This is a genomic window from Tropicimonas isoalkanivorans, from assembly GCF_900112335.1.
In the GTDB taxonomy this organism is placed as follows: Bacteria; Pseudomonadota; Alphaproteobacteria; order Rhodobacterales; family Rhodobacteraceae; genus Tropicimonas; species Tropicimonas isoalkanivorans.
On the sequence record NZ_FOLG01000006.1, the window covers coordinates 130,493 to 188,163 of the forward strand.

The following is a 57,671-nucleotide window of genomic DNA, read 5'->3' on the forward strand; positions in this document are numbered from 1 at the left end:
GAACTCTGGGGCAGCGCCGCGAGGGAGACTTTGCGTGGCGGCGCAGGCAACGACTACATCTCCACGGGTGGCGGTGGCGACACCGCGGACGGCGGGCTTGGTGATGACGAGATCGTTGGCGGGGCGGGCGACGAATTGCTGATTGGCAACGTCGGGCGTGATGTGATCGACGGTGGGGGCGGCGAAGATCGGCTCATCGGGGGCAGCGGACTGGACCGCCTGAACGGCGGGAGTGGAAACGACCGGATGTATGGCGGCAATGGCAATGATAGCCTCGACGGCGGGTCGGGGGGCGACACCCTGTGGGGCGGCGGCGGGAAGGATGTACTCTATGGCCGGGTCGGGAACGACCGCCTCTTTGGTGGCGGAATGGCCGACAAACTCGCGGGACATGGCGGCGCCGATGTATTGGACGGCGGGAGCGGCGCAGATACCCTCATCGGCGGTCGCGGCAGGGATACATTCGTCTTTTCAATGGGCTACGGAAACGATGTCGTAACAGACTTCGCGCCCGGTGCGGACCATCTGGACCTGTCGGGGACGGAGTTCGGGAGGTTCGCGCAAGTGAAGGCAGCGGCCATCGAAACCGACGCTGGGCTTCAGATCGTGATTTCCACGGAAGACCGTCTGCTGCTGGAAGGACTGCACCTGAGCGACTTGTCAGCCGGGGACATCTGGCTCTAGCCCCCGGTTTGCTGTCGCTTAGGGCGCTCGTTCAGTTGGCGCCGCGGGTCAGGGCGGCAACGCCCGTGCGGGCGGTCTCCACCAGCCCTAGGGGGCGCATCAGTTCGATGAAGGCGTCGATCTTTTCCGGTGAGCCTGCAATCGAGAACACGAAGCTTTCCAGCGTCGAATCCACCGCATTCGCGCGAAAGATGTCCGCCAGTCGGAGCGCCTCGACGCGCTTGTCGCCGGTACCGGATACCTTCAGCAGCGCCAGTTCGCGTTCCACAGATGGGCCTTCTGTGGTCAGATCCTGCACCTTGTGGACGGGTACCAGCCGGCCGAGCTGCGCCTTGATCTGTTCGATCACCTCGGGCGTACCGGTGGTGACGATGGTGATGCGCGAACGATGGCCAAGGTGATCGACCTCGGCGACGGTCAGGCTCTCGATGTTGTAGCCGCGGCCCGAGAACAGCCCGATGACGCGGGCGAGGACGCCAGCTTCGTTGTCGACGACGACGGCAAGCGTGTGGGTCTCGATGACCTCGGCGTTGGGATTGCGTAGGTCGTAGGCGGAATGCTTCGACGACCCCTTTTCGATGTTGAGTGGCGACATCTGAATTCTCTCCTGCCCCTTCGGGCGTCTTCCGCACGCAGGGCTGACTACACCCGGCGTGTCCCTCTCGCCAGTGCGAAACGTGAGCGGGCCGGGCGCGTGATGGCGCCCGTCCCGAACGGGTTACACGAGGACCGCGCCCTTGGTTCCGATGGCATCCTTGGTGGAGGCGTCTCCGAGCAGCATGTTGTTGTGCGGCTCGCCCGACGGGATCATCGGGAAGCAATTCTCGTGCTTCTCCACCAGGCAGTCGAAGATCACGGGCCCATCGTACTCGATCATTTCCATGATCGCGTCATCGAGGTCCTTGGGATCGGAGACCATGAAACCCTTCGCACCGAACGCTTCGGCCAGTTTCACGAAATCGGGCAGCGCTTCGGACCAGCTGTGGGAGTACCGCTCGCCGTGAAGCAATTCCTGCCACTGCCGGACCATGCCCAGCCGCTCGTTGTTCAGGATGAACTGCTTGACCGGCAGATCGTATTGCCGCGCGGTCCCCATTTCCTGCAGGTTCATCATGAAACTCGCGTCGCCAGCGACGTTGATGACCAGACTGTCGGGGTGGGCCACCTGGACGCCGATGGAGGCGGGCAGGCCATAGCCCATGGTCCCGAGGCCGCCAGAGGTCATCCAGCGGTTGGGAGCGTCAAAGCCCAGGAACTGCGCCGCCCACATCTGGTGCTGTCCGACGTCGGTGCAGATGTAGCGGTCATGGCCGCGCGTGAGCGCCTCCAGCCGTTCCAACGCGTGTTGGGGTTTGATGACAGAGTCCGAGTTCTTGTAGGTCAGGCAACGAACCTGCTTCCATTCCTCGATCTGCGCCCACCACTTCTTCAGAGCGGACTTGTTCACCTTGCGGCCACGGGATTTCCAGATCCGCAGCGCATCCTCCAGCACGTGGGCGACGTCGCCGACGATGGGGAAGTCGGTTCGGATCACCTTGTTGATCGAACTGGGGTCGATGTCGATGTGGGCCTTGCGCGAGTGCGGGCTGAAGTCCGCGATGCGGCCGGTGATGCGGTCGTCGAACCGCGCACCGATATTGATCATCAGATCGCAGCCATGCATTGCCATGTTGGCCTCGTAGAGCCCGTGCATGCCCAGCATCCCCAGCCAGTTCTTGCCGCTGGCCGGATAGGCGCCGAGCCCCATCAGGGTCGACGTGATCGGGAAACCTGTGGCCTCGACCCACTCGCGCAGCAGTTGGCTGGCGAGCGTGCCGGAGTTGATCACCCCGCCGCCGGTATAGAAGATGGGCCGTTCGGCCGTCTCCAGCGCCTCGACCAGCGCCGTGATCATCTCGGTGTCGCCTTTGACTTTGGGCTGGTAGTGGCTGGCACGCGCTTCGGTCGGGCCGACGTACGTTCCCGTGGCGAACTGGACGTCCTTCGGGATGTCGACCAGAACCGGACCGGGCCGGCCGGACGTGGCGACATGAAACGCTTGGTGGATCGTCTGCGCCAGCGCGTCGGTCTCCTTCACCAGCCAGTTGTGCTTGGAGCAGGGCCGAGTGATCCCGACCGTGTCGGCCTCCTGGAAGGCATCCGAGCCGATCATGAAGGTCGGCACCTGGCCCGACAGGACAACCATCGGGATGGAATCCATCAGCGCGTCGGTTATCCCGGTGACGGCGTTGGTCGCGCCGGGGCCGGAGGTCACCAGAACGACACCGGGCTTGCCGGTGGAACGGGCATAGCCTTCGGCGGCGTGCGCGGCACCCTGTTCGTGGCGAACCAGAATGTGCTTGATCCCCTGATCCTGAAAGATCTCGTCATAGATGGGTAGTACGGCGCCGCCGGGATAGCCGAACACGACGTCCACACCCTGATCCTTCAGGGCCTGAACCACCATTCTTGCTCCGGTCATTTGCTGCGCCATCGTCGTTCTCCATCTTCTGGCATCGCGGCAATAAAAAACCCCCGGGTCGCAGGGACTGGGGGCACATGGGTTCCAATATGGTGTCCGTTACCGGCCCATGTGCCTTTCCTCTACGAGTACAAGAATGCTGATCATTCTCGGGGGTCCTTCCTGTGTGTGCGCGGGACATTAGGCGGGTTGTTAGGGAGCGTCAACGGCTTTTCCGGTTAAAGTGTCTCAGGGTTCGAAGCGATTGGAATTTTGTTTCGCCGGCGGGCCAGTGGGCGCCGTTTGGCCAACGGTTCGTCGGCATTTTCAAGCATAATCTATTGGTCTCCGCAGCCGCGGATGGACCGTCTTGCTCGGATTTCGGGGAAGAGAGGCACGCGGCGAGCGGATTTCGTTTCGCACTAATGGGAGTCGCGCGCAGTGCGGGACGACGGACATGCGCCCCGTCGCGCTTCATCAATTATTCCCGAGACGCTTCAGAGGACAGAGCTAAAGCCTCGCCTGACTGGTGCTGGCCCGCCAAATAGCGGGACGTCGGAAATCCGAGCCCGCCCCAGTGCCTGTCCGGGATATCAGCCCTTGGTCGGGCGGCTGTCGGGCAGGATGATCCGGGCAACCTGCTCGGCGATGGGGTCCACAGACAGGGGATGCGTCGCGCCCTCGTGGGACTCCGGATCGCCAAGCGGCTGCCAGACGCCACCCTTGTAAATCTCCAGCGCGTCGAAGCCGGCCTTGTAGCCCATCTTCGGGCTGCCGGGCACCCAGTAGCCGAGGTAGACATAGGGAAGCTTCGCCGCGCGTGCGATCTCGATATGATCCAGGATCAGGTAAGTGCCGAGCGAGCGCCGTGCGAGGGTCGGCTCGTAGAAGCTATAGACCATGCTCAGGCCATCTTCGAGCACGTCGGTGAGGCAGACAGCGGCGAGGGTGTCGGGGGCAGGGTCTTTCTGGGTGGTCAGGGTGGGATCGCGGTACTCCACCAGGCGGGAGCGCACCGGGGTCTCCTCGACCATCGCGGCGAACTCGAAGATGTCCATGTCGGCCATCCCGCCATCGGCGTGGCGGCTGTCGAGATACCGGCGGAACAGCGCGTACTGCGCCTCCGTCGCCCAGGGTGAGGTCGCGTTGCGGCGCATTCCGGCATTCCGGCGCAATGTGCGGCGCTGGCCCCGGCTGGGCGTGAAATCTGCCACGCGAATACGGGCGGACAGGCAGGCACTGCAATCGGCGCAAGAGGGGCGGTAGAGCACATTCTGCGACCGCCGGAACCCTTGCTTGGAGAGCGTGTCGTTCAGCTTCTCGGCATGTTCACCCTGCAGCGCCGTGAACAGCTTCCGCTCCATCCGGCCCTTCAGATATGGGCACGGTTGGGGCGCGGTCACATAGAATTGGGGGGCGATAGGTAACGTGTGACGCATTCAATCGGCTGCCCGGTCCAGTCTGGAATTTGGGAACGGTAACAGGGCTTGGCCGCGCAGCCAAGCCCGATTGGTTGCCTAGTCCCGCGCGCCCTGCGCCCCGGCGCGGCTCCGCTCAACGACAGCGGTTCAGGGCTGTGGAGCCGAGCGCGAGGTCCGAAAGCCCCTGGCCTCGGGAGCTGGAAAGCATGAGGACCGCGGAGATGACCTGCGGGATGAAGAACGAGAAGCAGACCATATAGATCGACGTATGGACCACCGCATCGGCCAGCCCGAACCGCTCGCCGCGCGCGTTGCGCAACTGGATCGACATGAGGCGCATACCCAGTGTGGCGGAGCCGCCGGCGATCGTAAGCGTGCGATATAGGAAGCTGATGCTCAGCCACAGCGCGCCATAGAACAGCAGCCCGACGAACGCCGTGAACGGCAGGACGAGCAGCGTCATCAGGAAGATCAAGATCGAGTCGACAACCCAGGCAATGGCGCGCTTGAGCGGCACATCGGCATATAGGTCGGCATCTCGCTCCGGGTCGGGAAGGCCCCAGGAAGGTTCTGTCATGTAGGTCATCTGGTGTCTTTCTCAGCGCAGGGCAACGGCGCGCGCCGGAAGGTCGCGCGCCGTCTCATGATGCTCCGCCTGGGGACGGCGGAGCACCGGGGGGTGTCAGGCAGGTTCGCTTGTCGCGTTGCCGTCGTCGCCGGTTGGCTTGGCTGCACGGGCGCGGTCATCCATGAAGGCGTCGAACTCCTGCTTGTCCTTGGCTTCGCGCAGACGCTGGAGGAAGGCCTCGAAGGCTTCCTGTTCCTCTTCCAGGCGCCGCAGGGTCTCGGCCTTGTAGGCGTCGAAGGCGCTGTTGCCGCTGGATTTCATGGCGGCGTGATAGTGGCGGTGACGAGACTGCCTGCCTTTACGGCAACTTCCATTGAACATGCGTTTGCTCCAGATCATGTAGGCCAGAAGGGCGAGGCCGATGGGCCAGAAAGCGATGAACCCCAGGATCATGGCAGCGATCCAGGCGCCCTTGCCGCGGTTGTCGAGCCATGCCTCGGCCCGGCCGAGCCAGGACAGGGGGGCGGCAGTTGCGGTTGTCATTTCGGTCTCCTCGTTGCGGTCGATGTGAATGCCTTTCACATCACATGAGATGGGAGGGGGGACCGATGGGTTCAAGACTTCATGTTAAGACTTTTTACATTTTTCGCAAACGGGCGGGCAATGTGTTATTATTTCGCGCTTTTTCTAACCTTGGAGCAAACGAGCTAGCGGCGGGATCCGCGGGTCCCGCCGCCGGTTTTTCAGTCCGTCGTCCTATTTCGCGAGGACGAAAGCGCCCGGCGCGTCTTCGATGACTTCGAGCTTGCCGTCTTCCGGGTGGCGGGCCGGCACGGTCTCTCCGTCGTCGTGGCTGTCAAGCCAGCGGCCCCACTCCGGCCACCACGAGCCACCTGTATATTCCGCGTTCTTGAGCCATTCCTCAGCGTCGACCGGGTGGTCGTCGCCGGACCAGTAGCCGTATTTCTCTTTCTTGGCCGGTGGATTGATGACGCCCGCGATATGGCCGGAGGCGCCGAGGACGAATTTCACCTCGCCCTTTACGAGCCGGGTCGTGGGGTAGACGGACGTCCAGGGCGCGATGTGGTCCTCCTTCGTGGCCAGCACGAAGATCGGCGTCTCGATTTGCGAGAGGTCGATCGGCGTGCCGTCCAGCGACAGGTGACCGGGCAGGCGCAGGCCGTTCTCGATATAGATCTTCTCAAGGTACCATAGCAGCATCGCCGCGGGCAGGCGGGTGCTGTCGGCATTCCAGAACAGCAAGTCGAAGGCGGGGGGCTTCCGCCCCATGAGGTAGCTCATGACGTGGAAGGACCAGACGAGGTCGTTCTCCCGCAGCATCGAGAACACGTTCTGGAGGTGGTAGTTCTCCAGATACCCCTTTTCCTTGATCTGCTCGCGCATCGCCTCAAGTCGGCCGCGGTCCACGAAGACGCCCAACTCACCCACATCGGTGAAGTCCACCATCGTCGCAAAGGTCGTCGCCGTTGCGATGCGGTTGTCCTTGCGGGCCGCCAGGAGCGCAAGAGTCGCCATGACCAGGATGCCGCCGATGCAGAAGCCGAGGATGTCGAACTGCTCCGCGCCCGTGGCCTCGCCCATGGCGTCCAGCGCGGCGAGGGGCCCGTGCTTCATGTAGTCCTCGAAGCTCATCTGGGCGTGCTCCCCGGTCGGGTTAACCCAGGAGATCAGAAAGACGGTATGGCCCCGTTCCAGCATGTAGCGGACGACGCTGTTCTCGGGCCGCAAGTCCATGATGTAGTATTTGTTGATCCACGCCGGCACGAACAGGATCGGGCGCTTCCGTTGCGTCTCCGTCATCGGCTCGAACTGGATAAGCTGCATGAGTTCGTTCTGATAGACGATCTTCCCCGGCGTCGTGGCGATATTGCGCCCGACCTCGAAAGCTTCGGTGTCCGTGGTGCTGATGTCCAGCCGGCCCTCGCCGCGCTCCAGGTCCTCGACAAGGTTGCGGAACCCTTCCAGCAGGCTCTCCCCCTCGGTTTCGAGGAAATGATAGCGCGCCGCCGGGTTGAGCATCAGGTAGTTGCTGGGAGACAGCGCGCTCAGGAACTGGCGGGTGTAGAACTTCATCCGCAGCGTGTCCTTGGAGCCGTCCGGCAATTCGGACAGTAGCGACTCCGTGTCTGCCTCCAACGCCAGATGAGCGTCACGCAGACCGCGCGCGATCGGGTCCGCATCCCAGCGTTCGTCGCGAAACCGCTTGTCGCGCGGCGCCGAATTCTTGCCCAGCCACGCGTTTTGCCAGGCCGTCATCCAGTCCAGCCAGACCCGCTGGGTGTACTCCGCGGCCGCCAGCGGGTTTTGCATCAGGGCGGTCATGGATTTGATGTAGGCCTCGTAGATCAGCTTGGCGTCCACAACGGAGAAGTCTCCGCGCGCCGCCGTGCTGACCATCTGCTCCTGAGTGCGCGGGGCAACTCTCTGAGCCCGCGAAACCAGGTCCAGCCACTCCCGCGTCATGTTCGCTAACTTTTCAGTATCCATGAGACCATCCTCCCTCGTCCTGTTCCAAAAGACCGTTCTCCCCAGACGGCCCGCGTTTCCGGCCCCCAGAATGGCCCGCGCTTCGGGGCTGCCGTCAAGTGTTTCGCGTCGAAGGGGGCGATTGATGCGTGTTGAGGGGCCGAGCGATATCCCTCTGGTTGAACTCATGGTCACAAAAACGTTGGGGCCCTTTAAATGATAGAACAGTGCGTTAGGTTGCCCCGCAGGATTGTTTCAAGGGAGCTTATTTATGCGCCATCTATATACGTTGACCCTCTCCGGCCTCGCGGCCGCTGTAATCGGTAGCACTGCTTTCGCGCAGGATGCGACGAACCCCGCGGTTAGTGCCCGTCAATCGCTAATGGGCCTCTACGCGTTCAACCTCGGGCAACTTGGCGCGATCGCGAAGGGCGAACTTGAGTATGACGCCAACACTGCGGCGGCCGCCGCCGGCAACCTGGCTGCATTGGCAAAGCTGGACCAGACGGCGCTTTGGCCTGAAGGAACGAGCAGCGAGACGACTGAGGGAACGCGCGCGCTTCCGGTGATCTGGTCCGACATGGACGGTTTCCATGCCAAGGCCGATGACCTGGCCGAGGCCGCGACGGCGATGGAGGGAGCAGCCGGCACCGACCTTGCGTCCTTGCAGGGCGCGATGAAGGACCTGGGTGCAGCCTGTGGCGCTTGCCACAAGGAATACCGCCAGCCCGACGATTGACGCCATGCGTGGTGTAGGGGGAACAGCGATTATCCTGGCGCTCGTGGTCGTCGGGGCAGGGTGGTACGCCATCACGCCCCAAACGATCGACCAGGACGCCCTTGACGGGGTGGAACCGGATCTCGCTCGTGGCGAGATGCTGTTCTATGCGGGCGGCTGCGCTTCGTGTCACGCATCGCCCGGTGCGGAGGGGGAAGAGAAGCTGGTGCTTGCCGGCGGGCTTCGCCTTCCGTCCGATTTCGGCGCGTTCGTTGCGCCCAATATTTCGCCCGATCCCGACGCCGGGATCGGGAACTGGTCCGACGCCGACTTTGCTGACGCGCTGCTGAAAGGGACGGGACCGCAGGGACAGCACTATTACCCTGCATTCCCCTACGATTCCTACGGCCGGATGTCTGTCGAGGACGCGGCGTCCCTCCGCGCGTTTCTCGCCACGCTGCCACCGGACCCGACGCCAAGCCTGCCACATGAACTCGGCTTTCCCTTCAGCATCCGGCTCGGCGTGGGCGTATGGAAAATGCTGTTCGCGCGGGACGGTTGGGTGGTCGAAGGCGACCTGAGCGAACAACAGCAGCACGGCCGGTTCCTTGTTGAAGGGCCGGGACATTGCGGGGAATGCCATACCCCGCGCAATGCGCTCGGCGGGCTCCAGCTCGACGCTTGGCTGAGCGGTGCACCGAACCCCAGCGGTGAGGGGCGGATACCGGACATTACCCCGGGCGGCCTCGACTGGTCCGAGGCCGACATTGCCGAATACCTCAAGTCCGGCTTCACCCCCGACTACGACACAGCGGGCGGTGAAATGGCGGACGTGGTCGAGAACATCTCCCATCTTTCTGATGAAGACCGCGCGGCCATTGCCGCCTACCTGAAGATCGTTCCGCCATCTGCCGCGGTTACGAACTAGGCAGGGGCGGTATTGCCGTCAGATCCCGCACGCAAATGCGATCTCTGTTACATGGCTTTTTGGCTGGACTGACTTGACACCGCGTCAATGAGGGACAAGTGCAACCAGCGAAACAGTGCTGCCGTGCGTGCGGCGCCGGTCCGGTCGCGGAACCAATTGGTCCGCCGGTCTCGGTGCCATGGCCCATGAGACGGCCGATTTAAGGATAATCTTCAGGAATGACCTCTCAAAAACTTACCTTCGACCGCACCGCTGCGCGCTCGGACACCCTGGGAGCTGAGCCGCTGGAAGGCGGCACCAACTTCGCGATCTACAGCGAACATGCATCGGCTATCGAGCTTTGCCTCTTTGGCCCCGACGGCGAACCGACTGCCAGCGCCATGTTGCCGGAAATGGAAGGCGGGGTCTGGTACGGCTTCGCACCTGGCGTCTGGGCGGGGCAGCGTTATGGCTATCGCGTGCACGGCCCCTACGAGCCGGAGCGCGGCCTTCGGTTCAACCCCTCGAAACTGCTGATCGACCCCTACGCCCGCCAGCTCGACAGCGAGCTCCGCTGGGACGATGCGGTGTTCGGCTACGACGTGATGACCGGCGACGATCTCACACGGGACGACCGGGACAGTGCGCCGTTCATTCCCAAGGCCGTCGTAACCGACACCGTGTTCGACTGGGATGACGACACGGCCTTGCGCCGCCGATGGGCGGACTCCGTGGTGTACGAAGCGCACCTGCGCGGACTGACGATGAAGCATCCGGACGTGCCGGAAGAGATTCGCGGCACCTTCCCTGCACTGGCCCATCCGGCCGTGCTGGACCACTTGACCCGCCTCGGGATCACCGCTGTGGAACTTCTGCCGATCCAGGGGTTCGTGCGCGACCGGCACCTGCAGGAGAAGGGCCTGACGAACTACTGGGGCTACAACACGCTCAACTTCTTTGCTCCCCATGCACCCTACCTTGCAGGCACGGACCTGCTCGAGATCAAGCGCACGATCAAGGCGCTGCACCGGGCCGGGATCGAGGTGATCCTGGACGTCGTCTATAACCACACCGCCGAGGGCAGCGAGAAGGGGCCGACGCTGTCGTTCCGCGGGATCGACAACCTCACCTACTACCTGACCGACCCGGCGCACCCGCGCCACTGCTACGACGTGACCGGAACCGGCAATACGCTCAATGTCTCCCATCCGGCCGTCCTGCGCATGGTGATGGACAGCCTGCGGTACTGGGTCCAGGTCATGCACGTCGACGGGTTCAGGTTCGACCTGGCCTCCACCCTGGGCCGCGAGGCCACCGGCTTCGAGCGCGAGGGGTGTTTCTTTGCGGCGATGAAGCAGGACCCGGTTCTGTCCTCGGTCAAACTTATCGCGGAACCCTGGGACGTCGGCGACGGCGGCTATCAGGTGGGCGGGTTCCCCTGGCCGTTCCGGGAGTGGAACGACAAGTTCCGCGACGATGTCCGCGGATTCTGGCGCCGCGATCCGGGGCTGTCCGGGCGCTATGCGGAGCGATTGCTGGGCTCGCCTGTCCAGTTCGGCCATTCGCTTCGCCCCGCGACGAGTTCCATCAACTTCGTGGCCGCCCACGACGGCTTCACCCTGTGGGACACCGTGGCCTACAACCACAAGCACAACGAGGCCAACGGCGAGGATGGCCGCGATGGGCACGATCATAACGTGTCCGACAACATGGGCCACGAGGGCGAGACCGACGATGCGGGCGTGCTCGCGGCCCGGACCGCACGAGTCAAGGCGATGCTGGCGACGCTGTTCCTGTCGCGGGGGGTGCCGATGCTGCTGTCGGGCGACGAAATGGGCAACAGCCAAGGCGGCAACAACAACGTCTACTGCCAGGACAACGAGACGTCGTGGATCGACTGGGAGGCCGCGAACCTCGATCTCGTGGACTGGGTCGCGCAGCTCACTGCGGTTCGCCGCAGTTTCCGGGACCTGACCAGCCGCACGTTCGAAGGGATCGGTGGTGCGCAGGGCGATCGAATGGGCGCGGTCAAGTGGTGGCATCCGGACGGGCGGCCGATCGATGACCCCGACTGGGGCAATCTGCCGTGCTTCGGCATGATCTTGGGTGAAGAGGATCACTGTCTGCTGATGCTTTTCAACGCCGGGGACGGTCGCGAAGTCGTTCTTCCGGACGGCGACTGGCGGCTGCGGCTGTCCGCCGCGCCGCTCGAACCGGCGGGCGGACGTCTGGACTTCCCTGCACAAAGTGTGGCCGTGTTCGATAATGGATGACGCGACGACCGACTCAACACCCTCTGATCCATCTCTTTTCTGGGGCGTGCGTCCTGCGGGGGCCGCGTGGTGCGCGCGGCTTTGGGCGCCCGGTGCCTCATCGGTGGCGATCGAGTTGGCCGGCCGCCGTCAGGACCTTACCCCGGCGGGAGACGGACGGTTCGAGGCAAAGGTGGAAGCGGTCACGGGGAGCGATTACCGCTTCGTGGTCGACGGCGAACCGCTTGCCGACCCCGCATCCCGCGCGCAACCGGACGGGGTGGCCGGCCCGTCGCGGCTCGTCGACCTGTCCGACTTTGCGTGGCAGAACGACAGGCCGCGCCGTCCCTGGCATGAGGCCGTGATCTATGAAATGCACGTCGGCACCTTCACGCCCGAGGGCACCTTCGCTGCCGCTGCTGACCGGCTCCAGGGCCTGGCGGATCTCGGGATCACAGCTATCCAGTTGATGCCATTGAATCAATTTCCCGGCCAGCATGGCTGGGGATACGATGGGGCGCTTCCCTTTGCCCCGCACGCCGCCTACGGCACCCCGGAAGACCTTTGCCGACTGATCGACCGAGCCCATGGGCTGGGTCTGATGGTGATGATCGACGTGGTCTACAACCATTTCGGTCCCGAGGGCGTCACGCTGCACCAGATCGCGCCGGAATTCTTCGACCATAGCCGCGAAACCCCTTGGGGCGCCGCGATCCGCTATAGCCAGCCCGCGGTCCGCGATTTCTTTCGTGCGAATGCCCTGATGTGGCTCACCGAATACCGGGCGGACGGCTTCCGCTTCGATGCGGTCCACCAGATTCAGGACAAGACTCGACCCCACGTCCTTCAGGAAATCTCGGACGCGCTTCACGCGGCTGCCGACGGACCTGTGTATTTGGTGTCCGAGGACGAACGAAACGACCCGGAACTGCGGGATCTGGGGGTGTTCGATGCGGAGTGGAACGACGACTATCACCACGCTGTCCACTGCGCGCTGACCGGTGAATCCGAAAGCTATTACAAGACGTTCGCGGTCGATCCTATCGACGACCTGCTGCGCGCCTTCCGCGACGGGCAGGTCGAGCATGGCCAGCCTCGGGAGGGCGAGGAGTCTCGTCGCGGGAAGCCCGCCGGGCATCTGCCGCCGACGGCCTTCGTCAATCCCAACCAGACGCATGACCAGGTCGGCAATCGTGCCTTGGGCGACCGCCTCATAACCCTTGCCGGAGAAGAGCCCGCCCGGACCGTCCACGCCATGCTGCTGTGTCTGCCCTTCGTGCCGATGCTCTTCATGGGTGAGGAGCGTGGCGAACGCCATCCGTTCCAGTTCTTTGCCGATCCCGGCCCGGATCTTCGCCAAGCTTACAGAGACGGCCGCCGCGCCGAGTTCGCCGGTTTCTCCGACCATTGGGGAACCAACGTCCCGGACCCGGTGGACCCCGCCACATTCGAAGCTTCCAAACTGAGTTGGGCGGACGATGCACGGGCGACGTCGTGGCTCGACCTCACACGCCGATGCCTGGCGTTTCGCCGCGCCCACGTGGTGCCCCTCGTGGCCTCCGGTTTGGCCGGAGAGACCCGGGTCTGGCGCACCGGACAGCGCTCCGTCGAGGCCGAATGGACCTTTGCCGCAGGCCGCCTGCGGCTCGCCGCCAATCTCGGCGGTCTTCCTGAAACTGCCCCCGACTGGCCGGCCGCTCTGGCCGAAGGCGACGTGGCACATTCTCCTTTTGCTTTCCGGGTAACGACATGAACAGGTTTCCGCACGCGACGTATCGGCTTCAACTGCGCGGGGGCGTCGATTTCGCCGCCGCGGAGGCCTGGCTTCCCCATCTGGCCGAGATGGGCATATCGCACCTCTACCTCTCGCCGATCTTCACGGCTGCGCCGGGCTCGACCCACGGCTACGACGTGACCGACCCCGGCGAGATCGATCCGGTGCTCGGCGGGCGGGAGGGCTACTCCCGGCTCGCCGCCGCAGCCCGTGCGAAGGGGATCGGCCTGATCCTCGACATCGTGCCGAACCACACGGTCTTCACGCCCGAGAACCCGTGGCTGCGCGACGTGCTCCGCCACGGCATGGGCAGCCGCTATGCCCACCATTTCCACATCGATTGGGAGGCGGGTCCGCTGGTTCTGCCGTTCCTGGACGGCACCGTGGAGCAGGCAGTGGAACGGGGCGACCTGTCCATCGGGCAGGAGGAATCCGGTCCGGTTCTGAACATTCCTGGCCTGACCGTACCGCTGGCCCCGGGAAGCGAGGCACTGGCGGAGGGGGCGGGCACGCTCCTTGCAGTGCACGATGCTCAGCACTGGCGCCTGACGGACTGGCGGTTCGAGCGCGACGGCGTGACCCATCGGCGGTTCTTCAACGTCACATCGCTGATCGGGATGCGCGTGGAACGGCCGGAGGTATTTGACGACATGCACGCGCTTCTTTTCGATCTGGTCGAGGCGGGCGAGGTCGCGGGTGTGCGTGTGGACCATGTGGACGGCCTCGCCGACCCCGAGGAGTACCTCGAGCGTCTCGCCAGCCGGCTGGGCGATGTTCCGGTCTGGGTCGAGAAGATCCTGGTCGGGGAGGAGGAACTGCCGGACTGGCCGGTCGTCGGCACCACGGGCTATGAGGCTGCGCGCGCCATCGCCTGTCGCCTGACGGACGAGGCCGGCTGGAAAAAGCTCGTCGCGCTCTGGCAGACGGAAACCGGTCGGGAGGCATCGTTCCGCGAGGTTCTGGCGGAGGCCAAGGACCAGGTGCTGAGAGAAGAACTGGCCGCAGAACTGCATGAACTTTGCGACTTGGGCGGGACGGTGTTGGAAGCGGACCCGGAGACGGACGCCGGCGCGGAGGCGGTGCGGGAGGCCGTGTTTGCGCTGCTGATCGCCTTCCCGCGGTACCGCACCTATTTCCGTCCCGGCCGGCCGGGCAGGGCCGAAGATCTGAAACTCATGGCCGAGGTGGTGGACGCGGCGGCGGATTCCCTGCGCTCCGACAGGGTCGTGCGCGCTTTGGCCGACGCGATGCTGCGGGCCGGGACCCCGGACGAGGCGGCCCTGTTGATCCGGTTCCAGCAAGTCACGGGTGCGCTGATGGCCAAGGCGCAGGAGGACACCGCGGGGTTCCGCTGGGTGCCGTATCTGGCGGCCAACGAGGTCGGTTCAGAACCGGACGACACGTGCTGGAGCGAGGAGCGATTCCGCGATTGGGCCGCCCGGCGCAGTGCGGGAGGGCTGACGCTGACGTCCTCTCACGACACCAAGCGGGCGGAAGACGCGCGCATGCGGCTCGTTTCGCTTTCCCATCACCCCGATGCCTTCACGGCGCTCTGGCGGCGTGCCTGGGCGCTGCCCGAGGCGGCGGGGCCGGATCCGAACCACTGCTGGTACATCCTTCAATGCCTCGTCGCGATCTGGCGCCCGGGCGGCGAGGGGCTGGCGGACCGGCTGGCGGACCACACGCTGAAGGCTCTTCGAGAAGCGAAGGAAGCGACGACCTGGGTGCATCCGGACGAGGAGGTCGAGGCCGCGGCGACAGAATTTGCCCGGGCGCTGGTGGCCGACTGGATCGAAACGCCGCCGTCGGAACTCGAACCGATCCTGACCACGGCCGCGGAGCTGTCGCTGAAGCAATTGGAACTGAAGCTGGCCCTGCCAGGCGTGCCGGATTTCTATCAGGGCGCCGAGGGTGCGCTGCTTGACCTGACGGACCCGGACAATCGCCGCCCGGTGTCACCAGACGATGTGGTCGCCCTGAAGGATGCGCCCGGGTGGGTGGGGGAGAAGTTCCGCCTCACGCGCCAAGGCCTTCAGCGCCGCGGTGCGCATCGGGACCGCGTTCCGGAGGCGACGTCCTAGGAGCGGTCGCCCGGACCAAGCCTTATGCTGCCGCCGATAGTACTGGCCTTGCTGGTTTCACCCCCAAGAGGGGCGCACCAATCTCTGCGCCCCGGCGGCTTGCGAAGGTGCGAGCAGGGCGGGTAAGACTGGTCTTGTTGCGGGCTCCGGCGCCGCGTTAGCGCGGATGCATTTTCGCTCAGGCCAGGGTCCGTCATGCTGTCAGAACACAGGATAGATGCCGCGACCGGCGTGCTGCTCTGGCTGGTGACCGGGATCGTCACTATGGATGCCTGGCGCATCCACGTGGCGGTGCCGCTGCTGCCAGTCTTGATGGTCACGCTCACGGTTCTGCTGGCCCTGAGGGTTAGGCGGACGCGGCTGTTGTTCGTCGCAACGGCTATCCTGTTGAGCATCCTTCTTGTGCTCTTCGTGCCGGACTGGAACGCGGTCCTGCTGAAAGGGGTGCGCTCGGCCGCGTTCATCACTGCCTTCTTCACCGCGCTCTCCACGTTGCGCAACGTGGCCCAGACGTCGCCCTCGATTTCCGCCGGCGGCACTTTCCTCGCCCTGCAGCCGCCCGGCCGACGTTACGCTGCACTGACCCTCGGGGGGGTCATGTTCTCGCTGATGCTGAACTACGGCGCGATCTCGCTGCTGGGGAGTCTTGCCACCGCAAGTGCCGGGGCCGAAGCGGATGCGGAAATCCGTCGCCACCGCACCCGGCGGATGTTGCTGGCGATCCAGCGCGGCTTCATCGCGTCACTGCCGTGGTCGCCGCTCGCCTTTGCCATGGCGATTACCAACGCGCTGATCCCCGGCGCCCGCTGGGCGGACTCCGTATGGCCGGGGATGGTGACTGCGGCGATTATCGCCGGGTCCGGTTGGGCGCTGGACAGTTTGTTCAAACCCAAGCTCAGCGGCCCGGTGCCGCCGGCCCAGCCCGTTGCGGGGTCCTGGAGGTCGCTGTCGCCGCTCCTGCTGCTGCTCCTTCTGCTCGGGGGGCTGGTCGGTGTCCTGCACGAGGTGACGGGCATCAACGTTCCGGGGATCGTCATGCTGGTGGTTCCCATCCTGTCCCTCGGCTGGGCGTGGATCCAGCAGGCGGGCGGGGCGGTGGACACGCCGCTCAGCGCGCGCTTGCGGGACTACGTGACGGTTGAACTGCCCCGAAGCCGAGGCGAAATCACTTTGCTGATCATGGCGGGCTACATTGGCACGGTTGGGGCCCCGCTGCTGCTCCCTGCGGTGGAGGCGGCGGGTCTCGATCCCACAGGACTGCCTACCTGGCTGATCCTGGGCGCGTTCGTCTGGCTTATCCCGATTCTGGGCCAGATCGGCATGAACCCGATCCTCGCGGTCACGTTGATTGCCCCGCTCATCCCCGAAGCGGCGGAACTCGGCGTCACGCCCGCCGCGGTGGTGACATCTATCGTGGCGGGTTGGGCCATCAGCGGGATCTCGTCGCCATTCACTGCAACGACGATGCTTGTCGGGTCCTTCGCGCACGTCAGTGCGTTGCACGTGGGCGTGCGGTGGAACGGCCTGTTCGTCCTCGTGACCGCCGTGCTGTTGACGGTCTGGGTGCTCACCTACGCCTTTCTGATCGGCTGACAGGAGGGACGGCGTGCAGGCAAGCCTGGCGGTCCGCGTATGAGAAAGGCGCCGGCACACTTGGTGCCGACGCCTCCGCCTCCTCCAACGCGCCGGCCAGCGGCCGGGCGGGGTCTCACTACAGCTTGTGGCGCTCCAGGCTACGTCCTTCCTGCGCTCGGAACATCCCGAACCGCGGCATGAACTTGTCCCATTCCACGATGTGAGCGTCGAATTCCGGGCCGTCGATACAGGCGTGCTTGCGCTCCGTCTTGCCATCGGTCAGCACTGGCACCATGCAGGCGCCGCACATGCCGGTGGCGTCCACCATGATGGAGTTCAGGCTGACGACCGTCGGCACGCCGTAGGGTTTGGTCAGGTCGCTCACCGCGCGCATCATCATCGGCGGGCCGACCGAAACCACCTCGGCAATCGGGCGGCCGTTGGCAACGTTGCCGGCTTTCAGCATCTCCTCCAGAGGCGTGGTCACGAAGCCTTGGATGCCGAAGGTGCCATCGTTGGACGTGTAGATCAGCTCGACCTTTTCGCCGAACTCCGCCTTGAGCCGGCCCATTCGCTCGTCCTCGCCGGTCCAGAACAGGTGGTCGGCGGAGCGGAAGCCGACGATCATGGTCACGTGGTTGCCGATCTCCAGATGCGCCCGCGAGATCGGGTAGATTGCGGGCAGGCCGACGCCACCGGCGGTGAAGACGACCGTTTCGTCCTCCCCATGCTTGTGCACGTCGCTGGGACGGCCGAGCGGCCCCGCGATGCCGGCGAAGGCGTCGCCGACCTGCATCTTGTTCATCAGGCGGGTCGAGGTGCCCATTCCCTGGATGACGAGGTCAATGGTGCCTGCCTCCACGTCCCAGTCCGCCAGCGTGAGCGGAATGAGTTCGCCGTCCTCGCTCGCCAGCACCCGGACGAACTGTCCGGCGCGTGCCGAGCGGGCCACCATGGGCGCCCGCACCGTCATCTCGACGATGCCGCTGGCAAGTTCGTGTTGCTTGAGGATCTTTTGCGGCTCGAGACCCATGTCGGTGTAGGCGCGGGCCTTCTCGACCATCGCAGTGATCTCGTCTGCCGAGAAAGGAATGTCGCCCACGATCTCGCGCGCCGCCGACTGCCCGTCGCCCGCCGCCAGGATCGCCGTGGAGCCGCCGCGTGCCGCGTCGCCGCCAGTGTAGACGTCCTTGACGAAGGTCTCCTGACCCTTGTTCAGCTCGATTGTGCCCCACTTGGAGAGCTTCAGCTTCGGCTCCGAGGACGGGATGATCGGGTTGGACTTGTTACCGAGCGCCATGATGACCAGGCCCGCCGGCATCTCGATAGTCTCGCCCGTGGGCTGCGGCCGCCGCCGGCCGGAGGCATCCGCCTCGCCCAGTTCGTTCACGTCCACGATGGCGTGGGTGACGAAATGGGTGTGGCTGTCGCCCACGAACTCGCGCGGGCCCTTCAGTTCGGCCAGTTCGACTCCTTCTTCAAGAGCGTGATGCAACTCCTCCACACGACACGGCATTTCCGCTTCCGTCCGCCGGTAGACGATGGTCACTTTGGCCCCGAGACGCTTGGCGGTACGCGCCGCGTCCATCGCCGTGTTGCCGCCGCCCACGACGAGTACGTTCTTGCCTTCGACGTCCGGCAGCGGGGTCTCGTAGGCCGGATCGCGCCCGCGCATCAGGTTGACGCGGGTGAGGAACTCGTTGGCCGACATCACGCCGTTCAGGTGTTCGCCCGGCACGTTCATGAAGGTCGGCAAACCCGCTCCGGAGCCCACAAAAATCTTCCAGAAGCCGGCCTTCTTGAGATCCTCAAGCGTTGCCGTCTTGCCGACGACGAAGTTGCGGACGAACTTGCCGCCGAGCAGGTCGATCTTGGTCACCACGTCGTCGATCAGCGTGTTTGGTAGCCTGAACTCGGGGATGCCGTAGCGCAGCACACCGCCCAGCTCGTGGAACGCCTCGAAAACCGTGACGGGGAAGCCCTCGCTGGCCAGCATGTAGGCGTTGATCAGCCCCGAGGGCCCGGAGCCAACCACCGCGATTGGGGGCTTTTCAGCTCTCGTCCATGGGCTGACGATGTTCTTGAAGCGCGCGAACCTGTCCGGATCAGCCAGCTTCTCGTGCTCCGGCAAGTACCACTCGAGTTGCCCGATCTCGATCGGCCGCTTGGTGTGCTTGCACACGCCCTGGCACTGATGCTCCTGCGGGCAGACCCGGCCCGTCACGTTGGGCAGGGGGTTGCAGCTTTCGATCAGTTCCAGCGCCTGCTTGATCTTGCCCTTGCCCAGCAGGTCGATCATCTCGGGGATGTGGATCTTGACGGGGCACCCGCCGACCTTCTTGGCTTCGGCTTCCGCGATCTTCTGCTTCAGTGCACCCAATTCGCAGGGCCGGTCCTCGCACTGCTTGTCGCGCAGCGCCTCCAGCCAGACGATCAGATCCACCTCCCGCAAACTGTAGCCGAGGCTGCGGTAGCCGAGGTAGCCCTGGTTCACCAATTCGAAGTCGTGGCTGCGGTCTTCCGGCGGCCGGATATAGGGCGGGATGTAGGTTTCCGCCGGCCAGCCTTCGGACAGGCCCTTGAACATCGGGTAGCGCCCGGACAGGTGATGGTCGAGCGCCCGGATGAACTTACGCTTGTACTTCAACGGCAGGTCCCAGAGGAAGCGCTGTAGCACCGTGCTCATGTCGTCTTCGCGCAGAAGCAGGTTCCACAGGACGCCGATGAACTTCGCGCCGATCTCGTCCTGCTGGAACTCCCAGGCGAGCGCCTGGGTGCCGTCCGCGACGAAGACGTTGCGCAACGATCGCGGGTCAGCCGCCAGGTGCTTCTTGAGGACTTCGAGCTGTTGCTGGAACAGCTCGTCGCCCGGTTCGGTGACATTGACGTTCATCGGACGATCTCCGCGTCACAGTTGGCCGCGACCTTTGCGAGACGTGCCCGCAATTCGTCGGTCGGTTTCACCTTTTCCAGCGCGCCGGGAATGGTGTGCGCCACTTGCCGGACCTCACCGTCGACCACCATTTTGGTGAGTTCGAACAGCTCCGGAACCTCCTGGTAGCAGGTCTTGCAGTCCGTGCAGAGCGGAACATCCTCCTCATGAATGTGAGGCAGATCCGATCCGCCGGCCGCAGGTGCCGTGGCCGCCGCAGCAGGCGTTGCCGCGGGTGCGGCCACCGCCGCCAGACCGCCGCCGGCGCCCACCGCCGCCGGGGCGGAGGAGGCAGCCGCAAGTTCGCTCATGCCGCGGGCGATGGAGTCCATCGAGTCCTCGCGGGCCGCGACGGCTTCCTCGTAGCGTTGCTGGAGCGACTCGATTTCGGTGTGATGCGCCGAGTCGAGTTTCTCCACGTCCAACCCGGCCAGGTGCTGAAGCGTCCGCCAGTTGCGCCGACGCTCCTCGACCAGATGTACAACTGTCGTACCGACTTCCAGGCGGACGAGGCGCTTCTGCTCGTCGGTGGCATAGACGAAGGGCACTTTGGCCAAGCGATCTTCCGGGGCGAGGTCGATATAGGTCTCGACCGGCATCCCGTCGGCGCCCTCCTTCATCGGACGGAACTGCTTCTTGAAGCGGGTTTCGTCGAAGGCGAAGTTGGCCGGGGTTAGGGGCACGTCCATCAGCTTGAGCTGGCCGTCCTCGACGTATTCGAGGGTGGTCATCGCCCAATCTTTGTCCATCGCCGGGTTCCCCTCCAGCGAGAACCGTTCCTCGAGCGTCGCCCCTGCCTTGGGGTCGTGCACGAAGACCGGGCTGACGCGGGCCTCCACCGCCAGTTTCGCACGCTGGCTTGCCGCGGCATCGGCGATGCCGTGCTCGGCCTGACAGGGTGTGTAGACGTCGAGCAGCGCGGGGGAGCCGGAGTGCTCCAGGTAGGCCCGCATGTTCTTCAGGAAGTGCCCGGGCACCGCCGTTGCGGACTGCACCACGAAGACGGCCGGGTGGAACGCTGCGATGAGGCCGAGTTCCTTACGGTCCTCCTGCTTGCCGGCCAGCGCCGGGCCAAACCGGCTCAGGTCGCTGTCCTGCCCCGAAAGGCTCGCCGTGGAGGTCTGCCCGCCGGTGTTGGAGTAGACGCCCGAGTTGAGCACCATGACCTTCACCGGCGTGTTGGAGGCCATAAGCCGCGACAGTGCGCCGAAGCCAATATCGTAAGCCGCGCCGTCGCCGGAGATGTTGATGACGGTGGGCAGAAGGGCGCGTTCCTCCGGCGTGAAGTCCGGCCAGCCGAAGTTTCGGAAGAACGCGTCGTCCGCCGCCGGATCGTAGGCGTCCTCCAGTTCCAGCCGCGCCACGCGGAGCGCCTTGAAGTCCACCGCGGCCGTCGCCGTGAGCCCCTCGAAGATCCCCTTGGAGAGCGCCGGCCCGTCCTGGAACAGGCTGTTCACCCAGGGATCGTTGTAGGGGTTGTACGGGAAGGTCGAGGCGTAGACCGAGCTGCATCCCGTGGCATTGGCGACCACCATCGGGGCCGGGCCGTTGCCAGTCGGGCCGCCTTCCATCAGGAACAGACGCTTTTCGAGCACGTCGATCGCATCCTGGATGCGCTGCGTGCGCGCCGGATCCTCGGTGACTTCCGTCAATTTGGCGCTCAGGTCGGCGGTCAGCCGTTCCAGCTCGCGAACATGTCCCTTGAGCCGCCGGTCGTGGAGCGCGTGAGAGGCGGAGACGACCTGACGGATCGCCGTCACCTCGCCGCATCCGCGGCAGGCGCCGTGCCCGCCGGTGGTGGCGTAGTAGGTCTCCCGGTCGAGCATCATCCGCTTGATGTCGCCGCTCGGGTCGAACGCGGTCTCGTAGTAGCGCGCCGGGGTGTTCGGCGTCTTGGACAGGAACTGGAATTCTTCCTGCAACTTGGTCAGCAGCGGGGCGTCCTGTGCCACGTCGCTCAGCGCGCCGGGGCCGCAGACCTCGATGCATTCCAGACAGCCCGAGCATTTCCATGGATCAACCGCCACGGTGAAGAGCCCGCCGGTGCCGGCCCGTTCCTTTTCCATTGCGTCGAAGAACGGTCGCGTGCGGGAGACGGGCAGGGTGCCCGCCGCCGTCGCCAGACGGGAGAGGTTGCGGCGGACAACGGCGCTTTCCACGTCGAGCGCGTCGACGGCTTCCGCCACCAGCGCGGCGAAGGGCCGGTCATCCTTGGCATCGCGATAGACGGCGCGAACCGCTTCGCCGATGGGCCGGATGTACTCCTTCACCGCGTCTTGCTGCGGCGCGGCCATCTCGACCTCATTCAGCGCAGTCTTCAACAGCGCCTCGATGTCGAGCACGGTGGCCGGGATTGCCGCGTCCGGGCAGACCATGGTGCATTCCAGACAACCGGTGCAAAGCTGCGGGTCCAACAGCGGAACTTCGCGCCGGAACAAGCCCTTGTCGCGCATCGCTGCAGTGCCCGAGGGCATGAACATGCCGGTGCCCGGCAAGACCGGCGCCTCTCCCACGGTGCCTTCGCGGAACGGCGTCGCCATGAGTTCTTCGTAATACTCGTGGTCGAACAGGCCGGTGGGCGATGCATCCCAGTTGACCCGGCACATGGAGGCCGAGATGGCGGGCGAATAGGCCGGAACCCGATCGGTTGTGGCCGCGATTTCCTGGAATTCCGGCGCGGTGTAGTCGACCGCGACCGTGGCCTCCAGACCGTCGCGGATCACGGCCATGTTGCCGTCCACCACGGCCGCGCCCTTTCCGCCGAATTTCTTGGCGATCTGGCTGCGGATCTTTTCGAGCACCGCCTCCTGGTCGGCCCCCGCGGTGATCCTCTCCACGTTGCCGCAGACCGCCCCGATGAAGGCGATCCCCATCATCCGCGTTTCCAGTTCTGGGCGCGGAGCGTGCTTCTTGGCAATCACAAACCCATCAAGCACATAGAAGTTGATCTTCCTGCGCTGGATGAAGTCCCGCATCGTGGCAGGAAGTTCCTTCCATACCTCAAGCGGTGACAGGTTCGACTGCAGGATGAAGGTGCCGCCTTCGACCAGCCCGCGCAGCGGGTTGGTGTGGGAGAACACCTTGTGGTCCGGGGAGACCACGACTTCCACGTCCTCCAGATCCGCGTTGGTGATCTTCACCTCTTCGGGGCTGAGGGTGATGTAATAGTTCGTCGGCGCGCCCGATTTTTCCGACCCGTACTTCGGCGCGGCCTTGGAATGCAGGCTCAACGCGTTCGCAAGGATGTCGGTCAGCAGCTTACCCGTGGCGATGGTGCCGTAGCCGCCCACCGAGTGGAACCGGATGCGCAGGGCACCGTCCGGCAGAAGCTTCGGGTTCTCCTTGGTCTCGAGTGCCATAAGCTCGGTTTCGGGATAGGCCGCGCGCAGGCGGTCCTGAAGCTCTGCGATGTGCGGGCTGGGCGTCTTGGAGAAAAACTGGCTTCCCAGGTATACGAAAGGCGCGTTCCGCTCATCCATGTTCTCGAAGGCGGCCACAAGGTGACGCGGCTGCAAATCGTGCGCGCCGAGCCCGAAAATGGCCGTCGTGAGCTTCGGCAGGCGGTCGAGCGCCGGGATGCCCGCATACCGCTCGCCGCCGGCGTTCTCCACGGCCTTCAGCAGGGCGCGGTTGACGAGGCCGGTCAGTTCCGTGTCTTCGGAGCGCTCCAGCACCGTGACGGCCTTTTTGCCGGCCAGCGCGGCGACGACATCGGCCTCGGGGAAGGGCTGGAGCAGCTTGATGGAGATCACGCCGACCTTCTTGCCCTGGCGGCGGAGGTAGGCTGCAACCGCCTCCGCATCGTCGGTCACGGAGCCGAGGCCGACCAGAACGGTCTCCGCGTCTTCGCAACGGTAGGTCTTCACCGGGGCGTAGTGGCGGCCGGTGAGGGCGGAATATTCCTCCATCGCCTCGCGAACGAACTTCGGCACGTCACGGACGAAGTGGGTCCGGTGGTCGACGCTGCCGGCCTGGAAGTCCGGCTGGTTCTGCACGCCGCCCGTCAGGCCGGGGTTGTTGACGTCCACCTGCGCCGGCACTCGCTGGCGGGTGCCTTTTTCGTACGAGTTGACCCACTGCCGCCGCCACTGGGCGTGCAGTTCCTCGGGCAGCCAGGCGAGCGTCTCGCTGACGAGGTCGCCCGAATTGTCGATCTCGACAGCCTCCGAATTCGCGTCGAGGTAATCGACGAGGGCGACGTAGTCCTCCTGCGCGAGGTCGCTGCTATGGCGGCCGAGGTAGCGCTTGAGCTGGAACACGCGTCCCTTGGCACCATAGAGCATCTCCTGCGCCACGGTCGGGCACTTGATCCGATCGGTGGGATTGCCGACGAACGCCCGAAGGAGATCGTCCTCCGGCATCATCACTTCGCTCATCATGTGGCTGGTGACGAAGCCGTCCATCGCGTTGGCCACCGGGATCATCGACATCGCGCTGACCTTGTAAGAGATCGCGGCGAGGTCGGCGGCTTCCTGAGGGTTGGAGCCGAAGAGGATGGTGTAGCCGGATGGCAGCAGCGCATAGACGTCGTCATGACCGGCCATCACGTTCAACGAGTGCCGCGACACGGACCGCGCGGCCACCTGAAGAACAAAACCGCCGACTTTCTTGCCGACGGTCACGTAGTGGCTTTCGATGCCGTAGAGGATGCCCTGGCTCGACGAGGCGTTGGATACGTACTGCCCCCCGGTGAGCGCCGCACCAAGTGCACCCGACTGGGCCGAGTGCTCGCCCTCGGGCTCGAAGAAGAACGGGTGTCTGCCCCAGACGTTGACCCCGCCTCCCGCGCGGAACGCCTCGTACAACTCGGCGATTTCGGTCGACGGTGTAATGGGGTAGCCAATGACCCCACCGCAGACTTGCCCCATCACCTGTGCGATGGCGCCGTTGCCGTGAATGACCGTGGATACGCCGGGAAACTCCGGTGTCGTTGTCTGTGTGTCTTTCATTATCTTCACCAGGTTGCAGCCGAGGAAGTGCTAAAGGTTTTTGTACGATCCGGACATGCAGCGTAAACGCACACGCGCCGCCAAAGAATTCCCGTCATGCAGGGAGCGGATGGGTCCGATCGACAAATAATCTTTGCGGCAAAGCATGTTACCGCAAACGGACCGAGCCTTCGTCAGAATTCCTCCCCAGGGTTCGAGGCGTTCAAGCCGCGAACCGCGCCTTAGGATCTCATGCGACATGCCTCAGGCGCAAGTTGAATTCCGTTAATTAAATATGAAGCTTAGCGGAGCCGGCCGCTTACGGCGGACTGCAATTTACGCATAGGGGGGCGGAGGGCGTATGTACTCGCGGGACGCGAGAAAGGTCTGCGGGAGATTTCCGGCAGGCGCATGGGGCGGCTGCGAGACTTGACCTTGCGGCCTGCTCCGATCTGTCGCAGGTGGCCGCAACGTCATCTGCGACAGATCGGAGCAGTTTTCGGCCCATCGGGCCAATTGCCGTAAAGGAGGTGCGCCGCGGCCTTGCTGTGCCGCGACGGAGTTCAGTTTGCTGTAGCGGGCTTCGGAGCCTCTTTCCGCGTTTTGGAGCGGCGGAAGACCCGCATCACCAGCGAGAAGAACAGCGGCACGAAGATGATGCCGAGCGTGGTGCCCGTGATCGTTCCACCGAGCACCGCCGCGCCCACCGCGCGCCGCCCGCCAGAGCCGGCGCCGGTCGAGAGGTAGAGCGGCAGAACGCCCAGGGTAAAGGCCATCGACGTCATGATGATTGGCCGGAACCGCTGCCGTGCGGACTCGCGCAGGGCCTCGAACAGTTCGTCGCCTGCCTCGAACCGTTCGCGAGCGAATTCCACGATCAGGATCGCGTTCTTGGCCGTCAGGCCGATCACCGTCAGGAAACCCACCTGGAAGAACACCCCGTTTTCGAAGCCGAGGAAGTGCGCGGCAAGAAGCGTACCCAATACACCGAGCGGCATCACGAGGATTACGGAGAACGGAATGGCCCAGCTCTCATAGAGCGCGGCGAGGCAGAGGAAGATCGCCGCCACAGACAACGCGTAAAGCATCGGCGCCTGACCACCAGAGTCGCGTTCTTCGAGCGAAAGCCCGGTCCAGGCGATTGCGTAGCCGGGCGGGAGTTGCTGCACCATCGACTCGATCTCGGCCATGGCCTCGCCGGTGGTCACGCCTGGCGCAGGGGAACCCTGGATCTGCATCGCGGGAATGCCGTTGTAGCGCGACAGCCCTTGCGGCCCGTAGGTCCAGCCCTCTTCGGTGAAGTTTGCGAAGGGAACGAGACCGCCACTGGCATTGCGCACCCGCCACTTGGAGATGTCCGAGGGGCCAGCACGGGACTCAGGGTCGCCTTGTACGTAAACGCGTTTGATGCGGCCGTTGTCGTTGAAATCGTTCACGTACCGGCCGGCCCAGGCGATGGACAGCGTGTCCGCGACGTCGGAAGGTGAGACGCCCATGGCACCGGCTGCCCGCCAGTCGATGTCCAACGCGAACTGAGCCGCGTCCTCCAGCCCCGAGGGCCGGATGGAGGCGATGCGTGGGTTTTGCATCCCCATGCCGAGGAGCTGGTTGCGCGCTTCCAGAAGCTGCTCGTGGGTCTGCCCGCCGAGCGCCTGCAGGTAGAAGTCGAAACCAGACACGTTGCCGAGTTCCGGCACCGCCGGCGGCACAATCGGGAAGACCATCGCGTCCTGGATCTGGCTGAAGGCCCCGTAGGCGCGTCCTGCCACGGCCTGAACACCCTGTGCGGGGGAGGGGCGTTCGCTCCAGTCCTTCATCCGGATGAATGCCAAGCCCGCGTTCTGACCGCGACCAGCAAAGGAGAAGCCGACGACGCCGAATATGGCTTCGACATTTTCTTCCTCGGCGGTCAGGAAATGTTCCCCAACCTGGTCGACCACGGCCTGCGTACGCTCCGCGGTGGCTCCGGTCGGCCCCTGGATGAGCGTCAACAGGATCCCCTGGTCCTCATCCGGCAGAAAGCCCGTCGGCGTTTGCATGAACAGCCAGCCGATGCCACCGCCGACGGCGAGGTAGACCAGCAGGATGCGCAGCGGCCGCTTGATGACATAGCCCACGGTGGAGGTGTAGCCGCTCGTGAGGCCGTCAAACCCACGGTTGAACCAGCCGAATGGGCCCCGGCGGGCGTGGTGGGCATCCTTCCCCCGGAGCAAGGTCGCACAGAGCGCAGGCGTGAGCGTCAGCGCGACAAGCACGGACAGGGCCATGGCCGAGACAATGGTGATGGAGAACTGGCGGTAGATGACGCCGGTCGAGCCGCCGAAGAAGGCCATCGGAACGAACACAGCCGACAGGACGAGCGCGATGCCGATCAGGGCCCCGGTGATCTGACCCATGGACTTGCGCGTCGCTTCCCTTGGATTAAGCCCTTCCTCTTCCATGATCCGTTCGACGTTCTCCACCACGACGATCGCGTCGTCCACCAGCAGGCCGATGGCGAGCACCATCGCGAGCATGGTCAGCACGTTGATGGAGAATCCCGCGATCGACAGGACAGCGAACGTACCAAGCAGCACGACCGGAACCGCCAAGGTCGGGATGAGAGTGGCGCGGAGGTTCTGCAGGAAGAGCAGCATGACGAAGAAGACGAGGACAATGGCCTCGAACAGCGTCTTTTGCACCTCGTGGATCGAGATCTCGATAAAGGGCGTGGTGTCGTAAGGAATGACATAGCTCACGCCGTCGGGGAAGAACTCCGAGAACTCATCGAGCTTCTCCCGAACGCGCTCTGCGGTGTCGAGCGCGTTGGCACCCGATGCCAGTTGCAGCGCCATGCCGGCGGACGGATTGCCGTTGTAGTTCGCGATGATGGAGTAGTTCTCCGCCCCGATCTCAACCGTCGCGACGTCGCGAAGCAGCACCAGTCCGCCATCGGTCTCGGCCCGAAGCACGATATTCCGGAAATCGTCCGGCGTGGTGAGCAACGATTGCGCTGTGATGGTCGCGTTGAGCTGCTGGCCCTCCGGCGCGGGGAGGGTGCCGAATGCGCCGGCGGAGATCTGGGCGTTCTGGGCCGAAACGGCGCGGACCACGTCCGTCGGCGTCAATTCATAGGCTGAAAGTTTCGACGGATCGAGCCAGATGCGCATGGCGTAGGGTGCACCGAACACCTGCACACCGCCGACGCCTTCGATCCGGCTGAACTCGTCCACCAGAGTGGTGTCCATGTAATCCGAAAGGTCCGCCTGATCGAGGCTTCCGTCCTCGGAAATCAGCGCAATCACCATCATGAAGCTTGAGGAGGATTTTTCCACCTGCACGCCCAATCGCTGCACCGTTTCGGGCAGCGACGCCGTCGCCTGGCTGAGCTTGTTCTGAACCTGCACCTGGGCCACGTCCGGGTCCGTGCCGGTCTCGAAGGTCAACTCGATGCTCGCGGTCCCGGCGGAGGTCGAACTGGATGAAATGTACCGCAGCCCGTCGAGCCCTGTCATCTGCTGTTCGATGAGCTGGGTGACGGTATTGGCAACCGTCTCGGCCGAGGCGCCGGGGTAGGTGGCGGAAACGCGAACGGACGGAGGGGCAATCTGCGGGTATTGCGCGACCGGAAGGGTCCAGATCGCCAGCAGACCAATGCCGGAGATCAGGATCGAGATGACCCATGCAAAAACCGGCCTGTCGATAAAGAAGCGCGCCATGGAAAACTCCTGGGAAGGGTGGCGTCTCGGACGGCTCAGTCCGTAGCGACGGTGGCGTCGTTGGCCGGATCGTCTTGAGCCTGACCGTCGGCGGGTTGAGCGGCACCGGCCTGGGCGGCATCGGCTTGAGCGGCGTCGGTCTGACCGTCTGCAGGTTGAGTGGCGTCAGCTTGGCCCGCCTCAGCTTGGTCGGCTGCCGGTTGGGCCGCTTCGGATTGGCCGGCCGCGGGCTGACCCGCTCCGGGTTGGCCGGCGTCGCCGGTCTCCGCATCCACCCGTTCCTCTGGCGAGACCTGCTGCCCCGGCGCGATCTTTTGCAGACCGGCCACGATCACCCGGTCGCCGGAGTCCAGCCCCTCGGTAACGACCCACTGGTTGCCGCGGTCGCGTTCGATGGTGATCTGCCGCGCCTCGACCACATTGTCGGATGTTACGATCATCGCCATTGGGCGCCCACGCCGGTCGCGCGTCACGCCTTCCTGCGGGACGAGTACCGCGTTCGCGACCACGGCTTGCGGCACCTCGACCTGGACGTACATTCCCGGCAGCAACAACTGCTCGGGATTGGGGAATTCCAACCGCAGAAGGATCACGCCGGTCTGCTGGTTCACATGTGGTTCGGCGGCGGAGAGCCGGCCGGTATGTTCGTAAGTCGAGCCGTCCGCGAGCTTCAGCGTAAGCACAGTATCACCCGGGCCGCCCGCGGCGATGGTGCCGGACGCCCGTCGCCAGCGCAGCATCTCGGCGGAGGACTGGGTCACGTCCACATTCACGGGGTCGATCGTGCGGATCACCGTCAGCGGAGTTGCCTGACCGGCGGTGACGAGCGCACCCTTGGTCGCTTCGCTCAGACCGGCAATTCCCGAGATCGGGGCCCGGATCGTTGCCCGGTCCAGATCGATCTCGGAAGCCAGGAGGTTCGCTTCCGCAACCTTGACCGCCGCAGCGGCCACGTCCCGCGCCGCAACGGCGTCGTCGTATTCCTGCTGGCTGGTCACGCGGCGCTCCAGCAGCGTTTTCATGCGCTCCACCTCGCGTTCGGCCTGCTGCATCTGAGCTTGGGCCTGGGCAAGACTGGCATTCGCGGCAGCTTCCTGCGCGGCATAGCTGGCTGCGTCGATCCGGTAGAGCGGGCTCCCCTCCTCGACGGGACGCCCTTCCTCGAAGAGGCGTTCCGTGATGAGTCCGTTCACCTGCGGACGCACCTCGGCCATCGCCGAGGCGCTCACCCGACCGGGCAAAAGGCGTGTCAGCGTCACGTCCGAGCTCTCGACCGTTACGACTGTAACCGCTGGCGGCGGCGGAGTGCCGCCCTGCTGGGCCAATGCGCCGGATGCAAGGCTAAGGATGGCCAGGGCAAGAGCGATGCGTGCACGGCACGAAACAATGCGATGGCTTGGCATGAGGGGGCTCCACAGAAGGGAAGGCAGAAATCTAAAGGGACAGGCCGATTGGCGAATCGCTTGACCCGGAATAAGGATACCGTCAGGTTTTGTAAAGTTCCGCAGTTGGCGGTGACGATTATTTTTCGGATCTGGCGGCCAACTGCTGTGGGAGGCGTCGAATGACCAATCAGGGCGAGAATGCCCAAGGAGCAAACACCGGGCGCCGGCGAGGTCGGCCCGTCCAGATCGACCCTGCCCGACGGGAAGAAATGGTCCTTGAGGCGGCCGAGGCCCTGGTAGCCGAACGGGTGCTGTCGGAGGTGACGATGACGGCCATCGCCGAACGTGCGGGCATGTCTAAGCGCACGATCTACGCAATGTTCGACAGTCGCGAAGCCCTTCTCGCCGCTTGTGTCGGCCGGCTCGGCAACTCGCTCTTTCGTCCGCTTTCGGCCTCAGATCGGGATCGCCCCCTGTCGGAGCGACTGAATCTGCTGCTGACGGTCCACGCTTCGCCTGACAAACTGGACTCTTCGCTGGAATTGCTGCGGGCCTTGTTGACAGAGGCCCACACATTCCCCGCGTTGGCGCGGCGTGGATGTGAGGAGAGCCGCGACGTGCTCGAAAACAGCGTGGCCGCCGAACTGCTGAAGGCGCAGCAGGAGGGGGAGTTGCGCCTGCCGAAAGAGCGGATCAGCCTTGCCGCGAGCATTTTGGTCGACATGGCATTCGAGAACCCGATCCCGATCCTGCTCGAACCCGAAGGATCCTACTCGACGGCCGAACAGATTGCCGCGCGGCGCGAGTGGGCGGTGCAGATTTTCCTTCGGGGGGTGGCCGTTGGGGACCATCTGTCGGAGCAGGGTGCCGCTTGACGCAGCGTTTCCCACTGGTCTGTAGCCAAGCCGCCTGAGCCTTGCCTTTGCTCAAATTACTGTCCTATTGCCTATATGCGCATCAAATTATCCAAGCCATAGTCTCCCGAACAAGATTCTTGCAACAATCTTTCGGAGACGCGCCGAATGTCTTACCGGACCGAACTGCAGACCTATGACAGCAACCTAGGCAAGACGGTCCGGAACCTCGAAAAACTGCGCGACTGGGTGGAGGATTTCAATCAAGCTGCGGGGCTGGCCGAAACCGTGGTGAGCACCGTCGACACGACTGGCGACGTGGCCGAAAAGATCGGCGAGGCAATCGACGACCAACTCACGGTCCTGAAACTCGCCAAGCAGGCCGGTCCGTTGAAAGCGCCCTCGCGGGCCTTCGAAACCGTGCTGAAGGCCGTTCGCCCCGCGGTGGAGAAGATCGAGGAGGCCATGGACAAGCTCAACGGCACTCAGGACGCCAATCGCGACGGACGGGAGGAGGAAGGCCAGTTCCTCGACCTGCTGGAAAAGAAGCTGGAAAACGTTCAGGAAAACCTCGACGAGATCTCCGAAAAGATCGGCGAGAAGATCGACAAGCTGGAGAACACGCGCGCGGCGGCGGCGGGCTTCCTCATGGCGCTCGACAAGGCAAGCGGCGCGGAGTACCGCCAGCTTAAACTGGACGTCGAGGACCAGTTTGCCGCCCGCAACAAGGTGGTCGGCCCCCTTGCGACCAACTTCGACAAGATCGTCTCGAAAATCGACGGCGTGCTCGACATCATCGACACGGCCAGGATCGGGCCGATCAATGTGGATTTTTCGGCTTTCTCGGCTGCTTGGGAGATGATCGAGGACATCGCCTCGCCGCTGAAGATCGCGGCGGCCGCAATCAAGCCGATAGAGCCGCTGCTGGACGCGGCAGGTTTCGTTTTCGATCTTGTCGTCGCGCCGGTGATGGATTTTCTCACGAAGACACTCGGGATCGACGACCTCCTCGACAGCGTCGCCGATGAAATTCGCAAACTCATGCCGGAGGCGGATTTCCTCGACACGCTCATCGACAACATCCAGGACCTGCTGTCCGAGGTCCGCAGTTTCAATACGACCCTCTTCAAGATCGCCGATTGGCTCGATGATATCGACTTGCGTCTCTACAACGGCGTGGTCGGTGACGCGCTGGTCGGTCCCACGGCGATCGGAACGGAATTGAACGAGATCGTTCTGGGCGACCGGAAGGCGGATATTCTCGACGCGCGCGGTGGCGACGACGAGATCCACGGGCGTGGCGGCAACGACGTTCTGGTGGCGGGCGAGGGGGACGACCTGTTCTACGGCGGCGCAGGGCAGGATATGGTCTATTTTTCCGGCTACTTTAATCAGTACGAGTTCGCCAAGGACCCGACGGACGGCGAGATCGTCGTGTCTCACGTCAAGCCGCTGGCGGGCGGAATCAACGAGGGGTCCACGAAGCTCTTCGGCGTAGAGCGGGTGGTGTTCCGCAATATCGAATTCACCATCGACGAGCTCAAGCGCGCCAAGATCGGCGGGTCAGTCTTGAACGGCAATGACCGCGACAACCTGATGTTCCTGAACACCTCGGGTATTTCGAATGCCGACGGGTTGCATGTGGCGAACGGCTGGGGCGGTAACGACCGGATCTTCGGTAGCACCGCGAATGACCTGCTGAATGGCGGCGCCGGAAACGATGTGCTGTTGCCCGGTCTCGGCGACGACGTTGCGAACGGGAATGCGGGGCTGGACTATTACCAGATGCTCGAAAGCGGCAGCAACGGCGGCAACCGCATCGACCTGACCGATGGCATGGCCTTCACCACCGAGGGGACCGACACTCTGTCGGGCATCGAGAACCTCATCATCCAGGGCAACGGCGACCACACCCTGACCGGCAACGGCAAGGCGAACCGGATCATCTCCGCCAACGGCGATGACGTCCTGGCTGGCAAGGGCGGCAACGACATCCTGATGTCCGGGCCAGGCAACGATTTCCTGTTTGCCGGGGCGGGCCTGGACCGCACATTTTCCGGCGACCAGAACGACTTCATCGTGGCCACCAGTCGCCCGGTCAAAGGCCGTGGCGAGGCGCATGACGGTGGCGACGGTCGGGATGTCCTGAGCTATTCGCTCGATTACAACACCATTGCCGAACTCCGCAGCAGCATCAACGGCGATCCGGACCTCCGCAACAAGATCCGCGACGCGTTGGACGATCTGACCGACTGGGGCGGTTCGGTCCGGATCGATGCGGCGACGGGCAAGATCGAGCACATCGGCGCGTCCGGGGAACGGGTGGCCGTCGATACAGCGGTCGGCATAGAACAATACGTCGGCACCGACCGGGCGGATGTGCTCAAGGGCGCGGTCGGTCCTTGGGATGCGCCGATTTCGCTCCACGGCGCGGGTGGCAACGACAGGATCCTGACTCGGGGCGCCAATTCCGCGAACGGGGGCGACGGGGACGATTTGATAAAGGTCACGACCCCTCGATCGAACGGCTTCGGCGGCGTGACCTTCGAGGGCGGTGGCGGTACCGACACGCTCGACCTGACCGGGATCGGCGAGGCGCGATGGACGTTTCGGCTCGTGGGGTCCATCAGCCGGAGCATCACCGCGACGGACGTGGATTACACCGGCAGCCTGACCTCCGGGGGCAACAATTTCTTCCGCGCCAACATTGACGGGTTCGAGAAGTTCATCCTGCCCGACGGCGCCCACCGCATCGTCAGCGAGCCGGAATTCAGCGCCGTTCGGGAATTCTGGCTTGGGGCAGGGGACGATTACTTCACCCAGGACCGCGGCTTCGCCACCGTCCATGCGGATGCCGGAAACGACGAGATCGTCCTGGGCGGGGGAGGCTCCGCCGGCGGAAAGGTTTTGGCCGGCAAAGGCGACGACGACATCCTGTTCGACGCATCCGACGCCGAGAGCCGCGTTCTGGCCGGCAACGGCAACGACTATGTCCGCCTGGAACGGATGGAGGGCGTCGTCGTACGAGGCGGGGCGGGCTTCGACACGCTGGTGATAGATCATGTGTCTTCCCCGGCGAGCGGAACGAAGGCGGTGGTGGACCTCGGGCTGGGGACCGCCTACGGCACGGGGCTGTACGGGGGGTACACGCAAGTCAAGGTCGACACGAAGGTTGATGGTTTCGAACGGGTCATCGCGACGGACGGCCAGGACGTGCTGAGAGGGTCGACCCGAGGGGAAACCCTGATCGGGCGCGGCGACAACGACCTGATCGATGGTCGGGCGGGACAGGACATCCTTTATGGTGGTGCCGGTAACGACGAGATCCGCGGCGGTGGTGGCGACGACCGAATTCACGGCGGCGCCGGGAACGACACCCTGGTGGGCGGGCGCGGCACGGATACGGCCGACTATAGCTATGCCGTGCCCGATGGCCTGCGGGGCGAACTGACCGCCGCCAACTTCGGCGGCATCACGGTGCGATTGGACTTTGGAACCGTCACGGGCAGCTTCGGCTTCGACACGCTGTCGCAGATCGAGAATGTCTATGGCACCGACGGCGACGACTCCATCACCGGAAGCCGCCGGGCCAACGTCCTGTCCGGCGCCAAGGGAAATGACGTGCTGGTGGGGCGGGGCGGCGCCGACATCTTCCTGACCGGCGCCGGAGCGGATCGCGCTGATGGCGGCGGTGGCGACGACCGTATCGTGATCGGCTACGGCCGGACGGACGCCCTCGGCCGGAGAGGGTTCGATGTGCTCGATCTCGGCAGCGCTGGTGGCGAGCTCCAGGTGAATTTCGCCACGGGCCGCTATTCCGGCGAATTCTACCACGCGAAGACCGTCTGGATCGACACGGGCACGAACGAGGCCCGCGAGTATCGCGGCGTTCTGCTGACGCCGCGAGATGTGAAACAGGCCAACCCGGTCTTTTCCGACGGCGTTGACGACGTCTCCCGCATCTTGCCGGGGCCGGGAGATGCCGCGGCGGACTCCTTCATGATCAAGGAGGTGAACAGCACGCTGAATGCCCGCGGAACATTCAGCGGCATCGAGAAGATCGAGGGCGGCGCGGCCACGGTTCGCCTGACCCTCAGCAAGGGGCTGGACCGGTACGACGGTCGGGACTCGCCGGAGGACCTTCTGGATTTTTCGACCCGCTCGGGCAAGGTCGTCTACAACCTCGACACCGGCAGCACCAACCTTGGCATCGCGACGGGCGACAAGCTTCTGGGGATCGACGGCATTCTCGGCGGGGTCGGGGTGGACCGGCTGACGGGCAACGACAGTGCCAACGTGCTGTCCGGCAACCGGGGCGACGACCGGCTTGCTGGGAAAGGCGGGGCGGACAGGCTATTTGGCGGGGACGGGCGCGATGTGGTCCTCGGGAATGACGGCAAGGACCTCCTGATCGGCGGCGAGGGCAGGGACGTGGTCCGGGGCGGCGACGGCCGGGACACCCTGCGTGGCGCCGGGGGGAACGACGTTCTCGACGGCGGACGGGGGGCCGACCGGTTCCTGTTCGACCGGGGCGACGGCCGGGACAGGATCGTCGATTTCACACCGGACGTGGATCACATGGTCATCCGGTCCGGGGCGTCCCGCTATTCCGATCTGGAGATCTCCAAGGCCGCCGGTGGTGATACGCTCATCACGTTTGCCAACGTCACCGTCAGGCTGGAGGATGTTGCCCCGAACGAGCTCGACCGGGGCGATTTCATCTTCTGACCGGGTCCGTTCCGGGGCCTTCAGGGAACCGGGCGCCACCGCTGCCTTCCAATGGCCGGCGCGCTTCCCGGTCTGTTCCATACACCTCTGGCCATGACGAGGATCAACGCGTTTTTCCCCCACTCGGTGTAGACTCCTGCCCGGAAACCCGCGCCGGGGAGGGGAGGAATGGCCATGCATGCCCAGGACAAAACGCTGGTGTGGTTCGACGATCTCGGACGGCAGGACGTGCCACGGGTCGGCGGCAAGAATGCGTCTCTCGGGGAGATGGTGCAGTCGCTCGGGGCTAAGGGCATTAAGGTTCCGCCGGGGTTCGCCACGACCTCTGATACCTATCGGGCGTACATTGACGAAAACGACCTGCGGGATGTGGTGGCACAGACGCTGGAGGACCTCTCGCGGGAAAGGATGACGCTGCACGAAGCGGGCAGCCGCATCCGCGCGGAAGTGCGGTCCGGCACGTGGCCAGAGGAGATCGAGCGGGACATCAGGGCGGCCTACAGGGCGCTCGGTGAGCGGGTCGGGATGGAAACCCCGGCCGTCGCGGTGCGCTCCAGCGCCACGGCCGAGGACCTGCCCGACGCAAGTTTCGCCGGACAGCAGGAGACGTTCCTGAACGTCCGCGGGGAGGAGGCGCTGCTGCGCGCCTGCCGTCGCTGCTTCGCGTCGCTGTTCACCGACAGGGCGATTTCGTACCGCGAGATGAAGGGCTTCGACCACATGGCCGTTGCGCTTTCCATCGGCGTGCAACTCATGGTGCGGGCGGATACCGGCGGCTCGGGTGTGATGTTCAGCATCGACACGGAGTCGGGCTTCGACAAGGTCGTGCTCATCAATGCCGCCTGGGGACTGGGGGAGAACGTGGTGCAGGGTGCCGTCGATCCCGACGAGTACCAGGTCTACAAGCCCTTCCTCGGCAGAGCGGGCATCACGCCGATCATGAAAAAGGCGCTCGGCGCCAAGAAGATCAAGATGATCTACGGCGGCTCTTCCGGCCAAACGACCCGCAACGTGGCCACATCGCGGAAGGAGCGGGCGCAGTTCGTCCTGTCGGACGCGGAGATCCTGGAACTTGCCCGCGCGGCGTGCACAATCGAGGATCACTATGGCCAGCCGATGGACATGGAATGGGCCCGCGACGGGGATACCGGCGAGCTTTATATCGTGCAGGCGCGGCCGGAGACGGTCCAGTCCCGGGCTGTCGGCGGAACGCTCAAGTCCTTCCGGATGAAGAAGGCCGGAGAGAAGCTGCTGGAGGGCCTCAGCGTCGGCATGTCCGTAGCCGCCGGGGAGGTCTGCCTGATCGAGGATGCAGAGGACATCGAGCGCTTTGTGGACGGCGCGATCCTTGTCACCTCCATCACCGACCCGGACTGGGTGCCGATCATGAAGCGCGCCGCGGCCATCATCACCGATCACGGCGGGCGCACGTCCCACGCTGCCATCGTGAGCCGCGAGCTTGGCCTGCCGGCGATCGTCGGGACCGGCGTGGCGACCCATGTGCTGCACGACGGGCAGATGGTAACCGTGAATTGCTCCGAGGGCGATCGCGGGGTGGTTTATGCCGGCAAGGCCGAGATCGAGGTCGAGGAGACCCGGCTGGAGGATGTCGCGGAGACCCGGACCAAGGTGATGCTGAACCTCGCCAATCCGGGCGCGGCGATGCGCTGGTGGCGTCTGCCGGCGGACGGTGTGGGCCTCGCCCGCATGGAGTTCGTCATCAACAACGAGATCCGCGTGCATCCGCTGGCGCTGACCCGGTACGGCGACTTGAAGTCCGATGAGGATAAAGCCGCCATCGACGCGCTGACCCAGGGCTATGCCGACCGCACGGAGTTCTTCGTCGAGCGGCTCGCGATGGGGCTCTCCAGCATTGCCGCGCCTTGGTACCCGAACCCGGTGATCGTGCGGATGAGCGACTTCAAGACCAACGAATATGCGCAGCTTCTGGGAGGTGCGCAATTCGAGCCGGCGGAGGAAAACCCGATGATCGGGTTCCGCGGCGCGTCGCGGTACTACTCCGACCGTTACCGGGACGGCTTCGCGCTGGAATGTCAGGCGATCAAGCGGCTGCGAGAGGAGATGGGGTTCGACAACGTGATCGTCATGATCCCGTTTTGCCGCTCGCCGGAGGAAGCCGACCGGGTGTTGGAGGTGATGGGTCAGAACGGCCTTGTGCGCGGCGAGAACGGGCTGGAAGTCTACGTGATGTGCGAGATCCCATCCAACGTGATCGTGGCGGAGGAGTTCGCCAAACGGTTTGACGGCTTCTCCATCGGCTCCAACGACCTGACCCAGCTCACCCTCGGGATCGACCGCGACAGCGCGGACCTCGCCTACCTGTTCCGGGAACGGGACGCGGCGGTGCTCTGGATGATCGAGACCGTCATCGCGAAGGCACGGGCTGCGGGCGCCAAGATCGGGCTCTGCGGTCAGGCGCCGAGCAACGATCCCGGCTTTGCCCGGATCCTCGTGGCCGCCGGGATCGACACGATTTCTGTCACGCCGGACAGCTTCGTCGCGGTGAAGGCCAACGTGATGGAGGCGGAACGCGGCTGAAAGAACGCGGATCGGACGCACAGTGATTTGCCCGATGGCCGGTCTCAATTGGGCTGCCGGCGGGCATACAATCTCGTTCGGGCGACGGCATTGTCTTGCAATTGAGCTGCGTTACAGGCCTTGACGGCCCTCATTTTCGCACTATCCAACACGCCCAAAGCGCGACTGCCTCGCTTGTGCCATGAAGTCCTGTGTGCCTTCGGGACGTGCGCCACATCCGTTTTTTCAGCTTCACCTGCCATGCCCGCCACCCCATTGGGCGCGTTTGTCCATTTTGTCGCCACATTCTCAGGACACCTTCTTCGGAACATGGCGAAGGCACGTCTGTACTTCAGGCGCCCACACCCGCCCGGAAGGACCATTGATGAGTTCCAGGACAACGCCGAAAGAGCGAACAAAACATAGCAAATTCGGCGACGAACTCCCGGTCGGCTCCACGCTTTTGCGTGGACAGTACAAGATCGAGCGGTACCTGAACTCGGGTGGATTCGGAATCACCTACCTCGCGCGCAACAGCCTGGATCGGCGCGTCGTAATCAAGGAATGCTACCCCAGCTTCATCTGCTGCCGGAACGGGAATAACGTGCGCGTCCGCTCCGAGGAGCACGCCGGCTATTACGAGCGGCTGCTGGACATGTTCCGCAAGGAGGCCCGGGCGCTGGCGATGTTGGAGCACCCGAACATCGTCCGCGTGCATGAGGTCTTTTCGGACAACAAGACAGCCTACATGGCGCTCGATTTCGTTGAGGGGCGGGATCTTCAGTCGATCATCTCGGAGAACCGGGAGAATTTCGGGTTCGCCAAGATCCGTGAACTGATGGTGACGGTGTTGAGCGCGATTTCGCACATTCACGCACGCGGGATGCTTCACCGTGACATCTCGCCGGACAACATCCTGATCGAGAAAAGCGGCAATCCGGTGTTGATCGACTTCGGGTCCGCCCGGGCGCAGGCCGCCCGCGACGCCTCGGCGATCCATGCCGTGAAAGATGGCTACTCGCCGCACGAATTCTACGCCACGCACGCCGCGCATTCGGCTGCGAGCGACCTCTATTCGCTTGGTGCGACGTTCCACTACGCCATCACGGGGGAGGCGCCCCCGCCGAGCCCGGACCGTCTCGCCGCCCTGGCGGAGGGTCAGGCCGACCCTTACACCAAGCTCGAGAACTCCGTCGAACGCTTCGACAAGGGCCTGCTGGCCTCGATCGACCGGGCCGTTTCGGTGCTCGCGCGCGATCGGATGCAGAGTGCGAACGAGTGGCTTCTGGAAATCGACGATCACTCCCACACGTCCATGGCGCTTGAAGCGGCACGTAATGACGCGCGCATCGACCAGTTGGTCAGCGAGTTGACGCACCGCACCAACAGCGAACTTGCCAGCATCCTTGCGGAAGAACGCGAACGCGAGGAGGCGGAGCTGGAGCAGCGTCTGGTCGAGATGGAGCGGATCAAGTCCGAGGAAGAAGAGCGGAAGAAATCGCGCGCGCAGGCTGCCAAGGCCGCCGCGGATGCAGCCGCTGCGGAGCCTGTTCCGACGTTCGACACTGACTGGCGCCCGCCGGTGGAGACCATCTGCATGCCCTCCATCCCGCAACGTATCGACTACATCGCAAAGATCGCGAGGCAATCCGAAGAACGGCGCGGGGATCGCTCGCGCCAAACCCGGGACACGTCAGCAACGGGAAAAAAACTCGTTGAAAGGGCGTTCTGGACCCTGGGACCCTTGTTCGCCGATGACCCAACGCCAATTGCCGGAAGGGCTGAATGATGAGATTCATTTCTGAACTTATCGAGAAGAAACGCGCGGACCGGGCGCCGGCGCGGAGAGCAGCGCCCATTATAGAGGAACCGCCCGCTCCGGCTGCGTCGGCCCCCGAAGAGGCTTTGATCGAAGCCAGCCCTCCTGAGGATCGTCACGAGGGAGGCGACACGTTCATTCTGCGGGCCGAGCATACCGTCGAACAAGACGACTCCACGCCTATGGACGCGGCGATTGACGACGCGGAGGACGGGGACGACGATGGAAGGCTCTTCGACAACTGGGACGACGTTCTGGCGGTTTCCGAGCTTGGAGAACCGATCGACGACGACGACGAGGACCAAGATGAGGATGATCCCGGCGTAACGGGCGAGGCACCCCACCTGCGCACGGGGGCGGACCTCGACCGGGCATTCGAACAACCCCTGAGCGGCTTCCGAACCAAGGCGCGTGATCCCGCCGAAGACGATGAAGACGACGAGGGCGCCGAAAAAGGCCATTCGAACCTGTTCTCCGATGGGCTGGACATACTTGCGGAAGTGGAAGCCGCCGCCGCCAGTGAAGAGACAGAGGCGGACGCCACGTCGGACGAAACCTCCGAGCCAGACGCCCCCGATGCCCAAGACGACACTGTAGAAAAGGTGGCGCAGACCATGCGCATCTGGGATCTGGACATGGATGACGACGAGGAGACGGAGCTCGAAGAGCCCGCCGCCGAACAGATCCTTCGCCCTGTGCCGGATCCCGCTCCGGCCCGGTTGGCGGCCAAGCCGGAACCTGTCTCAGAGATGCCGCGCCCGCAGCCGCAGCGCGCCGGCCGGGTGAAGACCCGCCTGCTCGGGTTCCACCGTCCGGAGGACATGGAACCAAACCCGTTCGCGCGGCAGGAGAAGGCCCTCCTCCAAACCGAACTGGAACGCTTTCCCGTAGGCTGGCTGGCCGTGGTGAAGGGGCCGGGACGCGGGGCGTCCTACCCACTGTTCGATGGCGTCTCGACCATCGGGCGCGGTGACGATCAGGCCGTCGCGCTCGACCATGGTGACACCAGTATTTCGCGCGAGAACCATGCGGCCGTCGCCTACGATTGCGAGCAGCAGAGCTTCTTCATCGGCCACGGCGGGAAGGCAAACCTCGTCCGGCTCAACGGGATGCCAGTGCTCAGCACGGAGCCGCTTTCGACTGGGGATGAGATCCGAATCGGAGAAACCACGCTGAGGTTCGTCGCCTTGTGCGGGCCGGACTTTTCCTGGGATGAAGATACCGGACATGGTGCCCGGGATGCCGCAGCGTTTTAAGGGCTTCTACGAGGCGGCCTCCGCCGTCAGCGTGGGCAAGCGGGCCTGCCAGGAGGACGCGGTCCTGTATGACTGCCCTCTGGGTGGCGACACCGGGCTCGTGGTGGTGTCCGACGGCATGGGCGGGCACGCCGCCGGCGACGTGGCCAGCAAGATCGTCCTGACGGAGGTGTTCAGCGAGCTGAAGCTGCAGTCGGGTGCGTCGGCACCGGAGGAGGGCTTCCGAGCCCTTCTGACGCGCGCGGCTGAAGGGGCGGACGACTGCATCCGCGCCTATATCCAGGACCGGCCGGAGTCCATCGGCATGGGCGCCACGCTGGTGGCGGTGGTCCTGCACGGGCAGCAGCTTCACTGGATCTCCGTCGGCGACTCTGTGCTCTATCTCTATCGGAACGGGGCGCTTCACAGGCTCAACGAGGAGCATTCATTCGGCCGGAAGATGGATCGGCTCGTGGCTTCGGGCCTTATGGACAGTGAGGCCGCCGCGGAGCATCCGGACCGCAACTGCCTCACGTCGGTTGTGGGTGGGGGAGGGATCGCCCAGATCGACTGTCCGGCCGATCCGTTCCAACTTGCTGATGGCGACCTGCTGGTCGTGGCAAGCGACGGGCTCGAATACCTGTCGCCCGAGGAGATCCGGACCATCCTCGGCGATTGGCATGCGGTTTCCAGCGCGCAGATTGCGGCGCAGTTGATGCGCGGGATCGAAATGATCGACGATCCTGAGCAGGACAACATTTCAATCGTCGTCGTTAAAGTGCGACTGACCGACACCGCCGCGCTTCGCGGCCCAAAGTTGAAAAGTAAGCCGCCGATCGTGCCGACACGCCCGGCGACGATGGTCGCGATGAAATCAAGGGCTCCTGCCGGCCTCGCGGGCCAGCGCCGCCTCCAGTGCGACCAGGGTTGAGGCGGGGACATGGCGCATCACGGCAAGTTTGATTTGGTCTGCGAGCGCCTCCGGGCGCTCATTTCCGCCAGAACGCTCCCGGCAAATGCCGCGCGCCATGCGGAGGGACTGCTGAAGCGGCTGGAAACGCCGGTGCGGATTGCCTTCATCGGCCCGCCAGACGTGCGCCGGGCGCAAATCGTCAACGCGGTCCTGGGGGGCGCGCTCATTCCAGATGTGCCCGCACGCCCGACACTCGAGTTGCGGTACGGAGAGCGCGAGGTGAACCGCGCGACGTTTGCCGACGGCCAGACGCGCGACGTTGCCGATATCTCGGATGGCATCGCGCCGGATGTCCTGTTCCTGTCGCTGCTGCGCAAGGAGCCGCCGCTCAAACGGACGCATATTTTCGACATCACGACCGATGGCTCGCCCCGCGAACTCAGGATGGCGTTGAAGTGGGCGTCGAGCCGCGCGGATATCTTCGTCTGGTGTTCGCGATATTTCACCGATGCCGAGAGGGCGGTCTGGCAAAGGGTCGATGAGCGGTTCACGGATCACGCGTTTCTGGCGATATGCGGGGACGAGAGGGGCGCGCGGTCGTCTCGGTTGAAGGAGGAACTTGCCGGCACCTTTCTGGACGTAATTCCGGTCGATCCGGACGATTGCAATGGTGGGACGGAGAGTGGCGTTTCGACGTTGTCGGCGGCCCTGAGCCGGCATGCCGAACTCGGAGGGCAAGCCGACAGCGATTCCGCTCTGCTGTTCCTGAAGAAATTCGGCACATCCTTCGAGGTGCCGCATGTGCACCCTGAAACCCCGTCCTCGCCGAGCATCGAACCTCAAACCCCGCAACCAGCGGAGCCGGAACGGACCGCCCATGGCACTGCCCAGGACCCGGAAGAGGCGTCACGCGTCCTTGCGCTCTGCCGCAATGGAGCGGCACTTGTCCGGGAACGCGCGCGCGGCCTTCTGGAGATCGTACGGTCCGATGCAGACGTGACGCAGGCCGACATCCTGACACACTGCCGTGGCACCATCGAACGTCTGACGGAGATGCTCGATTCCTACGATGGGGACTGCTGTGAGCCGTTGTCGACGCTGTCCAACCTCCTGATGGAGGCGGAGGAGCTGCTGATCCTGCTGGAAATCGAGGGCACCGGCAGCCCGGAAACTGACGGTGCCTGTCTCATGCTTCAGATACGCCGCGCCTTCGAGGCGCGCGCGGCTGCGTGAGTGGACGAGGCGCCTCTTGCGGACTGCGCTTCGCCCTATTTTCGCCAACACCATCCCAGCGGTTAATCTTTGAATTTTCGTTAATATTTTTGGATCTCCACAACATAATTCGCCAGATTGCTGCCTTAGAATGGCCATCAAAGTCGGGGTAATTTGGGCGAAACGGGAAACTGTGGGGCGAATGGTGACTATCCGTTCTCGTGTGTGTTGTGTGTTCCTTTTCCCAGTGACTCGCGCCAGGGGCACCAAATGATAATCGACCGACAGATTGAACGCGCCGAAATGCCCAGCCCGAAGATCGATACCGATCTTCTGACTCAAGGATTGTCCTCCCTCGCGCCCATCGCCTCGGACCTGGAGGAACTGGCCCAGGCGATCGACGCGATTGCGGAAATCGGCGACCGCGCCATCTCGACCAGCACACGCAAGCTGCAACAGCGGCTGCGGCGGGCGGAGCCGAGTGTCACGATGATCGGGCAGGTGAAATCGGGCAAGACGTCGCTCGTCAATGCCATGATCGGATGCCCGGACCTGCTGCCGGCCGACGTGAACCCGTGGACCTCTGTCGTCACCTCCATCCACCTTTCCTCCCGCCCGCTGCTGGACAGCACCCGCGCCATGTTCCGCTTCTTTGAGCAGGACGAGTGGAAGAAGCTGATGCAGGGCGGCGGCAGATTGGGTGAACTCGCGGGGCGGGCCGGCGCGGACGACGATTTGGCGAAGGTCGCGGCGCAACTCGAAACCATGCGCGCCAAGTCAATGAACCGGCTGGGCGACAAGTTCGAACTGCTGATGGGGCAGGAGCACAAGTACGGCTTCCTCGACCCCGAACTCGTGGAACGCTATGTCTGCCTTGGCGACGATTTTGAGACGGATCACGACACCTCAACAACCCGCGGCCGATTTGCCGACATCACCAAGTCGGCAGACCTGTACATGTATCGACCAGAATATCCGGTGGATCTGTGCATCCGCGACACGCCCGGCGTGAACGACACCTTCATGATGCGCGAGCAGATCACCATGCGGGCGATCCGGGAGAGTCGGTCCTGCGTTGTTGTTCTGTCGGCGCATCAGGCAATGAGTACGGTAGACCTGGCCTTGATCCGGCTGATCGCGAATATTCCCTCGCGCAGCGTCGTGATCTTCGTAAACCGCATAGACGAGCTGCCGGACCCGGGCGCGCAGGCAGGCGACATCGCCGCGAGTATCCGCAAGACCATTCGCGACCATCACGGGCCGGAAGACGCTCAGATCCTCTTCGGCAGCGCCTATTGGGCCAACAATGCCCTGCGGGGGACGCTTCCGGACATGAACGCCGAAAGCACGCAGTCCCTCATAAACTGGGCGGAGGCGGAGACGGGCGAAATGCCCGAAGACGCCTCCGGCCAACTGTCGACGGCCGATGTCTGGCACCTCTCCGGCATCCCGAGACTGTTCGAGGCGCTGTCCGGCCGCGTCTCCGACACTGTCGGGCGGGAGGTTTCGGATTACGTGGCGCGCTCCGCGCTCAACCTCGCCGCCAGCCTTGAAACATCCACGCATTTGGGACGGCGCTCCAGCCACGACAGCAACGTCGTTCCGATGAACCACCAGGCGCTGCCGGCGGAACTCGACCGTATCGAGCAGCGGTGCCGGCAGCGAATTGCGGACGAATTCGAGCGGATCATTTTGGATTTCCATCAGCGGCTCGACCGTGCGCACGCTGGGTTCGTGGACCGGGCAACCGGGGCGCTCATCAAGCATTTGGAAACCCATGGGGACAAGTCGGTGTGGTCCTACGATCCGACGGGCCTTCGGATCCTGCTTCGGACAGCGTTCCAGGTCTTTGCCCGCCGCAGCCAGGCCTGCATCAAGACGGTTTATGAGGAAGCCGCAGCCGAGGCATGCGAATTGTACGTCCGCGGCTTCGGTGTAGACCCGGAGAGCTTCACGATAGAGCCGCCGGCGGGGCCGATCCTGCCGCCGCCCGTGTTCCTCGGCCAGACCATCGCGTTGGACATGAATGTCGGCTGGTGGACCCGCTGGTGGCGGGCCCGGCGCGGCTACCGTGCCTATGCCGCCGATTTTGCGGACCTTATCAATTCCGAGACCGCCGGAATGGTAGAGACGCTCAAGAGCGATTACGGAGCCGCCACTCGCGACGCAGCCTTGCGGCCGCTGATGGATTTCGTCGCCGGCCAGCGGCAAATCCTGAACGATCTCGCTCTCCGTAGCGAAATTCTTCCCGAGGACCTCGAAGATGCCGGTCTCGGGGATGGTGCAAAGCAAAAGGCCGCAGCCCTTGCTTCGGCCAAGAAGGTGCTGGCCAGGCACCTCGCCCCGAGCCACACGGAGACTCACTGATGCCGACTGCTCCCGTAGCCGATTGTGCCCGCCCCGTTGTCGCCCTCATGGGCGAGTTCAGTGCCGGGAAAAGCACGCTGGCCAATCTCCTGCTCGGCGAGGGGCTGTCCCCCGTCCGGGTGACGGCAACGCAACTGCCGCCGATCTGGTACGCCTACGGCGAGCCGGGGGCGGAGCGGACGGACCACGACGGCAATATAACGCCGCTGGATCTCGATCGCATCGGCTCCGTCAGCATCCATGACACGGCTTTCATCAAGGTCTACCTCGACGCCGATGTGCTGGACCTGATGGACATCATCGACATGCCCGGCATCTCGGACCCGAACCTGTCGCCGGAAATCTGGCAGAGGGTCATTCCCCATGCCGACAGCGTGATCTGGTGCAGCCACGCCACTCAAGCCTGGCGCCAGAGCGAGGCGGCGACCTGGGCGGAGATGCCCGCGCATCTTCACGAAACCAGCCTGCTGTTGCTCACGCGCTTCGACAAGATCCTGACGGAGAGCGACCGGACACGAGTTGTAAGCCGTGTGAAGGCGGAGACCGAGGGCCTGTTCTCGGGTATCTTTCCGATCTCGCTGCTCCGGGCCGCAGAAGCCGGGGACGATCGCGCCTCCTGGGAGGCGAGCGGAGCCGAGGCTTTTACCCAGAAGCTTCTCGACGTCGTTTTCAATGTCGTGCCGGGACGGAGGGAGACGGCTCAGGCATCGCCCGAATCTGGGCGGGGTCATGGCCCGGCCGCGCCCGGAGATGCGCCCGCCCACGTGGATGGCGACAGCGCCGGTATCGCGCCGAAAAGGGTCGTCCCGCGAAGCCGCGGAGAGGGGCAGCGCCAGCGGCTCCCGCGCTCTGCGCTCGGTGAGATCGCGTTCTGAACGTGCCCGCCTCTGCCATGCCAGCGTCAGGGGAGCTCGTGGCCGCGCGAACTGCGCAAGCCGGCTTGCACTGTCTGCCGGCTGATGATGGAATGGCGCGGTTCCCATCCCAGAAGGCGCGCGACTTGACTCTATCCTCGAAACTGGAGGCCTTGCGGGCCCGAAATGCCGCAATCGACGCCGTGGTCTACGTGGATTTTGGTGCGACGACCGTGCTTGGGGCCTCTCAGTCCGCAGGCCGCCCGCAGGAGGTGCTCGACGGCCTCTGCCGGTTGGCGGCGAACGTTTTCGACGAAGGGCGCGGCCCGGAACAGGCAGTTCTCATGACGGTTACGGAGGTTCTGGTGTTGCAGCATCTGCCGCAAGAGCCCGGGACCGCGCTGTGCTTTTTCTTCCCGCCGCAGACGTCCTACGAAGACGCGTGCGGCATTACACACGACGCAACCGGCAGCCTCGCGCAATGACCGGCTGGAACGCGATTGGAGACCGAAGCCCGTGAGTGTTTCCGACGATCTCGAACGCAAGCTCGAACGCCTCGCCTCGGCCGGCTCTTCCGCCGCGTCTGGGCGGACCCTGACTCCGCTGGGAGGCAGAACGCTGCTTGCCACGCTGCTGCTGGAGATTGACGAAACCGTTCTCGCGGACAGATTCCGGGTGGCGAATACCGCGGGGCGGGAAATTCTGGTGGTCGCCCATAACCGCAGGCTCCTGCAGGTCCGCGCGCCGGAATCCCGGCAACTGGTCGGCGGCCCGGATAGCATTCTCTGGCAACCCACCGATGAGCCAGACCCCGAGAATGTCGCGTTTCTTCGGAATTTCCTTGAGGGCTTCATCGCCGACAGCGACCGGCTGCAAATCTTCGCGGCGCCGAAAGGCGCGCAGGGTGGGTCCGACTTCGGGATTTCGGCCAAGCGGCTGGCGGAGGAGTGGGACGTGGCGCTTTTGCCGCCCGCCGAACGCCCGCTGGTGGAAGTTCTCGACGCGATCATGTCGGAGAACAAGGAGCAGATTGTGACCTGGGTGCGCCGCATCGACGGGCAAACGGAATGCGGTGGGGATGCGACACTCTTCGAGCCAACCGAAACGTTGGCGCAGACCCTGGAACGGGAGGTGTTCGCCACGTCGCCCGCGCTTCCGAACCTGTCGCGCGACCGTTGTGTCTTCACGCTCGACACGTTCGGAAAGGCAGGCAACGGCGTCATTTTTGCCGCGTTCGAGGGAATTCTCGTCACGCTCTTGGTGCGTCCCTCGGGCCTCGTCAGGTTGGCGCGGGATCTGCAGGAAACGCTGCATGGCTGGTACGGCGTGAAACCCACACCCGTTTGAGGTGTCAAAGCGACTCCCTCCGAAACGAATGCCATCGTTTTGACTCTCTCGCCCGGCTCGGGTTAGCTGCCTTGACGCATTGCACGGTAAAGGGGCGGCCTCCGTCACGCGGAGAGCCCGGTTCGGGGTATGGGAGACGAGACGGACGGCGATACTGGCACGGGCAAAGGGCGCACGTCGCCCGATGCCGCGCCCGGACAAAAGGACGTGCTGCGAACGCTGCGCCTCGCGGCCATCGAGCACCACAAGCGCCAGAACCGATCCGAAGCGGCGGCGCTGTACGCGAAATACCTCAATCAAAGGCCTGAGGACGCTACGATCTGGACCAACCTTGGCGTGCTGATGCGCCAGACCGGCCAGAGGGAGCAGGCGTTGGACTTTCAGCAGAGGGCACATCGGCTGCGCCCGGACCTTTGGATCGTCCGCAACAACCTTGCCAACAGCCTTGGCGATTTCGGACGGCACGGGGAAGCGGCGGACTTGTTTCGCGGGCTTCTGAAGGAACGGCCTGAGGATTCCGAGGCGGTCTGGAACCTCGGCCGGTGCTTGCGATCCATGGGACGCTACGAGGCGGCCGTTCGTGTGCTGAAGGCCGGGCTGGAGGCGCATCCCCGCAAGGCCCAGATCCGTCTGCAACTGGCTTTGACGCAGCTTGCGGCCGGCGATCTGGCGGAGGGCTTCAGGAACTACGAGGTGCGGTTCGAGACGGGTGAAGTCCCGCCGCCCAAAATCGACCTGCCGCTTTGGGACGGGGAACCGCTGCACGGAAAGTCGTTGTTGGTGGTGCAGGAGCAGGGTCTGGGAGACAGCCTTTTGTGCGCGCGTTTCCTGCCGGGTCTGCGGGAGCAGGGGGCCCGTGTTCACGTGGTCTGCCGCCCGCCGGTGCGGCGGCTCTTCGCGGGGGCCGCGCTTGCCGACGGGGTCAGCACCAAGTTGCCAGACCTGGAGGGGTTCGACGCATGGGCACCGATGTTCGATCTGCCCCGCCATCACTTCGCGCGCCGTGCGGACATTCCCAAGCCCGCTGTTTTCGCCGTACCGCAGCAGAGCCTGGAGCGGGCCGACAGCCTCGTGCGGCCGCATGACGGTGCGCTTCGGATTGGCGTGGTCTGGTCGGGTTCCGTCACCTACAAGGCCAACCACCTGCGCTCCTTTGGTCACGAAGCCTTCCTGCCGCTCGCGGATATTCCGGGTGTGCGGCTCTTCTCGCTGTACAAGGGGCCGTTGCTCGAGGCCTACCGGAAAGACGGCAGCAGCGCGCTCATCATCGACGCGTCCGGCGAGGACGCGGACCTTGCCGACTGCGCGGCGACGATCAGCCGCATGCACCTGGTGATCACCGCCGACACAGCTGTGGCGCACCTTGCGGCCTCGCTTGGCACCGAGGTCTGGTGCCTGTTGCACTGGGATCCGTTCTGGCTTTACGGCCATACAGCCGAAAATACGCCTTGGTATCCTCGGATGCGGCTGTTCCGGCAGCGCCGGCCAATGGACTGGGACGAGGTGTTCGACCGTGTGCGCGGCGAGGTGGAGGACTGGACCCGCGGTGCGCTCGGGTGACGCCGTTCGGCAACGCTTCCGGGGAGCGGCGCATATTGACGTTACGCAAAGGTGGAAACCGTGTTAACGCGTTCTTCATTCTATGGTGGGGCAAGCCACGCGACATTGGTTTCGCGGCAGGCTGAAAGATGATAAACCGACGTTCGTATTGATCGCTGCGGCTCGCAGCGGTGCTCAACTCGATTTTAGTCTGCCCCCTCTGGATTAGGGAGGATTGCTCGGTGCCGATCTCGCGTGAATTGGCGGCTGAGGACACAGCGTCAAATTTGCCGACCTACTCCGATCAGGAGGTCGCGGATTACCTGCGAACGGGCTTCTGGAGCTGGTTCGGTGGGCGACCCCATGCGTTCAACCTCGGCAGCGACGGCACCTCCGCCAAAGACGGGCAGTTATTCTACAATCTGTCGGGATGGTACGAGGATCCCGACGGCCTGACGGACGAGGGCGCCGCACTGGCGCGGGCCGCGTTGCAGCTCTACGGCAACGTCCTTGGGATCGATTTCGTGGAGACGACCGCGACCGGGACGACCGTCGATCTGTTCTTTCAGGACAACGAATCCGGCGCCCATTCGGGTTACACAGCCGCCTCGGGGAGCAACGGCGCCATCGTCCACAGTGCTGCAGTCAACATCAGCGAGGACTGGCTGACCCGGTACGGCGACGAGATCGGGTCCTACACGCTGCAGACCTACATTCACGAGATCGGCCATGCGCTCGGGCTCGGTCATGCGGGCGGCTATGACGTAAATGCGAACTACGTCATTCGGGACGATGATCCGGACTACAGCAATAATTCGAACGTTTACCTGAACGACAGCTGGCAAATGTCGGTGATGTCGTACTTCGACCAGCGCGAGAACTCGACGATCGAGGCCTCCTACGCGCGCCTGCTGACGCCGATGATTGCGGACTGGATCGCCCTGTCGGACATGGACACATACGCGATCTCCGCCTACCTCGGCGACACGGTCTACGGTTTCAACACGACGATTTCCGCCGAGCAATCCGTGATCTGGAACGCGCTCTCCGACTACGCCCATGTCAATGCGTTCAACATCATCGATTCCGGCGGCACGGACACGGTCGACTTCTCCGGCTACGACGCGGATCAGACGATCCGGCTCGCGGGCGGCAGCATCTCCGATATCGCCGGCCTCACCGGAAACATGACGATATCGCCGGGAACGGTGATCGAAAACGCCGTTGGCGGAGATGGCAACGACTGGATCATCGGAAACGACGCCGACAACGTCCTGCTGGGCAATGGCGGCTTCGACACCCTTGAGGGCCGTGGCGGCAACGACACGCTGGACCTCGGGACCGGCGGTGGCGTGGCAGAGGGGGGGGCCGGCGCCGACGTCCTCTATGCCCGCGGGACGAACGCGGCCGAGAGCCTTTACGGCGGAACCGGAGACGATCGTCTTATCGTTCTGGGAGATCTGGGTGTTGGCGATGTCTACGACGGAGGTGAAGGCCGCGACTGCCTGACCTTCGACGTGCAGGCGACGCTCGCCATCGATCTCGGCCAGGCAGATCCAACGAGGGTGGCTCACGTGGGCGGGACCAGCTTTGTCATCGTTGGGATCGAGACGATAAATGCAGGCTCGGGCGACGACACGCTCTCTGGCGATGCGGACGACAATTGCTTCTACGGGCGCGACGGCTACGACACGATTTTTGGCGGTGACGGGAACGACTCCCTCTCCGGCGGCGACGGGGGCGACGCGCTCTACGGCGGAACAGGCAACGATACCCTCCTGGGGGAAGCAGGCAACGATCTCCTCGATGGCGGCCAAGGCTTCAACTCCGTTTGGGGCGGCGACGGCAATGACGAAATTCATTCGAGCGGCATGGGCCGCTACTTCGGAGATGCCGGGAACGACGCGCTTTTCTCATCCAGCACCGGAGCTGGCCGGCCCGAGGTTCTGGACGGCGGAGACGGGGTGGACCGTCTGGACATGACAGCCTTCCTCACGGGCTGCGAGATCAACCTTGCGACCGGCGCCACCGCATTCACGGAGTCGAAGGGGGATTCCTACCAGAACTTCGAAAATGTCACGACCGGCGGCGGCGTGGATCGGGTGACAGGGACCAGCGGGGCAAATGTCATCCTCACGGGCGGCGGTGCGGACGTCGTGCGGGCGGCCGCGGGCTGGGACCGGATCGTCGGCGGCGGAGGCCACGACCGGCTGTTCGGTGGCAACGGGTCCGACAAGGTCTTTGGCGGAGCGGGCGATGATTTCCTTGTCGGCGGCAAAGGCGCTGACAGGCTCGTTGGCGGGCGCGGGGATGATGTTTACGTGGTTCAATCCCTCCGGCAGGTTGTGGTCGAACGGGCTGACCAGGGCCATGACATCGTCAAGTCCGATGTGTCCTTCGGCCTGACCGGCAGCGCGCGGTACGTGGAAGATCTGTCCCTTTCCGGCGCGCTCGATCTCATCGGCCGGGGGAACGGGCACGCCAACCGGATTGCAGGCAATGGCGGCAGTAATATCCTGAGCGGCCGCGGCGGCGACGACGTTCTGATCGGACGCAGTGGCGCGGACCGCTTGATCGGCGGCGCGGGCGCGGACCTGATGAAGGGCGGCACGGGCGACGACACGTATATCGTCAACAGCGCAAGCGACCGGGTCGCCGAGCGCGCGGGTGGCGGCTTGGACACGGTCATCAGCAGTGTCTCGCTGGCATTGCGCGGGCTCGACCGGCACGTGGAAAACCTCACGCTGTCCGGCAAGAGCAACCTTTTTGCCATGGGCACGGGGGCAGCCAACGCCCTGACCGGCAACGCGGGCGATAACGTCCTGAGCGGGCGCGGCGGCAACGACACCGTCATGGGCCGAGGAGGCGACGACCGCATGTCCGGAGGCGCCGGTTCCGACCGTTTCTTGTTCCGAGCCGGGGATGGCAGCGACACGATCATTGATTTCGATGTGACGACGGATAGGCTACACTTCCAAAGTGGCGCCGCCAGCTTCGACGACCTGACGATTTCCCAATCGGGAGCCGACGCGTTGATCGCATACGGCACGGGGGACCGGATCCTGGTTCTCGACACAGCCGCGTCGGACCTCACGGCGGAGGTCCTGTCCTTCTGACCGAAGGCTTCACGCCGCCGCCGAGGTCCGCCGGGGGCCACGCGACAGTCACATCAAGAAGGGGACTTCCATGAACGTGATCGAGACTCCTGCATCCAGCCGCACCACCGACGGCCTGGGGCGCCTTTACGACAGCGTGCTGGACACCATCGGCAATACGCCTTCGATCCGCATCAATAACCTCGCACCGGACGGGGTGACCATGTACGTGAAGGCCGAGGCCTTCAATCCCGGCGCATCGGTCAAGGACCGCCTCGCCGTGTCGATCATCGAAGAGGCAGAGCGTGACGGCAGCCTGAAACCGGGTCAGACCGTCATCGAGGCGACGTCCGGCAACACAGGGATCGGGCTCGCCATGGTCTGCGCGGCCAAGGGGTATCCTCTGGTTGTGACGATGGCCGAAAGCTTCTCCGTCGAGCGCCGCCAACTGATGCGCATGCTCGGCGCCAAGGTGATCCTGACACCGAGGGAACTGGGCGGCACCGGCATGTACATGAAGGCGCGAGAACTCGCCGACGCTCACGGGTGGTTCTGGGCTGGGCAGTTCGAGACGCCGGCCAACGCAAAGATCCACGCCAACACCACTGCGCGGGAGATCCTGGCAGATTTCTCCGGCCACCGCCTGGATGCGGTGGTAACCGGCTATGGCACCGGCGGCACAGTGACGGGCCTTGGGCGGGTCCTGAGGGAGGCACGGCCGGACCTGAAAATCGTGCTGAGCGAACCCGCGAACGCCCAACTTGTCGGCTCCGGCGTGCCGCAGGAGCGCACCGAAGCCGGAGGACCGGCCTCCGGCCACCCGGCGTTCGAGCCGCATCCGATTCAGGGGTGGACGCCGAATTTCATCCCGCTGGTCTTGCAGGAAGCCATCGACGAGGGCTTTTACGACGACCTGATTCCGGTCGCCGGCCCCGATGGGATGAAATGGGCGCGCGACCTTGCAGCCAAAGAGGGCATTCTCACCGGCGTCTCCGGCGGATCGACCTTCGCCGTGGCAATGGAGATCGCGAAGACGGCCGAGCCCGGCAGCGTCATCCTCGCGATGCTGCCGGACACGGGCGAGCGCTATCTCTCCACGCCGCTGTTCGAGCACCTCCCCACCAAGATGAGCGATGAGGAGATGGAGATCGCCGATTCCACGCCGGGTTACCGAACGGCCTAAGGCCCGGCGGATAAAACGGCATGCGCCTTAGTGGCTATGGCGCGGCATCTTGCTGTTGCCGATGTCGCGATAGCTGTCGGCGTTCTCCAGGATCATGCCTTCGCTGAAGGGCCGGACCCGGTCGCGGAAAATCTCCTGCCACGGCGTCTGGGTTTCCGGTACTGGCAGGCCGCCGCCGGCGCGAACGGCCTCGCGCCGCGTCTCGATCTCGGCCTCCGAGAGGAGAACGTTCACGGTGCGGCTGTTCAGGTCGATTCGGATACGGTCTCCATCTTGCAGGATCGCCAGATTGCCCCCATCGGCGGCCTCGGGCGAGGCGTTCAGGATCGAGGCGGACCCGGACGTGCCGGACTGCCGCCCGTCGCCGATGCAGGGCAGGGTGTGCACGCCCTGCTTGATCAGGTACGAGGGCGGGCGCATGTTCACCACTTCCGCGCCGCCGGGGTATCCCTTGGGCCCGGCCCCCCGCATCACCAGAATGCTCTCCGGCGTGATCCCCAGCTCGGGATTGTCGATCCGCCTATGGAAATCCTCCGGTCCTTCGAAGACGAAGGCCTGCCCTTCGAATGCGCCCGGGGTCTCCGGATTCGACAGGTACCTGTCGCGGAACTCGGCGTTGATGACGGACGTCTTCATGATCGCGGAGTCGAACAGGTTACCGGTCATGTTCAGGAATCCGGCGCGCGCGGCCAACGCATCGCTGAGCGGGCGGATCACATCGGTGTTTTCACTCTCCCGGCCTTCGTAGAGCGTTACGAATGTCTGACCCGTTGCGGTAACTGCATCCGGGTTCGGAATAAGGTCAGCCCCCAACAATTGGCCGATGACGGCCGGAAGACCGCCCGCGAGGTGGAAATCCTCACTCAGGTAGGCACCAGCCGGTTGAACGTTGGCCACCAGAGGCACCTCATAGCCAAAGCGCTCCCAGTCCGCGTTGCTCAGTTCGATACCAAGATGGCGGGCGATCGCGTTGAGATGGATCGGAGCATTAGTCGAGCCGCCGATGGCGGAGTTCACGACGATCGCGTTCTCGAACGCGCCACGGGTCATCACGTCCGACGGCTTCAGATCCTCGTGCACCATCTCCACGATCCGCTTACCCGTATGGAAGGCCATTTGCGCACGCTCGCGGTACGGCGCGGGGATCGAGGCGGAGCCCGGCAGTTGCATCCCGAGGGCTTCGGCAAGGCTGTTCATGGTCGAGGCCGTACCCATCGTGTTGCAATATCCCACCGAAGGCGCGGAGGAGGCGGCCATCTGGAGGAACTGCTCGTCGTCGATCTCGCCCGCGGCCAGAAGCTGCCGTGCCTCCCAGATAACAGACCCGGAGCCCGCGCGCTTGCCCTTGTACCAGCCGTTCAGCATCGGTCCGACAGAGAAGGCGAGCGCGGGGATATTGACCGTGGCCGCCGCCATCAGCAACGCCGGCGTGGTCTTGTCGCACCCGATCGTCAGAATGACGCCATCGATCGGGTACCCGAAGAGCGCCTCGACGAGGCCGAGGTAGGCCAGGTTGCGGTCGAGCATTGCGGTCGGCCGCTTGCCGGTTTCCTGAATCGGATGCACCGGAATCTCGAACGCCACGCCTCCGGCATCGGTGATCCCATCGCGAACCCGCTTGGCCAGTTCGATGTGATGACGGTTGCAGGGTGACAGGTCGGAGCCAGTTTGCGCAATGCCGATGAGCGGCCGGCCCGACCGCAGCTCTTCCGGAGTCAGGCCAAAGTTGAGGTAGCGCTCCAGGTAGAGCGCCGTCATCTCCATGTTCTTCAGGTCGTTGAACCAGGCCTCGGACCGCAGGGTCTTGCGGCGGGTGTCTTCGCTCATCGGGAGCTCCTTGTGGGGTAAGGCACGCCACCGCTTCGGCGGAATGCCGCGTGGCCCATCGTGCGTATCACGGCTGCGGGCCGGGTTTCGATGGGACAATGAAACGCAGAAAAGGGGGCCGATGCCCGTCCGAATCGTCCGCCCCTTGCGCAGTTTTCGCAGGCGAAACGCAGATGGTGAAGTGTTCAGACTATGATGGCTGAAACATATGGAGTGGGCCGGCGGGCTCCTGCCAAGCGAGCCAACCTCGGATGATCCGGTCAACCTGATGCGGCTTGGCCAGCTCGAACGCAGCGTGTCGTCCGACACCATTACGGGATGTGCAAGTGCGCATACCGCATCTAGATCAATCTTCTCCGAACGAGTTTGGAATGATCCGCCCCAGACTTGCGATGGGCTGCAGCACGTACATTCTAAAGGATGTGGCCCACGCTGTCGCGCCAGCTGTCGCTGCAGGCTTTACCTGGACTCTGACTTGATCGGACAGTCATTCATGTTTTCCAAAGATGATCCCTCTTGGAAGGCCCTTAACTCAAAGATCGAAAGCAAAGTCGGACCGCAAACCAAGGCATGCGTGAACTCGTCGGCCCATCAGAAAATACTGACGTGTCCACCCTCGTCTTTGCTGTCAGGCGTCGCCGAGCTTGCCTCCCGGGCTAGAAGCCTCTGGCGTAAATCACCCAGTGATACCAGTTTGCAGACTTTCTCCGCGGGCACGCCGTCGATCTGATCGGCGGCCTTTGTTTGGAGGATTTCGGCGACCCGTGCCAAAGCCGAAAGGGCTTGAGTGGTGCCGTCGAGTGATTGAAGTCGACGCATGAGGTGAGGTGAAACATGAGCCTCGACCAACAAGTCGGACAGGTCGTGTTGGAACCGATCAAGGTCGCCCGCAAGCGTCGATAGTTCTTCTGCAAGCCAATCCGTTACAATGTTGAACGGCACTTGCGCGTCAACGCTCTCGCCTTCGCAAACACCGATCCCGGTCATAACGGCGCTCACAACCGCCCCACCACGGCCTCGATGCAAGCCAGAAGATCCTTCGGCTCAAATGGCTTGCGGATAAAGTTGTTCATTCCGAGTTGCTGACCCATCGCGATGATCGAGCGTTCTGCCTTGCCCGTGATGAGAATGAAACCAATCTTTCCGTGAGCCGGGGATTTTCGCAGCGATTGCAAGAGTTGCAGGCCGTCCATGCCCGGCATGTTGTAGTCGGAAATCACGAGGTGTGCAGGTTTTTGCGACAAGGCCTGCAACGCCGACGGGCCGTCCGTGGAATGGCGGACGTTGCGGATCCCGAACGAGTCGAGAGCCTGAAGAATGAGGCCGCGGCTTGTGGACATGTCGTCGACGACCATGATGTGGAGCATATCTCGAAGCGCCATGCGGCTATTCCTCTCGATCCTGCCGCCGGCCTGTGTCGGCGGGATGGCGGCGGTAGGTGGTGGTTGCAATCGGCCGGAAATCGGTAGTGTGCCTGGATGGCAAGCGTTCAGAGTGCCCGATAAAAAGGTGGCCTCCTGGTTTGCACGCGTCCTCGAAACGGGGCCACAGCCGCATTTGAGTATCTTGGTCAAAGTAGATCAGGACATTGCGGCAGAAGATGATATCGAATTTTTGCTTCATCGGCCAATGACCGACCAGGTTGAGTTCCCGGAAGTGGACCAGGTTCCTTGCGGTGGAAGAAACCTGTATCAAGGCGGCGTCCTTGTCGGCATCCCCAACTTGCTCGACAAAGTTGCGACGATAGCTTTCAGGGATCGAGCCAAGTCGATCCGCCTTGTATCGGCCGAGCCGCGCGATCCCCAGGATTTCGCAATCAATGTCGGTGGCCAGAATTCGAATGTCGAATTGCCCAATGTCGCGACAGCAGTCCAGCAGCGTCATAGCGATCGAATACGGTTCCGAACCGTCGGAGCATCCGGCGGACCAGATACGGATTCTGTCACCTGCCCGCGCCCGTGCAATCAAGTCCGGCGCGATTATCTTGCGCATGTAGTCGAAGTGATGCGCCTCGCGAAAGAAACTCGTGACGTTCGTCGTTAAGGCACAGATGAGATGCCGTCGTTCCAAGTCGCCTTTGGAACTGGTCAGAAGGGTGCAGTATTCGCCAGCGTCGTTCAGACCGAGACGCGACTGAAGCTTCGATAGCCGGGCAAACACCATCGGCGCTTTCTCGAACGGAATTGCGAGGCCTGCCTCCTTGTGGGCTATTTCGGCAATGATATCGAAGTTCCGACGGTCGGCGTTGGAGAGGCCGGACGGATGGGCTGACGGACGTGTCATCGGCAATGATGTCCTTTGGGGTGCCTT

Annotated in this window: 35 protein-coding genes; 21 read left to right on the plus strand and 14 right to left on the minus strand. The window is 64.1% G+C overall.

Annotated elements, in window-relative coordinates; genetic code table 11:
• On the plus strand, window positions 1–684 hold a 684-nt coding region (locus BM075_RS12055; RefSeq protein ID WP_093360934.1), incomplete at its 5' end, for a calcium-binding protein.
• 31 nt (window positions 685–715) lie between these two features.
• Here BM075_RS12055 and ilvN read toward each other — a convergent pair.
• From ilvN to BM075_RS12085, 6 genes are all read right to left on the minus strand, one after another.
• Window positions 716–1,279, minus strand: coding sequence for an acetolactate synthase small subunit (gene ilvN / locus BM075_RS12060; protein ID WP_093360935.1), 564 nt, complete (start codon window positions 1,277–1,279; stop codon window positions 716–718).
• Window positions 1,280–1,402: 123 nt separating this feature from the next.
• Window positions 1,403–3,157 carry an acetolactate synthase 3 large subunit gene (locus tag BM075_RS12065; protein ID WP_093360936.1) on the minus strand — a complete coding sequence of 585 codons (1,755 nt, stop codon included), beginning with the start codon at window positions 3,155–3,157 and terminating at the stop codon, window positions 1,403–1,405.
• 560 nt (window positions 3,158–3,717) lie between these two features.
• Window positions 3,718–4,563, minus strand: coding sequence for an arginyltransferase (locus tag BM075_RS12070; protein ID WP_093360937.1), 846 nt, complete (start codon window positions 4,561–4,563; stop codon window positions 3,718–3,720).
• 115 nt (window positions 4,564–4,678) lie between these two features.
• Window positions 4,679–5,131, minus strand: coding sequence for an RDD family protein (locus BM075_RS12075; RefSeq protein WP_177208324.1), 453 nt, complete (start codon window positions 5,129–5,131; stop codon window positions 4,679–4,681).
• A 96-nt stretch (window positions 5,132–5,227) separates the two neighbouring features.
• Entirely contained in the window at window positions 5,228–5,656 is a 429-nt protein-coding gene (locus BM075_RS12080; protein WP_093361010.1) for a DUF2852 domain-containing protein, read from the minus strand.
• 213 nt (window positions 5,657–5,869) lie between these two features.
• Window positions 5,870–7,621 (minus strand): PHA/PHB synthase family protein, encoded by a 1,752-nt coding sequence (locus tag BM075_RS12085; protein WP_177208325.1) that lies wholly within the window; start codon window positions 7,619–7,621, stop codon window positions 5,870–5,872.
• Window positions 7,622–7,871: 250 nt separating this feature from the next.
• Between BM075_RS12085 and BM075_RS12090 the strand changes: the two genes are divergently transcribed.
• From BM075_RS12090 to BM075_RS12115, 6 genes are all read left to right on the plus strand, one after another.
• Window positions 7,872–8,339 carry a c-type cytochrome gene (locus BM075_RS12090; RefSeq protein WP_093360939.1) on the plus strand — a complete coding sequence of 156 codons (468 nt, stop codon included), beginning with the start codon at window positions 7,872–7,874 and terminating at the stop codon, window positions 8,337–8,339.
• A gap of 4 nt (window positions 8,340–8,343) precedes the next feature.
• Window positions 8,344–9,246, plus strand: coding sequence for a c-type cytochrome (locus BM075_RS12095; RefSeq protein WP_093360940.1), 903 nt, complete (start codon window positions 8,344–8,346; stop codon window positions 9,244–9,246).
• Between the two features lie 218 nt (window positions 9,247–9,464).
• Window positions 9,465–11,498: a glycogen debranching protein GlgX gene (gene glgX, locus BM075_RS12100; RefSeq protein ID WP_093360941.1), complete on the plus strand. Its 2,034-nt coding sequence runs from the start codon at window positions 9,465–9,467 to the stop codon at window positions 11,496–11,498.
• Window positions 11,491–13,230, plus strand: a complete 1,740-nt coding sequence (treZ, locus tag BM075_RS12105; protein ID WP_093360942.1) for a malto-oligosyltrehalose trehalohydrolase — start codon at window positions 11,491–11,493, stop codon at window positions 13,228–13,230. Before glgX ends, treZ begins: the two co-directional genes overlap by 8 nt.
• Entirely contained in the window at window positions 13,227–15,332 is a 2,106-nt protein-coding gene (gene treY / locus BM075_RS12110) for a malto-oligosyltrehalose synthase (protein ID WP_093360943.1), read from the plus strand. The genes treZ and treY overlap by 4 nt, the downstream gene beginning before the upstream one ends.
• 195 nt (window positions 15,333–15,527) lie before the next feature.
• Window positions 15,528–16,925, plus strand: coding sequence for a hypothetical protein (locus tag BM075_RS12115; protein WP_177208327.1), 1,398 nt, complete (start codon window positions 15,528–15,530; stop codon window positions 16,923–16,925).
• A gap of 118 nt (window positions 16,926–17,043) precedes the next feature.
• On the opposite strand, the gene BM075_RS12120 is transcribed toward BM075_RS12115, so the two are convergent.
• The 4 genes from BM075_RS12120 to BM075_RS12135 all read right to left on the minus strand — a co-directional run bounded on the left by BM075_RS12120 (window position 17,044) and on the right by BM075_RS12135 (window position 29,868).
• Window positions 17,044–19,800, minus strand: coding sequence for a sulfide/dihydroorotate dehydrogenase-like FAD/NAD-binding protein (locus tag BM075_RS12120; RefSeq protein WP_093360944.1), 2,757 nt, complete (start codon window positions 19,798–19,800; stop codon window positions 17,044–17,046).
• Window positions 19,797–24,788: a 2-oxoacid:acceptor oxidoreductase family protein gene (locus BM075_RS12125; RefSeq protein WP_093360945.1), complete on the minus strand. Its 4,992-nt coding sequence runs from the start codon at window positions 24,786–24,788 to the stop codon at window positions 19,797–19,799. The genes BM075_RS12120 and BM075_RS12125 overlap by 4 nt, the downstream gene beginning before the upstream one ends.
• 542 nt (window positions 24,789–25,330) lie before the next feature.
• On the minus strand, window positions 25,331–28,465 hold the full coding sequence (locus BM075_RS12130; protein ID WP_093360946.1) for an efflux RND transporter permease subunit: 3,135 nt from the start codon (window positions 28,463–28,465) through the stop codon (window positions 25,331–25,333).
• A gap of 35 nt (window positions 28,466–28,500) precedes the next feature.
• The gene (locus BM075_RS12135) at window positions 28,501–29,868 is read right to left on the minus strand and encodes an efflux RND transporter periplasmic adaptor subunit (RefSeq protein ID WP_093360947.1); all 1,368 of its coding nucleotides are present in this window, start codon (window positions 29,866–29,868) and stop codon (window positions 28,501–28,503) included.
• Between the two features lie 161 nt (window positions 29,869–30,029).
• Here BM075_RS12135 and BM075_RS12140 point away from each other — a divergent pair, with 161 nt between their 5' ends.
• The 14 genes from BM075_RS12140 to BM075_RS12205 all read left to right on the plus strand — a co-directional run bounded on the left by BM075_RS12140 (window position 30,030) and on the right by BM075_RS12205 (window position 53,534).
• Entirely contained in the window at window positions 30,030–30,725 is a 696-nt protein-coding gene (locus tag BM075_RS12140) for a TetR/AcrR family transcriptional regulator (protein WP_093360948.1), read from the plus strand.
• Window positions 30,726–30,872: 147 nt separating this feature from the next.
• Window positions 30,873–35,432 (plus strand): calcium-binding protein, encoded by a 4,560-nt coding sequence (locus BM075_RS12145; RefSeq protein ID WP_093360949.1) that lies wholly within the window; start codon window positions 30,873–30,875, stop codon window positions 35,430–35,432.
• 168 nt (window positions 35,433–35,600) lie between these two features.
• A complete protein-coding gene (ppsA, locus tag BM075_RS12150; RefSeq protein ID WP_245758831.1) occupies window positions 35,601–37,991 on the plus strand; it encodes a phosphoenolpyruvate synthase in 2,391 nt (796 codons plus the stop codon).
• Between the two features lie 364 nt (window positions 37,992–38,355).
• On the plus strand, window positions 38,356–39,759 hold the full coding sequence (locus tag BM075_RS12155; protein WP_177208328.1) for a serine/threonine protein kinase: 1,404 nt from the start codon (window positions 38,356–38,358) through the stop codon (window positions 39,757–39,759).
• Window positions 39,756–41,045: an FHA domain-containing protein gene (locus BM075_RS24840; protein WP_245758832.1), complete on the plus strand. Its 1,290-nt coding sequence runs from the start codon at window positions 39,756–39,758 to the stop codon at window positions 41,043–41,045. The genes BM075_RS12155 and BM075_RS24840 overlap by 4 nt, the downstream gene beginning before the upstream one ends.
• Window positions 41,029–41,955, plus strand: coding sequence for a PP2C family protein-serine/threonine phosphatase (locus BM075_RS12165; RefSeq protein WP_177208329.1), 927 nt, complete (start codon window positions 41,029–41,031; stop codon window positions 41,953–41,955). The genes BM075_RS24840 and BM075_RS12165 overlap by 17 nt, the downstream gene beginning before the upstream one ends.
• 9 nt (window positions 41,956–41,964) lie before the next feature.
• Window positions 41,965–43,170, plus strand: coding sequence for a hypothetical protein (locus BM075_RS12170; protein WP_093360952.1), 1,206 nt, complete (start codon window positions 41,965–41,967; stop codon window positions 43,168–43,170).
• A gap of 249 nt (window positions 43,171–43,419) precedes the next feature.
• Window positions 43,420–45,516, plus strand: coding sequence for a dynamin family protein (locus tag BM075_RS12175; RefSeq protein ID WP_093360953.1), 2,097 nt, complete (start codon window positions 43,420–43,422; stop codon window positions 45,514–45,516).
• Window positions 45,516–46,391, plus strand: a complete 876-nt coding sequence (locus BM075_RS12180; protein ID WP_093360954.1) for a dynamin family protein — start codon at window positions 45,516–45,518, stop codon at window positions 46,389–46,391. Before BM075_RS12175 ends, BM075_RS12180 begins: the two co-directional genes overlap by 1 nt.
• A gap of 125 nt (window positions 46,392–46,516) precedes the next feature.
• Complete coding sequence (locus BM075_RS12185; protein WP_143089868.1) at window positions 46,517–46,855, plus strand: hypothetical protein; 339 nt, start codon at window positions 46,517–46,519, stop codon at window positions 46,853–46,855.
• Between the two features lie 31 nt (window positions 46,856–46,886).
• Window positions 46,887–47,717, plus strand: coding sequence for a hypothetical protein (locus BM075_RS12190; protein WP_093360956.1), 831 nt, complete (start codon window positions 46,887–46,889; stop codon window positions 47,715–47,717).
• Window positions 47,718–47,846: 129 nt separating this feature from the next.
• A complete protein-coding gene (locus tag BM075_RS12195; protein WP_093360957.1) occupies window positions 47,847–49,277 on the plus strand; it encodes a tetratricopeptide repeat protein in 1,431 nt (476 codons plus the stop codon).
• A 221-nt stretch (window positions 49,278–49,498) separates the two neighbouring features.
• Entirely contained in the window at window positions 49,499–52,372 is a 2,874-nt protein-coding gene (locus tag BM075_RS12200; RefSeq protein WP_093360958.1) for a M10 family metallopeptidase C-terminal domain-containing protein, read from the plus strand.
• Between the two features lie 70 nt (window positions 52,373–52,442).
• Entirely contained in the window at window positions 52,443–53,534 is a 1,092-nt protein-coding gene (locus BM075_RS12205; protein WP_093360959.1) for a PLP-dependent cysteine synthase family protein, read from the plus strand.
• 27 nt (window positions 53,535–53,561) lie between these two features.
• On the opposite strand, the gene BM075_RS12210 is transcribed toward BM075_RS12205, so the two are convergent.
• The 4 genes from BM075_RS12210 to BM075_RS12225 all read right to left on the minus strand — a co-directional run bounded on the left by BM075_RS12210 (window position 53,562) and on the right by BM075_RS12225 (window position 57,644).
• Window positions 53,562–55,361, minus strand: coding sequence for an IlvD/Edd family dehydratase (locus BM075_RS12210; protein WP_093360960.1), 1,800 nt, complete (start codon window positions 55,359–55,361; stop codon window positions 53,562–53,564).
• Window positions 55,362–55,952: 591 nt separating this feature from the next.
• Window positions 55,953–56,348, minus strand: coding sequence for a hypothetical protein (locus BM075_RS12215; RefSeq protein ID WP_093360961.1), 396 nt, complete (start codon window positions 56,346–56,348; stop codon window positions 55,953–55,955).
• An 8-nt stretch (window positions 56,349–56,356) separates the two neighbouring features.
• On the minus strand, window positions 56,357–56,743 hold the full coding sequence (locus BM075_RS12220) for a response regulator (RefSeq protein WP_093360962.1): 387 nt from the start codon (window positions 56,741–56,743) through the stop codon (window positions 56,357–56,359).
• Window positions 56,744–56,747: 4 nt separating this feature from the next.
• A complete protein-coding gene (locus BM075_RS12225) occupies window positions 56,748–57,644 on the minus strand; it encodes a CheR family methyltransferase (RefSeq protein ID WP_177208330.1) in 897 nt (298 codons plus the stop codon).
• Window positions 57,645–57,671 lie beyond the last annotated feature (27 nt).

What these genes read in the sequence shown, in the direction of transcription:
- BM075_RS12215 (WP_093360961.1), bottom strand. Translation starts at nt 56,348, where the DNA reads ATGACCGGGATCGGTGTTTGCGAAGGCGAGAGCGTTGACGCGCAAGTG.
- BM075_RS24840 (WP_245758832.1), top strand. Translation starts at nt 39,756, where the DNA reads ATGATGAGATTCATTTCTGAACTTATCGAGAAGAAACGCGCGGACCGG.
- BM075_RS12140 (WP_093360948.1), top strand. Translation starts at nt 30,030, where the DNA reads ATGACCAATCAGGGCGAGAATGCCCAAGGAGCAAACACCGGGCGCCGG.
- BM075_RS12145 (WP_093360949.1), top strand. Translation starts at nt 30,873, where the DNA reads ATGTCTTACCGGACCGAACTGCAGACCTATGACAGCAACCTAGGCAAG.
- treZ (WP_093360942.1), top strand. Translation starts at nt 11,491, where the DNA reads ATGGATGACGCGACGACCGACTCAACACCCTCTGATCCATCTCTTTTC.
- ppsA (WP_245758831.1), top strand. Translation starts at nt 35,601, where the DNA reads ATGGCCATGCATGCCCAGGACAAAACGCTGGTGTGGTTCGACGATCTC.
- BM075_RS12205 (WP_093360959.1), top strand. Translation starts at nt 52,443, where the DNA reads ATGAACGTGATCGAGACTCCTGCATCCAGCCGCACCACCGACGGCCTG.
- BM075_RS12070 (WP_093360937.1), bottom strand. Translation starts at nt 4,563, where the DNA reads ATGCGTCACACGTTACCTATCGCCCCCCAATTCTATGTGACCGCGCCC.
- BM075_RS12115 (WP_177208327.1), top strand. Translation starts at nt 15,528, where the DNA reads ATGCTGTCAGAACACAGGATAGATGCCGCGACCGGCGTGCTGCTCTGG.
- BM075_RS12085 (WP_177208325.1), bottom strand. Translation starts at nt 7,621, where the DNA reads ATGGATACTGAAAAGTTAGCGAACATGACGCGGGAGTGGCTGGACCTG.
- BM075_RS12135 (WP_093360947.1), bottom strand. Translation starts at nt 29,868, where the DNA reads ATGCCAAGCCATCGCATTGTTTCGTGCCGTGCACGCATCGCTCTTGCC.
- ilvN (WP_093360935.1), bottom strand. Translation starts at nt 1,279, where the DNA reads ATGTCGCCACTCAACATCGAAAAGGGGTCGTCGAAGCATTCCGCCTAC.
- glgX (WP_093360941.1), top strand. Translation starts at nt 9,465, where the DNA reads ATGACCTCTCAAAAACTTACCTTCGACCGCACCGCTGCGCGCTCGGAC.
- BM075_RS12170 (WP_093360952.1), top strand. Translation starts at nt 41,965, where the DNA reads ATGGCGCATCACGGCAAGTTTGATTTGGTCTGCGAGCGCCTCCGGGCG.
- treY (WP_093360943.1), top strand. Translation starts at nt 13,227, where the DNA reads ATGAACAGGTTTCCGCACGCGACGTATCGGCTTCAACTGCGCGGGGGC.
- BM075_RS12155 (WP_177208328.1), top strand. Translation starts at nt 38,356, where the DNA reads ATGAGTTCCAGGACAACGCCGAAAGAGCGAACAAAACATAGCAAATTC.
- BM075_RS12210 (WP_093360960.1), bottom strand. Translation starts at nt 55,361, where the DNA reads ATGAGCGAAGACACCCGCCGCAAGACCCTGCGGTCCGAGGCCTGGTTC.
- BM075_RS12125 (WP_093360945.1), bottom strand. Translation starts at nt 24,788, where the DNA reads ATGAAAGACACACAGACAACGACACCGGAGTTTCCCGGCGTATCCACG.
- BM075_RS12180 (WP_093360954.1), top strand. Translation starts at nt 45,516, where the DNA reads ATGCCGACTGCTCCCGTAGCCGATTGTGCCCGCCCCGTTGTCGCCCTC.
- BM075_RS12075 (WP_177208324.1), bottom strand. Translation starts at nt 5,131, where the DNA reads ATGACCTACATGACAGAACCTTCCTGGGGCCTTCCCGACCCGGAGCGA.
- BM075_RS12195 (WP_093360957.1), top strand. Translation starts at nt 47,847, where the DNA reads ATGGGAGACGAGACGGACGGCGATACTGGCACGGGCAAAGGGCGCACG.
- BM075_RS12220 (WP_093360962.1), bottom strand. Translation starts at nt 56,743, where the DNA reads ATGGCGCTTCGAGATATGCTCCACATCATGGTCGTCGACGACATGTCC.
- BM075_RS12120 (WP_093360944.1), bottom strand. Translation starts at nt 19,800, where the DNA reads ATGAACGTCAATGTCACCGAACCGGGCGACGAGCTGTTCCAGCAACAG.
- BM075_RS12165 (WP_177208329.1), top strand. Translation starts at nt 41,029, where the DNA reads ATGCCGCAGCGTTTTAAGGGCTTCTACGAGGCGGCCTCCGCCGTCAGC.
- BM075_RS12080 (WP_093361010.1), bottom strand. Translation starts at nt 5,656, where the DNA reads ATGACAACCGCAACTGCCGCCCCCCTGTCCTGGCTCGGCCGGGCCGAG.
- BM075_RS12175 (WP_093360953.1), top strand. Translation starts at nt 43,420, where the DNA reads ATGATAATCGACCGACAGATTGAACGCGCCGAAATGCCCAGCCCGAAG.
- BM075_RS12065 (WP_093360936.1), bottom strand. Translation starts at nt 3,157, where the DNA reads ATGGCGCAGCAAATGACCGGAGCAAGAATGGTGGTTCAGGCCCTGAAG.
- BM075_RS12225 (WP_177208330.1), bottom strand. Translation starts at nt 57,644, where the DNA reads ATGACACGTCCGTCAGCCCATCCGTCCGGCCTCTCCAACGCCGACCGT.
- BM075_RS12095 (WP_093360940.1), top strand. Translation starts at nt 8,344, where the DNA reads ATGCGTGGTGTAGGGGGAACAGCGATTATCCTGGCGCTCGTGGTCGTC.
- BM075_RS12130 (WP_093360946.1), bottom strand. Translation starts at nt 28,465, where the DNA reads ATGGCGCGCTTCTTTATCGACAGGCCGGTTTTTGCATGGGTCATCTCG.
- BM075_RS12090 (WP_093360939.1), top strand. Translation starts at nt 7,872, where the DNA reads ATGCGCCATCTATATACGTTGACCCTCTCCGGCCTCGCGGCCGCTGTA.